The organism is Streptomyces humi (assembly GCF_001005085.2).
Classification (GTDB): Bacteria; Actinomycetota; Actinomycetes; order Streptomycetales; family Streptomycetaceae; genus Streptomyces; species Streptomyces humi.
On the sequence record NZ_LBMU02000027.1, the window covers coordinates 57,465 to 112,594 of the forward strand.

54 protein-coding genes (2 of these 54 cut by a window edge) are annotated in these 55,130 nt (G+C 73.1%); 25 read left to right on the forward strand and 29 right to left on the reverse strand.

Annotated elements, in window-relative coordinates:
* The 3 genes in view from AAW13_RS12430 to AAW13_RS12440 are tightly spaced (at most 1 nt apart) and all read left to right on the forward strand, a layout consistent with a single transcriptional unit that may run on beyond the window.
* A protein-coding gene (locus AAW13_RS12430; protein WP_046732697.1) for a lipid-transfer protein crosses the window boundary here: on the forward strand, positions 1–65 show its end. Its footprint begins 1,099 nt before the window's first position; 65 of the gene's 1,164 nt are visible here — the last part of the coding sequence; its start codon lies beyond the left edge, outside the window; its stop codon occupies positions 63–65.
* 1 nt (position 66) lies between these two features.
* Complete coding sequence (locus AAW13_RS12435) at positions 67–480, forward strand: Zn-ribbon domain-containing OB-fold protein (RefSeq protein ID WP_046732696.1); 414 nt, start codon at positions 67–69, stop codon at positions 478–480.
* Positions 477–1,250, forward strand: coding sequence for an enoyl-CoA hydratase/isomerase family protein (locus AAW13_RS12440; protein ID WP_046732695.1), 774 nt, complete (start codon positions 477–479; stop codon positions 1,248–1,250). The genes AAW13_RS12435 and AAW13_RS12440 overlap by 4 nt, the downstream gene beginning before the upstream one ends.
* 177 nt (positions 1,251–1,427) lie before the next feature.
* Here the strand turns inward: AAW13_RS12440 and AAW13_RS12445 are convergent, their stop codons facing one another.
* Together AAW13_RS12445 and kbpA are read right to left on the reverse strand one after the other, a co-directional pair.
* Complete coding sequence (locus tag AAW13_RS12445) at positions 1,428–3,770, reverse strand: outer membrane protein assembly factor BamB family protein (protein ID WP_046732694.1); 2,343 nt, start codon at positions 3,768–3,770, stop codon at positions 1,428–1,430.
* A 199-nt stretch (positions 3,771–3,969) separates the two neighbouring features.
* Positions 3,970–4,731 carry an AfsK-binding protein KbpA gene (gene kbpA, locus AAW13_RS12450; RefSeq protein ID WP_071659517.1) on the reverse strand — a complete coding sequence of 254 codons (762 nt, stop codon included), beginning with the start codon at positions 4,729–4,731 and terminating at the stop codon, positions 3,970–3,972.
* A gap of 168 nt (positions 4,732–4,899) precedes the next feature.
* Here kbpA and AAW13_RS12455 point away from each other — a divergent pair, with 168 nt between their 5' ends.
* A complete protein-coding gene (locus AAW13_RS12455) occupies positions 4,900–5,547 on the forward strand; it encodes a TetR/AcrR family transcriptional regulator (protein WP_071659518.1) in 648 nt (215 codons plus the stop codon).
* A gap of 66 nt (positions 5,548–5,613) precedes the next feature.
* On the opposite strand, the gene AAW13_RS12460 is transcribed toward AAW13_RS12455, so the two are convergent.
* Complete coding sequence (locus AAW13_RS12460) at positions 5,614–6,066, reverse strand: Lrp/AsnC family transcriptional regulator (RefSeq protein ID WP_046732691.1); 453 nt, start codon at positions 6,064–6,066, stop codon at positions 5,614–5,616.
* 82 nt (positions 6,067–6,148) lie between these two features.
* Between AAW13_RS12460 and AAW13_RS12465 the strand changes: the two genes are divergently transcribed.
* Positions 6,149–6,907 (forward strand): LysE family translocator, encoded by a 759-nt coding sequence (locus AAW13_RS12465; RefSeq protein WP_046732690.1) that lies wholly within the window; start codon positions 6,149–6,151, stop codon positions 6,905–6,907.
* Between the two features lie 15 nt (positions 6,908–6,922).
* On the opposite strand, the gene AAW13_RS12470 is transcribed toward AAW13_RS12465, so the two are convergent.
* Positions 6,923–7,390, reverse strand: coding sequence for a nitroreductase family deazaflavin-dependent oxidoreductase (locus AAW13_RS12470; protein ID WP_046732689.1), 468 nt, complete (start codon positions 7,388–7,390; stop codon positions 6,923–6,925).
* Positions 7,387–8,571, reverse strand: a complete 1,185-nt coding sequence (locus AAW13_RS12475; RefSeq protein ID WP_046732688.1) for an acyl-CoA dehydrogenase family protein — start codon at positions 8,569–8,571, stop codon at positions 7,387–7,389. Before AAW13_RS12475 ends, AAW13_RS12470 begins: the two co-directional genes overlap by 4 nt.
* Positions 8,572–8,669: 98 nt before the next feature.
* On the opposite strand from AAW13_RS12475, the gene AAW13_RS12480 reads away from it, so the two are divergent.
* A complete protein-coding gene (locus AAW13_RS12480) occupies positions 8,670–9,839 on the forward strand; it encodes a thiolase C-terminal domain-containing protein (protein ID WP_046732687.1) in 1,170 nt (389 codons plus the stop codon).
* Positions 9,840–9,971: 132 nt separating this feature from the next.
* The gene (locus tag AAW13_RS12485; RefSeq protein WP_071659519.1) at positions 9,972–10,982 is read left to right on the forward strand and encodes an expansin EXLX1 family cellulose-binding protein; all 1,011 of its coding nucleotides are present in this window, start codon (positions 9,972–9,974) and stop codon (positions 10,980–10,982) included.
* Positions 10,983–11,003: 21 nt separating this feature from the next.
* Here AAW13_RS12485 and AAW13_RS12490 read toward each other — a convergent pair whose 3' ends face one another.
* Positions 11,004–11,474 (reverse strand): hypothetical protein, encoded by a 471-nt coding sequence (locus AAW13_RS12490; RefSeq protein ID WP_046734003.1) that lies wholly within the window; start codon positions 11,472–11,474, stop codon positions 11,004–11,006.
* Between the two features lie 142 nt (positions 11,475–11,616).
* On the opposite strand from AAW13_RS12490, the gene AAW13_RS12495 reads away from it, so the two are divergent.
* Positions 11,617–12,288: a pyridoxine/pyridoxamine 5'-phosphate oxidase gene (locus AAW13_RS12495; RefSeq protein WP_046734004.1), complete on the forward strand. Its 672-nt coding sequence runs from the start codon at positions 11,617–11,619 to the stop codon at positions 12,286–12,288.
* A gap of 9 nt (positions 12,289–12,297) precedes the next feature.
* Here the strand turns inward: AAW13_RS12495 and AAW13_RS12500 are convergent, their stop codons facing one another.
* Genes AAW13_RS12500 through AAW13_RS12510 form a run of 3 tightly spaced genes read right to left on the reverse strand, consistent with a single transcriptional unit; the run spans position 12,298 to position 14,294 of the window.
* The gene (locus AAW13_RS12500) at positions 12,298–13,173 is read right to left on the reverse strand and encodes a GNAT family N-acetyltransferase (RefSeq protein ID WP_046734005.1); all 876 of its coding nucleotides are present in this window, start codon (positions 13,171–13,173) and stop codon (positions 12,298–12,300) included.
* Positions 13,174–13,213: 40 nt separating this feature from the next.
* A complete protein-coding gene (locus AAW13_RS12505) occupies positions 13,214–13,822 on the reverse strand; it encodes a GNAT family N-acetyltransferase (protein ID WP_046734006.1) in 609 nt (202 codons plus the stop codon).
* A 43-nt stretch (positions 13,823–13,865) separates the two neighbouring features.
* Complete coding sequence (locus tag AAW13_RS12510; protein ID WP_046734007.1) at positions 13,866–14,294, reverse strand: Zn-ribbon domain-containing OB-fold protein; 429 nt, start codon at positions 14,292–14,294, stop codon at positions 13,866–13,868.
* A 213-nt stretch (positions 14,295–14,507) separates the two neighbouring features.
* On the opposite strand from AAW13_RS12510, the gene AAW13_RS12515 reads away from it, so the two are divergent.
* The 5 genes from AAW13_RS12515 (at position 14,508) to AAW13_RS12535 (ending at position 22,378) form a co-directional block, all read left to right on the forward strand.
* Positions 14,508–16,100, forward strand: coding sequence for a subtype B tannase (locus tag AAW13_RS12515; protein WP_046734008.1), 1,593 nt, complete (start codon positions 14,508–14,510; stop codon positions 16,098–16,100).
* 310 nt (positions 16,101–16,410) lie between these two features.
* Complete coding sequence (locus tag AAW13_RS12520) at positions 16,411–17,580, forward strand: flavin-containing monooxygenase (RefSeq protein WP_046734009.1); 1,170 nt, start codon at positions 16,411–16,413, stop codon at positions 17,578–17,580.
* Positions 17,581–17,741: 161 nt separating this feature from the next.
* Positions 17,742–19,247, forward strand: a complete 1,506-nt coding sequence (locus tag AAW13_RS12525; protein WP_046734010.1) for a flavin monoamine oxidase family protein — start codon at positions 17,742–17,744, stop codon at positions 19,245–19,247.
* 117 nt (positions 19,248–19,364) lie between these two features.
* Complete coding sequence (locus AAW13_RS12530; RefSeq protein ID WP_046734011.1) at positions 19,365–21,593, forward strand: acetate--CoA ligase family protein; 2,229 nt, start codon at positions 19,365–19,367, stop codon at positions 21,591–21,593.
* On the forward strand, positions 21,593–22,378 hold the full coding sequence (locus AAW13_RS12535; RefSeq protein ID WP_107483314.1) for an enoyl-CoA hydratase/isomerase family protein: 786 nt from the start codon (positions 21,593–21,595) through the stop codon (positions 22,376–22,378). The genes AAW13_RS12530 and AAW13_RS12535 overlap by 1 nt, the downstream gene beginning before the upstream one ends.
* A gap of 37 nt (positions 22,379–22,415) precedes the next feature.
* Here AAW13_RS12535 and AAW13_RS12540 read toward each other — a convergent pair whose 3' ends face one another.
* Entirely contained in the window at positions 22,416–22,667 is a 252-nt protein-coding gene (locus tag AAW13_RS12540; RefSeq protein ID WP_143144999.1) for a hypothetical protein, read from the reverse strand.
* Between the two features lie 64 nt (positions 22,668–22,731).
* On the opposite strand from AAW13_RS12540, the gene AAW13_RS12545 reads away from it, so the two are divergent.
* Entirely contained in the window at positions 22,732–23,343 is a 612-nt protein-coding gene (locus AAW13_RS12545) for a flavin reductase family protein (RefSeq protein WP_046734014.1), read from the forward strand.
* Between the two features lie 13 nt (positions 23,344–23,356).
* Here AAW13_RS12545 and AAW13_RS12550 read toward each other — a convergent pair whose 3' ends face one another.
* Positions 23,357–24,700, reverse strand: coding sequence for an MFS transporter (locus tag AAW13_RS12550; protein WP_420855455.1), 1,344 nt, complete (start codon positions 24,698–24,700; stop codon positions 23,357–23,359).
* A 38-nt stretch (positions 24,701–24,738) separates the two neighbouring features.
* Between AAW13_RS12550 and AAW13_RS12555 the strand changes: the two genes are divergently transcribed.
* Positions 24,739–25,776 (forward strand): GlxA family transcriptional regulator, encoded by a 1,038-nt coding sequence (locus AAW13_RS12555; protein ID WP_046734016.1) that lies wholly within the window; start codon positions 24,739–24,741, stop codon positions 25,774–25,776.
* Here AAW13_RS12555 and AAW13_RS12560 read toward each other — a convergent pair.
* From AAW13_RS12560 to AAW13_RS12570, 3 genes are all read right to left on the reverse strand, one after another.
* Complete coding sequence (locus tag AAW13_RS12560) at positions 25,698–26,822, reverse strand: Zn-dependent alcohol dehydrogenase (protein WP_046734017.1); 1,125 nt, start codon at positions 26,820–26,822, stop codon at positions 25,698–25,700. The genes AAW13_RS12555 and AAW13_RS12560 overlap by 79 nt on opposite strands.
* Entirely contained in the window at positions 26,822–27,970 is a 1,149-nt protein-coding gene (locus tag AAW13_RS12565; protein ID WP_046734018.1) for an acyl-CoA dehydrogenase family protein, read from the reverse strand. Before AAW13_RS12565 ends, AAW13_RS12560 begins: the two co-directional genes overlap by 1 nt.
* 106 nt (positions 27,971–28,076) lie before the next feature.
* Positions 28,077–28,991: an SDR family NAD(P)-dependent oxidoreductase gene (locus AAW13_RS12570; protein ID WP_046734019.1), complete on the reverse strand. Its 915-nt coding sequence runs from the start codon at positions 28,989–28,991 to the stop codon at positions 28,077–28,079.
* Positions 28,992–29,077: 86 nt separating this feature from the next.
* On the opposite strand from AAW13_RS12570, the gene AAW13_RS12575 reads away from it, so the two are divergent.
* Entirely contained in the window at positions 29,078–30,013 is a 936-nt protein-coding gene (locus tag AAW13_RS12575; RefSeq protein WP_046734020.1) for a cyclase family protein, read from the forward strand.
* Positions 30,014–30,320: 307 nt separating this feature from the next.
* Here AAW13_RS12575 and AAW13_RS12580 read toward each other — a convergent pair whose 3' ends face one another.
* The 4 genes from AAW13_RS12580 to AAW13_RS12595 form a co-directional block, all read right to left on the reverse strand.
* Positions 30,321–30,797, reverse strand: coding sequence for an ATP-binding protein (locus tag AAW13_RS12580; protein ID WP_046734021.1), 477 nt, complete (start codon positions 30,795–30,797; stop codon positions 30,321–30,323).
* A gap of 18 nt (positions 30,798–30,815) precedes the next feature.
* Complete coding sequence (locus tag AAW13_RS45895) at positions 30,816–30,953, reverse strand: hypothetical protein (protein ID WP_167391708.1); 138 nt, start codon at positions 30,951–30,953, stop codon at positions 30,816–30,818.
* Between the two features lie 396 nt (positions 30,954–31,349).
* Positions 31,350–32,219, reverse strand: coding sequence for an acyl-CoA dehydrogenase family protein (locus AAW13_RS12590; protein WP_046734022.1), 870 nt, complete (start codon positions 32,217–32,219; stop codon positions 31,350–31,352).
* Between the two features lie 6 nt (positions 32,220–32,225).
* Positions 32,226–33,356 carry an acyl-CoA dehydrogenase family protein gene (locus tag AAW13_RS12595; RefSeq protein ID WP_046734023.1) on the reverse strand — a complete coding sequence of 377 codons (1,131 nt, stop codon included), beginning with the start codon at positions 33,354–33,356 and terminating at the stop codon, positions 32,226–32,228.
* 129 nt (positions 33,357–33,485) lie between these two features.
* Here AAW13_RS12595 and AAW13_RS12600 point away from each other — a divergent pair, with 129 nt between their 5' ends.
* Complete coding sequence (locus tag AAW13_RS12600; RefSeq protein ID WP_046734024.1) at positions 33,486–35,021, forward strand: class I adenylate-forming enzyme family protein; 1,536 nt, start codon at positions 33,486–33,488, stop codon at positions 35,019–35,021.
* A gap of 95 nt (positions 35,022–35,116) precedes the next feature.
* Here the strand turns inward: AAW13_RS12600 and AAW13_RS12605 are convergent, their stop codons facing one another.
* Together AAW13_RS12605 and AAW13_RS12610 are read right to left on the reverse strand one after the other, a co-directional pair.
* A complete protein-coding gene (locus tag AAW13_RS12605; RefSeq protein ID WP_046734025.1) occupies positions 35,117–35,629 on the reverse strand; it encodes an EF-hand domain-containing protein in 513 nt (170 codons plus the stop codon).
* Positions 35,630–35,795: 166 nt separating this feature from the next.
* Positions 35,796–36,170, reverse strand: a complete 375-nt coding sequence (locus AAW13_RS12610; RefSeq protein WP_046734026.1) for an STAS domain-containing protein — start codon at positions 36,168–36,170, stop codon at positions 35,796–35,798.
* Between the two features lie 375 nt (positions 36,171–36,545).
* Here AAW13_RS12610 and AAW13_RS12615 point away from each other — a divergent pair, with 375 nt between their 5' ends.
* Both AAW13_RS12615 and AAW13_RS12625 read left to right on the forward strand, forming a co-directional pair.
* Positions 36,546–37,127: a sigma-70 family RNA polymerase sigma factor gene (locus AAW13_RS12615; protein ID WP_046734027.1), complete on the forward strand. Its 582-nt coding sequence runs from the start codon at positions 36,546–36,548 to the stop codon at positions 37,125–37,127.
* A gap of 332 nt (positions 37,128–37,459) precedes the next feature.
* Positions 37,460–38,683: a maleylpyruvate isomerase N-terminal domain-containing protein gene (locus AAW13_RS12625; RefSeq protein WP_071659521.1), complete on the forward strand. Its 1,224-nt coding sequence runs from the start codon at positions 37,460–37,462 to the stop codon at positions 38,681–38,683.
* Positions 38,684–38,869: 186 nt separating this feature from the next.
* Here the strand turns inward: AAW13_RS12625 and purU are convergent, their stop codons facing one another.
* Together purU and AAW13_RS12635 are read right to left on the reverse strand one after the other, a co-directional pair.
* Entirely contained in the window at positions 38,870–39,754 is an 885-nt protein-coding gene (gene purU, locus AAW13_RS12630; RefSeq protein WP_046734028.1) for a formyltetrahydrofolate deformylase, read from the reverse strand.
* Between the two features lie 71 nt (positions 39,755–39,825).
* The gene (locus AAW13_RS12635) at positions 39,826–40,326 is read right to left on the reverse strand and encodes an SCO4402 family protein (RefSeq protein WP_071659522.1); all 501 of its coding nucleotides are present in this window, start codon (positions 40,324–40,326) and stop codon (positions 39,826–39,828) included.
* Positions 40,327–40,443: 117 nt separating this feature from the next.
* Here AAW13_RS12635 and AAW13_RS12640 point away from each other — a divergent pair, with 117 nt between their 5' ends.
* Positions 40,444–41,748: an ABC transporter substrate-binding protein gene (locus AAW13_RS12640; RefSeq protein ID WP_046734030.1), complete on the forward strand. Its 1,305-nt coding sequence runs from the start codon at positions 40,444–40,446 to the stop codon at positions 41,746–41,748.
* 29 nt (positions 41,749–41,777) lie between these two features.
* Here the strand turns inward: AAW13_RS12640 and AAW13_RS12645 are convergent, their stop codons facing one another.
* Both AAW13_RS12645 and AAW13_RS12650 read right to left on the reverse strand, forming a co-directional pair.
* Positions 41,778–43,418, reverse strand: coding sequence for a hypothetical protein (locus AAW13_RS12645; protein ID WP_046734031.1), 1,641 nt, complete (start codon positions 43,416–43,418; stop codon positions 41,778–41,780).
* A 201-nt stretch (positions 43,419–43,619) separates the two neighbouring features.
* Complete coding sequence (locus tag AAW13_RS12650) at positions 43,620–45,005, reverse strand: NsdA family TPR-like regulatory protein (RefSeq protein ID WP_046734032.1); 1,386 nt, start codon at positions 45,003–45,005, stop codon at positions 43,620–43,622.
* A 274-nt stretch (positions 45,006–45,279) separates the two neighbouring features.
* On the opposite strand from AAW13_RS12650, the gene AAW13_RS12655 reads away from it, so the two are divergent.
* The 3 genes from AAW13_RS12655 (at position 45,280) to AAW13_RS12665 (ending at position 48,416) form a co-directional block, all read left to right on the forward strand.
* Positions 45,280–45,942 carry a bifunctional DNA primase/polymerase gene (locus AAW13_RS12655; RefSeq protein WP_107483307.1) on the forward strand — a complete coding sequence of 221 codons (663 nt, stop codon included), beginning with the start codon at positions 45,280–45,282 and terminating at the stop codon, positions 45,940–45,942.
* Between the two features lie 114 nt (positions 45,943–46,056).
* A complete protein-coding gene (locus tag AAW13_RS12660; protein ID WP_046734033.1) occupies positions 46,057–46,827 on the forward strand; it encodes an ABC transporter ATP-binding protein in 771 nt (256 codons plus the stop codon).
* The gene (locus AAW13_RS12665) at positions 46,824–48,416 is read left to right on the forward strand and encodes a hypothetical protein (protein WP_046734034.1); all 1,593 of its coding nucleotides are present in this window, start codon (positions 46,824–46,826) and stop codon (positions 48,414–48,416) included. The genes AAW13_RS12660 and AAW13_RS12665 overlap by 4 nt, the downstream gene beginning before the upstream one ends.
* A 96-nt stretch (positions 48,417–48,512) precedes the next feature.
* On the opposite strand, the gene AAW13_RS12670 is transcribed toward AAW13_RS12665, so the two are convergent.
* Positions 48,513–49,373 (reverse strand): alpha/beta fold hydrolase, encoded by an 861-nt coding sequence (locus AAW13_RS12670; RefSeq protein WP_046734035.1) that lies wholly within the window; start codon positions 49,371–49,373, stop codon positions 48,513–48,515.
* 503 nt (positions 49,374–49,876) lie between these two features.
* Positions 49,877–50,569 (reverse strand): iron-dependent transcriptional repressor DtxR, encoded by a 693-nt coding sequence (locus AAW13_RS12675; protein ID WP_046734036.1) that lies wholly within the window; start codon positions 50,567–50,569, stop codon positions 49,877–49,879.
* A gap of 309 nt (positions 50,570–50,878) precedes the next feature.
* Between AAW13_RS12675 and AAW13_RS12680 the strand changes: the two genes are divergently transcribed.
* Positions 50,879–51,634: an SIS domain-containing protein gene (locus AAW13_RS12680; protein WP_046734082.1), complete on the forward strand. Its 756-nt coding sequence runs from the start codon at positions 50,879–50,881 to the stop codon at positions 51,632–51,634.
* A gap of 58 nt (positions 51,635–51,692) precedes the next feature.
* Here AAW13_RS12680 and AAW13_RS12685 read toward each other — a convergent pair whose 3' ends face one another.
* The 3 genes from AAW13_RS12685 to pdxH form a co-directional block, all read right to left on the reverse strand.
* Complete coding sequence (locus tag AAW13_RS12685) at positions 51,693–53,108, reverse strand: PAS domain-containing protein (protein WP_046734083.1); 1,416 nt, start codon at positions 53,106–53,108, stop codon at positions 51,693–51,695.
* A gap of 132 nt (positions 53,109–53,240) precedes the next feature.
* Positions 53,241–53,675 carry a GNAT family N-acetyltransferase gene (locus AAW13_RS12690; RefSeq protein ID WP_046734037.1) on the reverse strand — a complete coding sequence of 145 codons (435 nt, stop codon included), beginning with the start codon at positions 53,673–53,675 and terminating at the stop codon, positions 53,241–53,243.
* A 302-nt stretch (positions 53,676–53,977) separates the two neighbouring features.
* Positions 53,978–54,667, reverse strand: coding sequence for a pyridoxamine 5'-phosphate oxidase (gene pdxH / locus AAW13_RS12695; RefSeq protein ID WP_046734038.1), 690 nt, complete (start codon positions 54,665–54,667; stop codon positions 53,978–53,980).
* Between the two features lie 128 nt (positions 54,668–54,795).
* On the opposite strand from pdxH, the gene AAW13_RS12700 reads away from it, so the two are divergent.
* Positions 54,796–55,130, forward strand: partial view of a citrate synthase 2 gene (locus AAW13_RS12700; RefSeq protein WP_046734039.1) — the beginning only. The gene runs 766 nt beyond the window's last position; the window shows 335 of its 1,101 coding nt (coding positions 1–335); it begins with the start codon at positions 54,796–54,798; its stop codon lies beyond the right edge, outside the window.

The following is a 55,130-nucleotide window of genomic DNA, read 5'->3' on the forward strand; positions in this document are numbered from 1 at the left end:
CCTGCCTGGTCACCGCCGGCGAGGGCGTCCCGACCTCCGCCCTCCTCCTCACCAACCGGAGCTGAGATGCTGCGACCGGCCACCGACACCGACGGCGCCCCCTTCTGGGAGTACGCGGCCCGCGGCGAACTCCGCGTCCAGGCCTGCGCCGACTGCCGTGAACCCCGGTTCCCGCCCCGCCCCTGCTGCCCGCACTGCCAGTCCTTCGCGAGCGAGTGGCGGCCGACCAGCGGACGCGGCCGGATCTGGTCGTACGTCGTCCCGCACCCGCCGCTGCTCCCGGACTACGCGGCACAGGCCCCGTACAACGTCGTGGTGGTCGAGCTGGACGACGCCCCCCGGGTACGGCTCGTGGGCAACCTGGTCAGCGAGGCCGGGGCCCCTCTCGACTCCCTTCCCCCGGACCGCGTCCGGATCGGCGCCCGGGTGCAGGCGGTCTTCGCGGACGGTCTGCCGCAGTGGGTCCTGGAGCGGCCGTGACGGTGCGCGTCACGGCCGACCAGGGCACCGGGGTCGCCGTCGTCACGCTCGACCGCCCCGAGCGGCACAACGCGGTCGACCTGGCCATGGCCCGGGAACTGGGCGCTGTCTGGCGGGCGTTGCGGTTCGACGACACGGTGCGGGCCGTCGTCCTCACCGGGGCCGGCGGGCGCGCCTTCAGCACCGGCCTCGACCGGGACGCGGTGGTGCCGCAGCCCGCGTCGCCGTACAGCCAGGACGATCCGCTGCTCGCGATCGGGCCGAAGACGAACGACCTGTGGAAGCCGGTGATCGCGGCGGTCGCCGGGATGGCCTGCGGGGGTGCGTTCTACCTCCTCGGGGAGGCGGACTTCGTCGTCGCCGACGAGACCGCGGTCTTCTTCGACCCGCACACCTCCTACGGCATGGTCAGCGCCTACGAGTCGGTGCTGACGGCACAGCGGATGCCGTACGGGGAGGTGGCCCGGATGGTGCTGATGGGCAACGCGGAGCGGGTCTCCGCGCGGCGGGCGTACGAGGTGGGGCTGGTCTCCGAAGTGACGGAGGCGGGCGGGGCGTCGGCGGCGGCGGTACGGTGCGCGACCGTGATCGCCGGGTATCCGACGGAGGGGGTGCAGGGGAGCGTGCGGGCCCTGTGGGCGGCGAAGGAGGCGGCGCGGGAACGGGGGTTCGCGACGGCGCCGCACCTCATCTCGCTGGGGAACCTGCCGGACGAGCGGCAGGCGGAGCTGTTCGCCGGCCGGCCGCGCACGCCCCCTCGTATCCGGTGAGCGAGGGACCGCCCAGGGGGTAGCCGCTCCGTGCCGTCGGGCGGCTGCGGCTGCGCGGTGGCTGATCGCGCAGTTCCCCGCGCCCCTGAAAGAAGCGGCGCTGCGGTGCGCCCCCTCAGGGGCGCGGGGAACCGCGCGAACGGCCCCCACACGCCTGTAGCCGACACTCGACCGGAGTTACGCCGTGCGGGCCGTTCCCGTCCCCTTCTCGGCGTCCAGCGCGTACACGCACCGGTCCTTGCTGCACGCGTACACGACCCCGTCGCGCACCACCGGCGACCCGGTGATCTCCCCGCCCGTCGCCAGCTTCCAGCGCAACCGCCCGTCGTCGGCCTTCAGGGTGTACAGCAGGTGGTCGGTGGAGCCGAAGTGGATCCGGCCCTCGGCCACCGCCGGGGCGCCGACGACGTCACCGCCCGCCTGGAACCGCCACTTGGGCGTCCCGGTGACCGCGTCCAGGGTGTACAGCCCCTTGCCGCTGCCGACGTGGACATGGCCGGCGGCCACCAGGACCGGTTCGACCGACGCGCGGGCCTCGGTGGCGATGCGCCAGCGGTCGCGGCCGTCGGTGGCGTCGAGGGCGTAGACCGTGCCCAGGTAGTCGGCCAGGTAGATGCCGCCGCCCGTGACCGCGGGGCCCGGGACGAACGCCGGCGGGGAGAGGAACACCGCCGGTGCCTCGAAGTGCCAGCGGACCCGCCCCGTCGCGGTGTCGAGGGCGATGACACGGGTGCCGGCGGAGGCGTACACGAAGCCGTCGTCGGCGTGGGTGAGACGGACCGGGACGCCGCCGCAGGAGGCCGCGTCGCCGATGGGGTACGACCAGCGCTCGTCGCCGGTGCGGGCGTCCAGCGCGCGCAGCCTCGCGTCCTGCCAGACGTACACCGTGCCCTCGTGCAGGGCGGGCCCGGACTCGGGCGTCTCGAAGTCGGTCTGGGCGCCGGACAGCTCCCAGAGCTTCTGCCCGTTGGAGGCCTCCCAGGCCTGTACCCCGCCGCCCCGGGTGCCGGTGACGAGGGTGCCGCGGTCGGCCTTGAGGGAGTACACCCAGGCGTCGGTGGACAGCCGCCACAGGTCGCCGCCCTCGCGGGCCTCCAGGGCGAACAGGGTCGGGCCGTCGGAGGCGTGGATACGGCCGTCGGCGACCGCCATGGACCAGGCCACGTCGCGGGTCTTGAAGCGGCGGCGGCCGGTGGCGACGTCGAGGGCGTGCACCTCGAAGGAGGTGACGTAGACGAGGTCGCCGTCGACGGACGGGGTGCCCCAGACGTCGTTGGACATCCGGAACCGCCAGGGCCGCCAGCCGGACGCCGTCTCCGGGGGCTGGACCGGCACCGGCGGTACGGCGGGGTCGGCGCCGTTGACCCCGGGGCCGGGGCGGGACCAGCTGGCCACCAGGCCGGCCTCCGGCGGGGGTGCCTTGACGGCGGCGGCGCGGGCGTCGGCGACCCGCGGGCCCGGGCCGATGGGCACCTGGCCGCCGGCCAGCCGGACCGGGCCGGTGTCGGGGGCGCCGACCGGGACGGGCGCGGGGATCGCGGGGTCGTACGAGGGCGGCGGCGGAAGCACCGGACGGCCGCCGCTGCGGCCTCCGGACGGGTGGGCGGAGGGCTTCACGGCGGGACGGCCACCGCGGCGGGACTCGATCAGGCCGACCGCCTTCTCGGGCAGCCAGGCGGACGCCGTACCGCTGTCGTCGGAGCCGGAGCCGAACAGGTGGGGGGCCAGCTGGGCCTGGAGGTCGGCCGGGTTGGGCCGGCCGGCGGCCTCCATCTGCATACAGGACTCGATGAGCGGGCGCAGCTCGTCCGGGAGGCCTTCGAGGTCCGGGCCCTCGCGCAGCAGCATGAAGACGGTCTCGACCGGGTTGGCGCCGTGGAAGGGCGGGTGGCCGGTGGCGGCGAAGACCAGCATGGAGCCCAGCGAGAAGACGTCGCTGGCGCCGGTGACGCTGCGGGAGTCCTTGGCCTGCTCGGGGGACATGTAGGCGGGGGTGCCGACCGCGACGTTGGTCATGGTCAGGCGGGTGTTGGAGACGCCGGACGCGATACCGAAGTCGATCACCCGGGGGCCGTCCTCCACGACGAGGACGTTGGAGGGCTTGAGGTCGCGGTGGACCAGCCCGGCGCCGTGGATCGACTGGAGGGCCTCGGCGACGCCAGCGGCGAGCCAGCGAACGGCCTGGGCCGGCAGGGGCCCGCAGTCGTTCACTATCTCCTCGAGCGAGGGCGCGGGCACGTAGGCGGTGGCGAGCCACGGCACGGCGGCGCGCGGGTCGGCGTCGACGACGGCCGCGGTGTAGAAACCGGAGACCGCGCGGGCCGCCTCCACCTCGCGGGTGAAACGGACCCGGAACAGCTGGTCCTCGGCGAGCTCGGTCCGGACCGTCTTGATCGCCACGCGCCGGCCGGACGCCGAGCGCGCCAGATAGACCAGCCCCATGCCGCCGGCCCCCAGCCGTCCCAGCACCTCGAACGGCCCGATCCGCCGCGGATCGTGCTGCGTCAGCTGATCCACCACTTGCCTGCCACCTCCCCGTACGGGCCACGTCCACCCACATATGTACGCGACCCCGTGCAGCGTCTCACCACCGCACCGCCGTGGCGGCACGCACCCCGATTCTTCCTGGCCCGGGCGCAGGTTGCGAACCCGGCGACCAATCAGGGTGTCTCGTGACAAAGTGAGACATTTGACCGCCGATATCCACCTTCCGGTGGCCTCAGCGTTGCAGCAGCGCGAAGGACGCCCCCTGATTGTCGGTCACGACGGCCACTTTTCCGTACGACGTCTCGAAGGGCGGCGCCTGGACCCGGCCGCCGAGCTGCCGTACCGCCCCGGTCGCGGCCTCCACGTCCCCGGTGCGGAAGTGCACGACGAACTGGGACGGCATCCCGGCCGCGAACACCTCGGTCACCGGGGCCCGGCCGAAGTCCGGGTCGGCACCGGCGCCGAACAGGGCGTCGTGGAAGAGGCGGGCGTAGAAGGCGTTGGCCGCGTCGGTGTCGCTGGTGTAGAGCTGCGCCCAGGCGAAGGTGCCGGGGGCGTGCCGCACGCCGAAACCACGGTGGGCGGCGGCCTGCCAGACGCCGAAGACGGCTCCCTGCGGGTCGGTGACCAGCGCGGCGGTGCCGAGGTCGCGGACGGGCGCGGGGGCCGTCACGACGGTGCCGCCTGCCACCAGGACGCGCCGGCACAGGTCACCGGCGTCGGGGGTGGCGAAGAACACCGTCCAGACGGTGGGCATCCGGCCGTCCGTCTTCCGCGCCAGCCTCGCGACGTCCGCGCCGCCCAGCCGGGCCCACGCGGAACCCCCGCCGGCGGCGGCGCCGACGGCGCCGTCCGCGGTGTCGGCGGTGTCGTTCTCGAAGCTCCACCCGAAGAGGTCACCGTAGAACCGCTTGCCCGCCTCGACGTCGGGAAGCTGGACGTCCACCCAGCACGGGACGCCCTCCGCGTACGCGGCTGCCCTGTTTTCGGCCATGTCGTCAAAGTAACCGCCCCGCCCGCACCCCGCAGACCGGCCGCACCCGCCCGGAGTGACCGGGGCGTTCCCGCCCGTTTCCGTTCCGGGCAGACTCCCTCTACACCCGCGCACCCCATTTGCAGTCGGCCGAATCGCGCTCGGATCACCCCTCGGTAAGCTGACGGCATGACAGGACAAGTGCGTACCGTCGACGGCCGCGTGGCCGGTCGGCGTGGGCAGGCGACCCGGCAGAAACTGCTCGACTGCCTCAGCGAGATGCTCAGCTCCTCCCCGTACCGGGACGTCAAGGTCATCGATGTCGCCCGGAAGGCGGGGACTTCGCCCGCGACCTTCTACCAGTACTTCCCGGACGTCGAGGGCGCCGTCCTGGAGATCGCCGAGCAAATGGCCACCGAGGGCGGCCAGTTGACGGAACTGCTGGCGGGGCGCTCCTGGGTCGGCAAGGCCGGCTGGGCGACCGCGCAGGAACTCGTGGACGGTTTCCTGGAGTTCTGGCGGAAGAACGACGCGATCCTGCGCGTGGTCGACCTCGGTGCCGCCGAAGGGGACAAACGGTTCTACAAGATCCGGATGAAGATCCTCAACTCGGTGAACAACTCCCTGACCGACTCCATCGCGGAGTTGCAGTCCAAGGGCAGGGTCGACAAGGACGTGAACCCGGCGGCGGTCGCCGGTTCGCTGGTCGCGATGCTCGCGGCCGTCGCCGCGCACCAGAAGGGGTTCCAGAGCTGGGGCGTGAAGCAGGCCGAACTGAAGCCGAACCTGGCGCTGTTGGTGCACCTGGGCGTGACCGGGAAGAAGCCCACGAAGTAACACACGCACGGGGTCCTGTCTGGCAGGCGGTGGTTCACGCACAGCGGTGAACCACCGCCTGTCGCCCTACGCGGGCAGCGGCCGGTCCCGCACCACGTGCTTCATCACCAGTGTCGAGTTCAGCCGCTGCACCCCCGGCAGGGTCGCGAGCCGTTCGTCGTAGAGCCGCTGGAAGGCGGCGAGGTCGGCGGTGGCCACCCGCAGCAGGTAGTCGGGTTCGCCGAACAGCCGCTGCGCGTCCAGCACATGGGGGATCTCGGCGAGCGCCCGCTCGAAGTCGGCGATCGTGTCCCGGTCCTCCTGCCGCATCGACACGAACACCAGCGCCTCGAAGGTCAGCCCCACGGCCGCCGGTTCCACCACCGCCCGGTACCCGCTGATCGCCCCCGTCCGCTCCAGCTCGCGCAGCCGGCGGTGGCAGGGCGAGACGCTCAGCCGCACCCGCCCGGCCAGTTCGGTCACGGTCAGCCGCCCGTCCTGCTGGAGCTCGGCAAGGATTTTCCGGTCCATGTCGTCCATGGGGAAGATTCTCCCCCAGAATCAGCACTGACGAGCAAATTTTGACAACACTTTCGGGCAGAACATGCCTAATGTCCCCTCCATGGACCTCACACCCCTGCTCTCCTTCCTCGCCGTCGACCTGCTGCTGGTCTGCGTCCCGGGCGCCGACTGGGCGTACGTGATCGCCGCCGGGGTGCGCGGCCGCCCGGTGGGACGGGCGGTGGCCGGCCTGGTCGCCGGGTACGCGCTGCACACGGCGCTGGCGGTCGCGGGGCTCGCGGTGCTGGTGGCGGGGTCGCCGCGGCTGCTGACGGCGCTCACGGTGGCGGGCGCCGGCTACCTGCTGTGGCTGGGCTGGAGCGTGCTGCGCCACCCGGCGGTACCGAGGGCGGCGGACGCCGACGCGGACACGGCACCGAAGACCGGGCGGGGCGGCGGAGCCGAGGTCGGGCGGACCGCCGGGACTGGTGGCGGCCATGCCGCCGGGGCCGGTGGCGGCCGGAGCGCCGGGACGGAGGGTGGAGCCGGTGGCGGCCGGAGCGCCGGGGCGGAGGGTGGAGCCGGTGGCTTCTGGCGGGGGGCGGCGATCAGCGGGCTGAACCCCAAGGGGCTGCTGCTCTACCTCTCCGTGCTCCCCCAGTTCCTGGTGACCGACGGCGCCCACGCCCGGGTGGCGGCCCAGACGGCCCTGCTCGGCGCCCTCCACATGGCGTGCTGCGCCGCCGTCTACCTGACCGTCGGCGTCCTGGCCCGCCGCCTGCTCGCCGCCCGCCCGAGGGCGGCCCGTGCGGTGACCCGCACCTCGGGGGCGGCCATGCTGGGCATCGGCGCACTCCTCCTCGCCCAGCACGCGCTGTGAGGCCAGGCACCGCCGTCACACCGTGCGGTCCAGCCGGAAGACCCTGATCTCCCGTTCCACGCGCTCCTGGTAGGCCGCGTACGGCGGCCAGAAGACCAGCAGCGCCCGCCAGGCCGCCGCCCGCTCCTCCCCCGTCAGCAGCCGGGCGGTGACCGGGATGTCCCTCCCCTTCCAGCTGATCCCGGCGTCGGGGTGCCGGAGCAGGTTGTGCGTCCAGGCGGGGTGACCGGGCCGCCCGAAGTTGGACCCGACCAGGTACCAGCCGTCGCCGTCGGGCATGCACGCGAGGGGTGTACGGCGGGGCTGCCCGCTGCGCGCCCCCGTGGAGGTGAGGACCACCCCGGGCAGCATCCGCGCGCTGAGCAGCACCCGGCCCCCGCTGAGCCGGTGCACCGCCCGGTCCAGCGCCGGGACGACATGCGGCGCGACCTTCGCGAACCCCCGGGTCGCGGACACCTTCTGGACCAGCCGTGTCCCGATCACATCGCCACCCCCGCACCCTCGAACAGGCCGGCCCGGCCGGCCGCGTGGTCGCGCAGCCGGTGCACGGGCCCGAAGAGCAACTCGTCCCCGGCGGCCCGCTTGAAGTACAGATGCGCCTCGTGCTCCCAGGTGAACCCGATCCCGCCGTGCAACTGGATGCCCTCCCCGGCGGCGGTCCGCAGCGCCTCCAGCGCCTGCGCGAGCGCCACCCCGCCGACCCGTTCGCCGTGGGCCGTCGCCCAGGCCGCGCAGTAGGCCGCCGACCTGGCCGCGCGCACCGCCACGTACACGTCGGCCAGCCGGTGCTTGACCGCCTGGAAGGAGCCGATCGGCCGCCCGAACTGCTCGCGCTGCTTCACGTACTCGACGGTCCGTTCCAGCACCCGGCCGGCCGCCCCCACCGCCTCACCCGCGAGCACGGCGGCGGCCGCGTCCCCGAGGGCGGCGAGGGCGGGATGGATGTCGGTGTCCTCGTCGCCCAGCAACTCGGCCGGCGCGTGGCGCAGTTGGACGCGTGCCTGGCCGCGGGTCGGGTCGAGGGCGGTCCGCCGCGTCCGTACGACCCCGGGGGCGTCCCCCGCGACCAGGAAGAGCAGGACGCGTGAGCGGGCGTACCCTCCGGCGTGCGCGGGGACCAGCAGGAGCCCGGCGCTGTGGCCGTCCAGCACCTGGTCGGCCTCCCCGTACAGCCGCCAGCCCTCAGCCGTGCGCCGCGCCTGGACCCCTCCGGCCCGCCCGCCGCCGGCCCAGTCGGCGGCGGGCGGGCCGGTGAGCGCGAGGGCGGTGCCGAGCCGGGTGCCGGGGACGGCGAGCGCGGCGGTGAGACCGCCGGCCGCGATCCTGGGGAGCAGTTCGGCACGCTGGGCCCCGGTACCGAGGGCGAGCAGCAGCGGGGCGGCGAGGACGGCGGTGGCGAGGAACGGGGTGGGGGCGAGGGTACGCCCCAACTCCTCAGCGGCCAGTGCGACTTCCGTGAGGGTGCAGCCGACGCCGCCGTACTCCTCGGGCAGCGCGAGCCCGGGCAGGCCGAGATGTTCGGCGAGGGCGGTCCACAGGCCGGGGTCATGGCCCTCCGCCCGGTCCACGGCGGCCCGTACGTCCTCCGTGCCGCAGCGTTTGTGGAGCAGTTCCCGCAGGGCGCGCCGGATCTCGTCCTGCTCGTCGGTGAAGCGGGTGTCCATGACGGACCTCCTGACGATCTGACGGCCCGTCATGCTAGGGGCGCCGGATGCAGATGCCCAGGGGTGGCGTACGGCCGATCTGATGTACCGTCAGATTCATGACTGGACCCCGCAAGGTCGCCGTGGTCGGTGTGGCCCTCTCCGACTGCGGCCGGGTGGACGACGCCACCCCGTACGCCCTGCACGCCCAGGCGGCCCGGCGCGCGCTGGCCGACGCGGGCCTCGGCCGCCGGGTGGTGGACGGCTTCGCGTCGGCGGGCCTCGGCACGCTGGCACCGGTGGAGGTGGCCGAGTACCTGGGCCTGCGCCCCACCTGGACCGACTCCACCTCCGTCGGGGGCGCCACCTGGGAGGTGATGGCGGCGCACGCGGCGGACGCGATAGCGGCGGGCCACGCCAACGCGGTACTGCTGGTGTACGGCTCGACGGCCCGCGCCGACATCAGGGCGGGCCGCCGGACCGGGAACCTGTCCTTCGGCGCCCGCGGCCCGCTCCAGTTCGAGGTCCCCTACGGCCACACGCTGGTCGCCAAGTACGCGATGGCGGCCCGCCGCCACATGATCGAACACGGCACCACCATCGATCAGTTGGCCGAGGTGGCGGTCCAGGCCCGGGCGAACGCGGCGCTGAACCCGGAGGCGATGTTCCGCACCCCGGTCACGGTCGACGACGTCCTGTCCGGCCCGATGATCGCCGATCCCTTCACCAAGCTGCACTGCTGCATCCGCTCCGACGGCGGCGCGGCGGTGCTGCTGGCGGCCGAGGAGTACGTGCGGGACTGCCGTACCGCCCCGGTGTGGGTGCTGGGCACGGGCGAGAGCCTGTCCCACGCCACGATGTCGGAGTGGCCCGACTTCACGGTGTCCCCGGCGGCGGTCAGCGGTGAACTGGCGTTCCGGCGGGCCGGGGTCACCCCCGCCGACATCGACTTCGCCGAGATCTACGACGCGTTCACCTACATGACGCTGGTGACGCTGGAGGACCTCGGCTTCTGCGCCAAGGGCGAAGGCGGGGCGTTCGTGGAGAAGGGGCGGCTGCGGGTGGCGGGCGGGGAGTTCCCGGTGAACACGGACGGGGGCGGCCTCTCGGCCCAGCACCCGGGGATGCGGGGCCTGTTCCTGCTCGTGGAGGCGGTACGGCAGCTGCGCGGCGAGGCCGGTGACCGGCAGGTGCGCCGGGCGGACGGAGGGCTGCCGGAGCTGGGGGTGGCGTCGGGGACGGGGGGCTGGTTCTGCTCGTCGGGGACGGTGGTGCTGGGGCGGGGGTGAGCGGAACCGGCGCCCCGTCCGTATGGGGATCCGGCGTGCCGCGGCAACCTTTCCGGCCCCGGCGGCCACTGCCGTACCGGAAGCTTCGATGTTTCGAAGGACGTGCACCGCAGACCCGCGTAAGGAACCCCCGTGGCCTCCTCCTCACATCGCCGCCGCCCGCGGCAGGACCGGGACTTCGAATGGCGGCCGGTCCGCGGCCCGTTGCTCGCCGTGGCCGCCGTCGCCGGCGTCGCCCTGCTGGTGACGCTGGTCGTGGCGTTCCGTCCCGGCGGCCCGGGCGGCAGCGGGCAGGACCGTGCCGTGTCCGCGTCCTCCGCGGCGACCACGGCCGGCGCGCCGGAACGGGCGTCGGCACCGTCGTCCACGTCACCCGCCTCGCCGAGGCCGTCGTCCGCCGCGCCGGCGCCCACGGCGAGCGGGCGCACCGGGGCACCGTCGGCGTCCACGGCCCCGCCGGCGGCCTCCCCGGCCCGGCAGGCGGCGCCCGGCACCGCCCGCACCCCGGCCACCACCACCGCCCCCGCGCCCGGCCGGATCCGCCCCGGCACCACCTACGACGGGGTCGCCACCTCGTACGACGTCGGCGACGGAGACGGCGCCTGCTCCTACGGCCCGACCTCCGACGTGATGACCGCGGCGATGAACACCGCCGACTACGAGACGGCCAAGGCGTGCGGGGCGTACGTGTCCGTCCGCGCGGCGGGCGGCGCGTCGATCACGGTGCGGATCACCAACGAGTGCCCGGCGCCCTGCGCGGTGGGCCAACTGGACCTCAGCAGGCAGGCGTTCGCCAAGCTGGCGCCGATCTCGGCCGGCCGGATCGCGATCACCTGGAGCCTGCTCAGCCCGGCCGTCTCCGACACCGTCTCGATCCGCTACAAGACCGGCTCCACCCAGTACTGGTGCGGTGTCCAGGCGATCGGCCACCGCAACCCGCTGGCCCGTCTGGAGGTCCGCACCGGCGGCGGCTGGCTGGCGCTGACCCGCACCGGGTACAACTACTTCCTCTCCGAGCAGGGCACCGGCTGCGGGAGCGAGATCCGGCTCACCGACATCTACGGCGAGCAGCTGGTCGTACCCGCCCTCGCGGTGCGCCCGGACACGGTCCAGCGGACCGGCCTCCAGTTCACCCGCCACTGAGCGGGCTGAGTGCCGAGGGCGCTACCCGCGCACCGGGACGACGCGGTGGCCGCCGCCGGGCTCGGGACCGTCGGTGAGGAGTCTGACGCCGATGTGGCCGCGGCGGACCGCGAACGCGGTCAGTGCCAGGGCGAGGAGGACGGCGGCGACGACCACGCCGGCCGGCACCAGGGCGGCCTGCGGCTGCCCCGGCGGGCGGGTGCCGGCGCCCTCGTGGAGGGCGTAGCCGAGCGAGACGGCGCAGAGGATCAGCGCGAGGACACCGGCCGCCGCCCAGGCCGCGCGGACGCGCCGGGTGCGGGCGTGGTCGCGCACCTCGGCCAGGACCGGGACCGCGCAGACGGGACACTCCAGCTCGACCCGGTCCAGGCCGACGGCCGGCCGGACCAGCTGGAAGTCACGGGCGGCCCAGGTCACGGCACGCGTCCGGCGCCGTCCGGCATCGCCGCGTACGTGGCGTACGGCCACTTTCACGGTCCTGGGTCCCTTCATGCCGGACAGTGTGCGGCCGGGGCACAGACGTTCGCAGCGGTTTGCCCGGCCGGCCCGCGCGTGCGCACTCCGGGAGACACCCGGCCGCCGTACGAGCCCCTGATGACACGGCTGCCGGAGGTGCCCGAGTGATACTCGGCACATGGCAGCAACGGATCTCCACACGCTCCTGAAATCGCTCCGCGTCTGGTCCCCCGAGAAAACCGACCTACGGCCGTTCGACCCGGCGGCCGCTCCCGACGCCCCGCTCCCGCTCTTCACCACGTGGTTCGCGGAGGCGGTGGCGGCCGGGCAGCCGGAGCCGCACACCGTGTCGCTGGCGACGACGGACGCGGAGGGCCGGGCGGACGTACGGATCGTGATGCTGCACGGCGCCGACGCCGGCGGCTGGTCCTTCGCCTCGCACGTGACCAGCCGCAAGGGGCACCAGCTGAACGCGCGCCCGTACGCGGCCCTGGTCTTCTACTGGCCGGTGCTGGGCCGCCAGGTCCGGCTCCGGGGCCCGGTCACCGCCGCCCCGTCCGAGGAGAGCCAGGCGGATCTGCACGCCCGCTCGACGGGTGCCCTGGCCGCCGCGCTCACCGGCCTCCAGAGCGGGAGGCTGTCCTCGCTGGCGGAGCTGCGCGAGGCGTCCGAGGCGGCCTGGGAACGCGCCCGCGCCGACCCCGGCGCACTCTCCCCGACCTGGACCCTGTACCACCTGCGCCCGGAGGAGGCCGAGTTCTTCCAGGGCGACCCGGAACGCCGGCACGTACGCCTGCGGTACGCCGCGCGGCCGGACGGCGGCTGGGACAGGCAGCTGCTGTGGCCGTAGGCCGGGCCGTCAGGCTCCGAGGTCGTACTCCGCCCAGTCGGCCACCGGTCGGTAACCGATGCGCTGGTACAGGGCGTTGCTCGTCGGGTTGGCGAGGTCCGTGAAGAGGAGCAGGTCGCCGACCCCTTCGGCCAGCGCCGCCCGGCTGACCTGCGCGGTGACCGCCCCGGCATAGCCGCGGCCGCGCAGCTCCGGCGGGGTGTAGACGGGTGCGATCCGGGCCTGCCCGGCGATCGTCGGGGTGACCCCCGCCATGGAGACGGGCGTGCCGTCGGGGGTCTCCCAGAGGGTGACCCCGCCGTACGAGAGCCGGAAGTCGGCCCACTCACCGCCGTCCCGCCCGGCGTGCAGGCCCGCGTCCGCGAGGAACCCGCCGTACCAGCGGACCAGCAGGTCCCGGTCCGCCTCGGACGCGACCCGCGCCCGGCCCTCGGGCAGCGGCGACGGGTCGGTCAACTCGGCCAGCCGGTACAGCCGCTGGCGTTCCCCGAGCCGTGCGGTCACCCCGGTCCGCCGCTGCCACGCCGTCGCGAACGCCGCCGCGGTGGCCTGCTCGGAGGCGAAGCCGGTGACGGGATGGCCGCGGTCGAGGAGACCGTCGACCAGCGTCTCGGTCTCGTCGGCAGTGAGCCGGGTGGTGCGCAGGGCGTGCGGCGGGGTGTGCAGCAGCGCGGCGCCCACGCTGCCGTCCGCCCGGACCAGCCGGCCGAGGAGCGGGGGCCGGTCGCCGTAGGCCAGCGGCCCGCTGCGCCGCAGTTGCTCCGTCACCGTCAGGTGGACGGTGTGCAGGTCGGGGCGTGAGTGCAGGAAGTCCCGGGTGTGACTGAGGAATTCGTCGACGTCGGTGGTGAAGTGCCAGTCGGGTGTGTGGGTTCGGGGGTTCATGGTCGATGGTCCCGTCCAACAGCCCTGTCCGGCACCTGAATTACCCGGCCACGGCGGTTGCGGGGTCCGTCGCGAGGCGGGCGTGCAGGTGGACGTCCCGGAAGGCGTCCTGGCGGCCCGCCTCGAACATCGCGCCGCGCAGGGTCCCCTCGTCCGGGAACCCGCAGGTCCGGGCGATGCGGCAGGACGCCTCGTGGCCGAGCGCGTGTCCCAGCTCCAGCCGGTACAGGCCCAGTTCGGCGAAGGTCCAGGCGGCGGCGAGGTCCAGGGCGTGGGTGGCGACCCCGCGGCCCCGCGCCTCGGGGAGCACCCAGTAGCCGACCCGGGCCGACCGGAACACCCGGTCGATCACGTTGATGCCGATGTGACCGAGGGTCGCACCGCTCGCCGCGTCCGCGATGCGGAACGGCACGCAGATCCCGTCGTCCGCCTGGGCCTGCTGTCTGACCAGGGCGGCCCGGGCGCCGGCCAGGTCGGTCTCGGTCGTGAGCGGAGTGTTCCAGCGGCGGAACTCCGGGTCGGTACGGCCGCGCAGCCAGCTCTCCAGATGGGCTTCCGTGTCCGGGTCCCAGTGGTCGAGCCGCAGGCCGTAACCGTGCGGAGCGGGGTCGGGACGGCGGGCTGCGGGCTGTTCGTCGGTCAGGGCCATGCGCCCATTGAAACCCGTGGGGCAGGTGACGGCCCAGCGGGTTTCAGTGGTCCGCCGGGCGGAACACCGGCACCCCGTCCCGGAAGGCGACCTCCAAGGGAAGACCGGCGCGCGGCCGGGGCGTCTCCACCAGTTCGGTCATCATGCGCGGCCCCTCCGCCAGGTCGACCACGGCGGCCGTGTACGGGACCCGGTCGCCGAACGGCGGGAGGTCGTTGCGGTGGACGACGGACCAGGTGTAGAGCGTCGCTCGGCCCGTCGCGGCCTCCCAGGCGCCGTCCTCGCTCCAGCAGTGCGGGCAGAACTCCCGGGGGTAGTGGTGGGCCCGGCCGCACGAGCGGCAGCGGCGCAGCAGCAGCCGGCCCTCGGCCGCCGCCGCCCAGTAGGGGCGGGTGAAGGCGTCCGGCTCGGGGAGGTCGTGGCGCCGGGGCGGCGGAGTGCCGGGGGACCGGTCGCCGGTCGTCGCATCCATGCTCCTGACGGTACGTCAGGTCGGCGGAGAAGCCGAGGGCCGGGCCCGAAAAGGCTGTGCGTTCCCCGCGGGACTGTGCGCCACCCATGAATTGCCGGCAATTGTTGACGATTTTGTTGGAGCTCACCTACGTTCGCAGACGCAAGGCCAAGGAGACGGAAGACGAGGGGCAGCACCGTGAAGCACAGGTCAGTGAAGCGCAGGACGGTCGTCATGGGCATCGGCGCCACGGCCGGCGTCGCGGCGGCCGGCGGGATCGCGCTCGGCGCCCAGGCGGCCGACGGCTCGTCCGCGGATTCCCCGGGCGCCTCCGGCTCCCTGGCGTTCGACCCGGACGCCTACACGAAGCTGACGAAGACCATCACCGACGCGGACGGCGCGGACCACTCCGTGACGTACCACTTCTGGAAGGCGATCACCTATGTCGCCAACCCGGTGGACGAGACCTACCAGTCCCTGATCGTCAGCGCCCCGGTCGAGATCGACGGCAAGGCCGTCGACCCGGCGGACGCGCCGATCCTGCTCGCCAACTCCATCGGCGGCTACATGCCCGCCTCCGTCGCGGACGCCACCGAGGTCGGCGGCGGCGGTTCGGCCATGGGCGGCGGTGCGGCCCCCAGCGGCGCCCCCGGCTCCACCACCAGCGCGGCCCCGAACGCCAACGGCAACACCAACGCGACCGGCGGTGCCACCTCGAGCAACCAGCTGCTCGCACTGGCCGCCGGGTACGTCGTGATCGAGCCGGGTGCCCGCGGCCGCACCCTCAAGAACTCCGCCGGCGAGTACTACGGCACCGCGCCCGCCGCGATCGTCGACCTCAAGGCCGCCGTCCGGTACATCAAGGCGAACAAGGGCGCCGTCCCCGGCGACGTGGACCGCATCGTCTCCGCGGGAACCAGCGCGGGCGGCGCCCTGTCCACGCTGCTCGGCGCCTCCGGCGACAGCCCGGTCTACGAGAAGTACCTGAAGGAGCTCGGCGCCGCCGACGCCTCCGACGCGGTCTTCGCGGTCGGCGCCTGGTGCCCGATCACCGACCTGGAGCACGCCGACGGCGCCTACGAGTGGAACTGGGGCACCAACGCGCTCGCCACCGGCAAGCAGGTCGACCAGTCCGTCTCCAAGGACCTCAAGGGGCAGTTCGCCGAGTACCAGGCGAGCCTGCGGCTCCGCGGCCTGTCCGGCTTCGGCCCGCTGACCGCCCGCAACTACGACGACTACCTGGTCGAGCAGTACCTCCAGCCGTCCGCCACCGCCTACCTCGCCGCGCTCTCGGACTCCGACCGCGAGACGTACCTCGCCTCCAACACCTTCATCACCTGGTCCGGCGGCAAAGCCACCTTCACCTGGGCCGACTTCCTCACCCACGTCGGCGCCCGGAAGAAGGACACCCCGGCCTTCGACGCCTTCGACCTGTCGGCGGGCGAGAACAACGAGTTCGGCGCGGGCACCACGGAGAGCCGGCACTTCACGGCGTACGGCGCGAAGAACGACAGCACCGGGCTGAGCAGCAAGCGGGTCGCCGCCGACATCCCCGCGAAGCTGAACCTGATGAACCCGATGTACCACCTGGTGGAGAAGGTCAACGACCGCCGCTCCAAGCACTGGTGGATCCGCCTCGGCACCAGCGACTCCGACACCTCGCACGTGATCTCGGCGAACCTGGCCGCCCGCCTGGACAACCTCGGCGACGACGTGAACCACCTCTACTACTGGGACCAGGGTCATGGCGCCAACACCGACCCCGGTGACTTCATCACCTGGATCGCGAAGGTGACGGGCTATCGCAAGGGCAGGAAGCACTCGTAAAAGCAGCGGCCCTCGCAGAGGTAAGAACCTCTCACAATCGAGATAGGCCCCCCACTGCCGCGATAACCTCCCCGAACGCGGTGTCCTTTTCCCGTCTGTCTGAGGACACCGCCCACCCGTGCCGTCGGGCTCCAGCGCACCGGAGCCCGACGGCACGGGCCTTTTCGCGCCCTTTCTCTTCCGTTTCCGTGCAGACCGAGTGGGCTACGCCACAAATCCCACCCACGACTCCTACGGGTGTGATCAATCCGCAACCAATTCCGGTCTTGACCGAGACCCATCAACGTGACGCGTGATTACGCTCGCGCTCATGGCCGTGTTCTCCCCCACCGTTTCGCCCGTGTACGTCATCGGCGCCGGCCCCGGAGGTCTCGCCGCCGCGTACGCGCTGCGGGCCCGGGGCATCCGTGCCGTCGTCCTGGAGAAGTCCGACAGCGTCGGCGCGTCCTGGCGCCGCCACTACGACCGTCTCCACCTGCACACCACCCGCCGGCTGTCCGCCCTGCCCGGGCTGCCCATGCCACGCCGGTTCGGCCGCTGGGTCTCCCGCGACGACGTGGTGCGCTATCTGGAGAAGTACGCCGAGCACCACGAGCTGGAGATCGTCACCGGTGTCGAGGTGTCCCGCGTGGAGCGCTCGCCCGACGGCGACGGCTGGCTGCTGCACGCCTCCGGCGGCCGCGAGCTGACCGGCTCCGCGGTGGTGGTCGCCACCGGCTTCAACCACACCCCGCGCATCCCCGACTGGCCGGGCCTGGACGGCTACGGGGGCCGGTTCCTGCACGCCGGCGAGTACCGCGACGCCAAGCCGTTCGCCGGGCAGGACGTGCTGGTCGTCGGGGTCGGCAACACCGGCGCCGAGATCGCCGTCGACCTGGCGGAGGGCGGCGCGGCCCGGGTCCGGCTGGCCGTCCGCACGGTCCCGCACATCGTGCGCCGCTCCACGGCGGGCTGGGCCGCCCAGTACAACTCGGTCCTGGTACGACGGCTCCCCACCGCCCTGGTGGACCGGCTGGCCCGCACCATGGCCAAGGTCAGCGTGCCCGACCTCGCCGCCCACGGGCTGCCCCGCCCCGACACCGGCCTCTACAGCCGGGTCAAGCAGGGCTCCATCCCGGTCCTGGACGTCGGCCTGATCGACGCCGTGCGGCAGGGCAGGGTCGAGATCGTGGCCGCCGTCGAGGGCTTCGAGGACGGCAAGGTCGTCCTCGCCGACGGCACCCGCACCTCCCCCGACGCGGTGATCGCGGCCACCGGGTACGTGCGCGCCCTGGAGGGCCTGGTCGGCCACCTCGACGTCCTCGACGGCCGCGGCCGCCCCGTCGTGCACGGCCCGCGCACCCCGGGGAACGCCCCCGGCCTCTACTTCACCGGCTACACCAACCCGATCAGCGGCATGTTCCGCGAGATGGCCATCGACGCGGAGAAGATCGCGAAGGCGCTCGCGAAGGTGCTCGCGAAGCGCGGCCGGACGGCGTAGAAGTCCTCAACCTCCTTACGTACACGTTCTCTTGGTCATGTGACGGATGCGACCAGAGTTGTTTGTTACCGGCGGTAGCAGCATGCCCGTGCGCGAGACCAGAATGTGAGCCCTGCTCAACTTTCCGGCTCCACCCCTCTCGCTCAGTACGGAGGACGCACGTGGCACGTGAAAGACAGCTCTCCCGCCGCTCCCTGCTCGGCGGTGCCGCCGCCGGGGCGGCCGGCCTCACCACGGTCTCGGCGGTCTCCGCCGGTACGGCCGCGGCGGCGACCACGGCCGGCTCCCGGACCGTCGACGTCGCGGTCGTCGGCGGCGGCCTCGCCGGGCTCACCGCGGCCCGCGACCTGGTGGCCGGCGGCAGGACCGTGGCCGTCCTGGAGGCCCGGGACCGGGTCGGCGGCCGGGTGGTGAACCTGAAGCTGGCCAACGGCGGTTTCACCGAGGGCGGCGGCGAGTTCATCGGCCCCACCCAGGACCGCGTCAAGGCCCTCGCCGACTCCCTGGGCGTGGCGACCTTCACCACCTACAACACGGGCGACAACCTCCTCTACAAGGGCGGCAGGCGCACCCCCTACGACACCGGCGGCCTGCTCGGCTCGGTCCCGCCGGTGGACGCGGCCGGGCTCGCCAACGCGGCGATCGTGCAGTCCGAGCTGGACAGCATGGCCGCGACGGTGCCGGTGGACGCGCCCTGGACCGCAGCCAAGGCCGCCGAGTGGGACAAGCAGACCTTCGAGAGCTGGCTGAACGCCAACGCGGTCGTCCCCTCCGCCAAGTTCCTGCTGGACCTGGCCTGCACGTCGATCTTCTCGGCGCAGCCCCGCGAACTCTCCCTGCTCTACGTCCTGTACTACATCGCCGCCGCCGGGAACGAGTCCACGCCCGGCACCCTGGAGCGCCTCACCGACACCGCGAACGGCGCCCAGGAGTCCCGGTTCGTGGGCGGCTCCCAGCAGGTCCCGATCAAGCTGGCGGCGACCCTCGGCGACCGGGTGGTGCTGGGCGCCCCGGTGCGCTCCGTCGTGAAGTCCGGCGGCTCGTACCTGGTCACGGCGGACGGCGTCACGGTCACCGCGACCCGTGTCGTCGTCGCCGTACCGCCCCCGCTGGCCGCCCGCATCACCTTCGACCCGCTGCTGCCGGCCGCCCGCGACCAGCTCACCCAGCGGATGCCGATGGGCTCGATCGGCAAGGCGATCGCGGTGTACGACACCCCGTTCTGGCGGGCCGACGGCCTCAACGGGCAGGCCGTCAGCGACTCCGGCGTGGTCCGCTCGACCTTCGACAACTCCCCGCCGGACGCCTCCTACGGAGCGCTGATGGGCTTCATCGAGGCCGACGAGATGCGGGCGTACGACGCGGCGGGCGAGGCCGAGATCAAGGCCGCCGTGCTGGCCGACTACGTCAACTACTTCGGCGACAAGGCCAAATCACCCACCTCCTTCGTGCTGCAACGCTGGGACAATGAGGGCTTCTCCCGGGGCGGCCCGGTGGCCTACGCACCGCCCGGTGTGCTGACCGCGTACGGGGCCGCGCTGCGCGAGCCGGTCGACGGCGTGCACTGGGCCGGGACGGAGACCTCCACGTTCTGGACGGGCTTCATGGACGGGGCGGTGCGGTCGGGCGAACGGGCGGCCAGGGAGGTGCTGGCCGCCCTCGGGTGACGGACGGAGCGTTTTCGGCCTCAACTTTGCGTGCAGACCGGTTCCTGACGCAGTGTCAGTTCAGTAATCTGACACTGCGTCAGTTAATTGTGCTGTCACACAGGAGCGGGCGGACCGATGCTTGGATCAACCCACGGCACCCTCACCACCGACTCCCGCCGGGCCCGGGCCATCGCCTGCGGTGAGCAGCGTCCCGGCCCCGCCGTCCACGGCCGGACGGCCGACGAGGACGAACTGGACGTCAGCGGACGGCCGCTGTACGCGGACGTACCGGATCTGGACCGGTTCTTCCGGCCCGAGTCCGTCGCCGTGATCGGCGCCTCGGACGCCGAGGGACGGCCCAACACCGGTATCACCCGGCAGCTGCTCGACTGGGCCGGGCGGGTCGGAGCCCGGGTGCACCCGGTGCACCCCACCCGGCCGTCGGTCTTCGGCATCGCCTGCGCCCGCTCCGTCGCCGACCTGCCCGAGCAGGTCGACCTCGCGGTGCTGCTGGTCGCCGACCCCCTGCCGGTGATCGAGGAACTGGCCGAGGCCAAGGTCAGGTTCGCCGTGGCCTTCGCCTCCGGGTTCGCGGAGACCGGCGTGGCGGGGGCGGCGGCCCAGACGCGGCTCGCGGCGGCCGTACGGCGCTCCGGGCTCCGCCTGCTGGGCCCGAACACCAACCTGAACGCCTTCGAGCGCTTCCGTGACGACCTGGACGGCCCGGCGATCGCCCTGATCACCCAGTCCGGCCACCAGGGCCGCCCGGTCTTCGCCGCGCAGGAACTCGGCATCCGCCTCTCCCACTGGGCCCCGACCGGCAACGAGGCCGACCTGGAGACCGCCGACTTCATCTCGTACTTCGCCGAGCGGCCCGAGGTCGGCGCCATCGCCTGCTACGTCGAGGGGCTGAAGGACGGGCGCGCCTTCCTGCTGGCCGCCGACCGCGCGGCCCGCCGCAAGGTACCCGTCGTCGCCGTGAAGGTCGGCCGCACCGAGACCGGCGCCCGCACCGCCGCCTCCCACACCGGCAAGCTGACCGGCGCGGACGACGTGGTCGACGCGGCGCTGCGGCAGTACGGCGTGATCCGCGTCGACGGCCTGGACGAACTCCAGGACACCGCCGCCCTGCTGGCCCGGGCACGGGCACCGCGCGCCGACGGGGTCGTGGTCTGCTCGATCTCGGGCGGCACGGGCGCGCACGTCGCCGACCTGGCGTCCGGCCTGGGGCTGCGGCTGCCGGTGCTGTCGCCGGCCCGGCAGGCCGAACTGCACCAGTGGATACCGGAGTACCTGAGCGTGGCCAACCCGGTGGACAACGGCGGGCATCCGGTGGGCGACTGGCGCGGCCGGAAGATCATCGACTCGATCCTCGCCGACCCGGAGGTCGGGGTGCTGATCTGCCCGATCACCGGCCCCTTCCCACCGCTCAGCGACAGGCTGGTCCAGGACCTGGTCGACGCGGCGGAGGCGACCGACAAGCTGGTCTGCGTGGTGTGGGGCTCGCCGGTCGGCACCGAGGCCGCCTACCGCGAGGTGCTCCTCGGCTCCTCCCGGGTGGCCACCTTCCGCACCGTCGGCAACTGCCTGACCGCCGTCCGCGCCTATCTCGACCACCACCGCTTCGTCAGCGGCTACCGCTCCCCCTTCGACGAGGCCCCGCGCACCCCCTCTCCCTCCTACCGCAAGGCGCTGGCGCTGATGCGGCCGGGACAGCAGCTGAGCGAGCACGCGGCGAAGCAGCTGCTGCGCGCGTACGGCATCCGGGTGCCGCGCGAGCAGCTGGTGACCAGCGCGGCGGCGGCCGTGCGCGCCGCCGGGCTGGTCGGCTACCCGGTGGTGATGAAGGCGTCCGGCGGGCAGCTCGCCCACAAGACCGAGCTGGGCCTGGTGAAGATCGGGCTGACCTCGGCCAGCCAGGTCCGGGACGCCTACCGGGAGCTCACCGACATCGCCCGCTACGAGGGGGTGGCCCTCGACGGCGTGCTGGTCTGCCAGATGGTGGAGCGGGGGGTGGAGATGGTCGTCGGGGTCACCCACGACGACCTCTTCGGGCCGACCGTGACGGTGGGGCTGGGCGGGGTGCTGGTGGAGGTGCTGCACGACGCGGCCGTACGCGTGCCGCCGTTCGGCGAGGAACAGGCCCGGGACATGCTGGCCGGACTGCGCGGGCGGGCCCTCCTGGACGGGGTGCGGGGCCGGCCGCCGGCCGACCTCGACGCGCTCGTCGAGGTGATCCTGCGCGTCCAGCGCATGGCCCTGGAACTGGGCGACCAGCTCGCCGAGCTCGACATCAACCCGCTGATGGTGCTGGACCAGGGGCAGGGCGCGGTGGCGCTGGACGCGCTGGCGGTGTGCCGCTGATGGACAGCGTCCGGTACGTGACGGCGGAACGGGTCGCCCACCTCACCCTCGACCGTCCCGAGGCCCTCAACGCCCTCACTCCCGGCCAGCGGGACCACCTCGTCCAGCGCCTCGGCGAGGCGTCCGCGGACCCGGGGATCGGCGCGGTGGTCGTCACGGGCACCGGCCGCGGTTTCTGCGCGGGCGCCGACCTCCGGGGCGGTGGTGCCACGGCCGAGCGCGTTCCCGGTGACGTGGCCCGTACCATCCGGCTCGGCGCCCAGCGCCTGATCGCCGCCGTGCTCGACTGCGAGAAACCGGTGATCGCGGCGGTCAACGGCACCGCGGCCGGGCTCGGTGCCCATCTCGCGCTCGCCTGCGACCTGGTACTGGCCGCCGAGTCGGCCCGTTTCATCGAGGTGTTCGTCCGGCGCGGCCTGGTCCCCGACGGCGGCGGCGCCTACCTCCTGCCGCGCCTGGTCGGCCCGCAGCGCGCCAAGGAGCTGATGTTCTTCGGCGACGCGCTCTCCGCGCCGGAGGCCGAGCGACTGGGCCTGGTCAACCGGGTCGTCCCGGACGAGGAGCTGGCGAAGACGGCACGGGAGTGGGCGGTACGGCTGGCGGCCGGCCCCACCCGCACCCTGGCCCTGACGAAACAGCTGCTCAACGCGTCCCTGGACGGCGACCGCGCGGCGGCCTTCACCGCCGAGGCCGCCGCCCAGGAGATCAACATGACGACCCACGACGCCCAGGAGGGCCTACGGGCCTTCGTGGAGCGCAGAAGCCCGGACTTCCGGGGCCGTTGAGACCGCACGGGCCGGCCGTGCGGCGCGCCGCCGGCCGTCAGCCGGCGGTCCGTTCGAGGATGCGGAGGGTGCCCGCGTCCGGATCGCCGAAGAGTACGAACAGTCGGGGGGACTTCTCGCTGCCGCCGACGGACCAGTGGGTGTTCTCGCCACAGTCGGCGTCGAGGCTGAGCAGCACGCCGGCCCGGCCGGAGCCGTCGGCGTCGGCGTCGGCGTCGGCGTCGGCGTCGGCGTCGGCGTCGGCGTCGGCGTCGGCGTCGGCGTCGGCGTCGGCGTCGGCGTCGGGCAACCAGGTACCGGACCCCTCCACCGCTCTTCCCATCTGACGATGTGTCAGCTTCAATGAAGAGGTGATGGGACACGCAGGGGCGGCGGCCGCCGCCGTCCGTTATCTCAGGTCGACTCCCGGGCCGGGGTCCGTGGAGGCCATGCCACGCCCGGAGTTGCGATGTGTGCGCGCCGACGAGCGGGCACCGGTCGACCAGACGGAGTTCCGGCGGGTCCTCGGCAACTTCGCGACCGGGGTGACCGTGATCACCGCACCGGCCGCCGAGGGCGAGCCCTCCCCCGCCGGTTTCGCCTGTCAGTCCTTCTCGTCCCTCTCCCTCGACCCGCCGCTGGTCTGCTTCATGGTCGGCCGTACGTCGGCCACCTGGCCGCGCATCGCCCGTGCCGGCGTCTTCTGCGTCAACGTGCTCGGCGCGGGCCAGGGCGAGCTGTGCCGGGCATTCGCGGTGAGCGGCGCGGACAAGTTCGCGGGCGTGGCCCACGACGCGGCCCCGGTCTCCGGCGCACCCCGGCTGACCGGCGCCGCCGCGTGGATCGACTGCGCGGTCCACGCGGTGCACACGGGCGGCGACCACCTGATCGTGGTCGGCCGGGTCGACGCCCTGGGCACGGGCGACGACCCGGACCAGGCCCCGCTGCTGTTCCACCAGGGGCGCTTCGCCGGGCTGGGCGGTTAGACGTCAGGGACGGTCAGACGGCGAGGGCGGGCACGGCCGGGACCGTACGGCGGCGGATCACCAGGGCCATCAGCGCCGCCGCCGCGCACAGGGCACCCGACGCGTACCAGACCATGTCGTAGCTGCCGAAGACGTCGCGGGCGACACCGCCGAGGAAGGCGACGAGGGCCGCGCCGACCTGGTGGGAGGCGAGGACCCAGCCGAAGACGATTGCGCTGTCCTCGCCGTACTGCTCACGGCACAGGGCCAGGGTGGGCGGGACGGTGGCGACCCAGTCGAGGCCGTAGAAGACGATGAAGAAGATCATCGGAGGGTGCACCGACGGGCCGAGCAGCATCGGCAGGAAGAGCAGCGAGAGGCCGCGCAGCGCGTAGTAGACGGCGAGCAGGCGGCGCGGTTCGAAGCGGTCCGTGAACCAGCCGGAGGCGATCGTGCCGACGACGTCGAAGACGCCGATGACCGCGAGCAGGGAGGCCGCCGCGGTGACCGGCAGGCCGTGGTCGTGGGCGGCGGGCACGAAGTGGGTCTGGATCAGGCCGTTGGTGGACGCCCCGCAGATCGCGAAGGTGCCGGCGAGCAGCCAGAAGGGGCCGGTGCGCACGGCGGAGCGCAGCACCCCGACCGCCCGGCGGGCGGCCCCGGTGACCGGCGGCGGCTTCGGCACGAACTCGGTCGCGCCGTACGGCTTCAGGCCCACGTCGGCCGGGTGGTCGCGCAGCAGCAGCCAGACGAAGGGGACCACGGCCAGGGCGGCGAGGGCGACGGTGACGGCGGCCGGGCGCCAGTCGTACGTCTCGACCATCCAGGACAGCAGCGGCAGGAAGATCAGCTGGCCGGAGGCGGAGGCCGCGGTCAGGATGCCGGTGACCAGGCCGCGCCGGGCGGTGAACCAGCGGTTGGTGACGGTGGCGGCGAAGGCCAGCGCCATCGAGCCGGAGCCGAGACCGACCAGCAGCCCCCAGCACAGCATCAGCTGCCAGGCCGCCGTCATCCACACGGTCAGACCGGATCCCAGCGCGATGACGGTCAGCGCGACGGCGACCACGCGCCGGATGCCGAACCGGTCCATCAGGGCGGCCGCGAAGGGCGCGGTGAGCCCGTACAGCGCGAGGTTGACGGAGACGGCCGCCCCGATCGTGCCGCGCGACCAGCCGAACTCCGCGTGCAGCGGGTCGATGAGCAGGCCGGGCAGGGAACGGAAGGCGGCCGCTCCGATGATCGTGACGAAGGTGACGGCGGCGACGAACCAGGCGCGGTGGAGGCGCGGTGAGCGGGTCGGCCTCGGGTCCCGGCGGGCTGCTGCGGCTTCGGTTGTCTGGGTCACGCCATAAAGCTTCGGCCAGGGGGTTCGCTCCATCGAGTGGCCCGAAGGACAGTATTCGCTAGGATCGGGCCATGAGCAGTGTGCCCGGTTTCCGCCCCCACCGTGTGGTCGTCCTCGCCCTGGACGGCCTGCTCCCCTTCGAGCTGGGCATCCCGCACCGCATCTTCGGCCGCCCCAAGGACGCCCGGGGCCGGCACCTGTACGAGGTCGTGACCTGCTCCGTCCGCCCGCCGGGCCCGGTCGAGACCGACGCCGACTTCTCGATCCACGTGCCGAACGGCCCGGAGACGCTGGCCACCGCCGACACGGTGATCGTCCCGGCGTCGTACGAGCTGGGTCCGGTCTTCGAGGAGGGCGTCCTCACCCCCGAACTGGCCGCGGCCCTGGCCCACATCCGCCCCGGCACCCGGCTCGCCTCCATCTGCACCGGCGTCTACGTGCTGGCCGCCGCCGGCTTGCTGGACGGCCGCCCGGCGACCACGCACTGGGCCGAGGCGGACCATCTCCAGCGGCTGTTCCCGCGGATCGAGGTGGACCCGGACGTCCTGTTCATCGACGACGGTGACGTGCTGACCTCCGCCGGGGTGGCCGCCGGCATCGACCTGTGCCTGCACATGGTCCGCCGTGACCACGGCACGGCCGTCGCCAACGAGGTGGCCCGCCGTACCGTCGTACCCCCGCACCGGGACGGCGGCCAGGCCCAGTACGTCCACCGCCCGGTCCCCGACCTCCGGACGGCGACCACGACGGCCGCCCGCGCCTGGGCGCTGGGCCGCCTCCACGAGCCGATCCAGTTGCGCGACATGGCCGAGCAGGAGGCCATGTCGGTACGGACCTTCACCCGCCGTTTCCGCGAGGAGACCGGCGTCAGCCCCGGCCAGTGGCTCACCCAGCAGCGCGTCGAACGCGCCCGTCACCTGCTGGAGTCCACCGTCCTGTCGGTCGACCAGGTGGCCCGGGACGCCGGTTTCGGCACCGCCCAGTCCATGCGCCAGCACCTCCAGGCGACGCTGGGCGTCACCCCGACCGCCTACCGACGGACCTTCCGCACCGCCCCGGGCGAGTCCCCGGGCCCCACCGGCGCCCGGCCGTCCGCCCCCGCCCGCTGAAAGGTCAGCACCCCCCGGGCCACCCGGCCCGCCTCCGCGTCCGCGCGGGCCTTCTCGAAGTCCTCCACCGGGTACGTCGCGGTCACCAGTTCGTCCAGGAGCAGTCGGCCCTGGCGGTACAGCTCGGCGTACAGGGCGATGTCGTGCTGGGGGCGGGAGGAGCCGTAGCGGCACCCCAGGACGGACTTGTCGAGGAACATGGAGGCGACCACGAAGGACGCCTCGGCGGTGGCGGCGGGCATGCCCAGGAGGACCGCCTGGCCGTGCCGGTCGAGGAGGTCTATGGCCTGCCGGACCAGTTCGACGCGGCCCACGCACTCGAAGGCGTGGTCGACGCCGTACGGCAGCAGGTCCTTCACCGCGTCGGTGGCGGTCAGGAAGTCGGTGGCGCCGAACTGCCGGGCCACCTCCTCCTTGGCCGGGTTGGCGTCCACGGCCACGATCCGCAGGGCGCCCGCGATCCGCGCGCCCTGGATGACGTTCAGCCCGATCCCGCCGGTGCCGATGACCAGCACGGTGTCGCCGCGGTCGACGCGGGCCCGGTTCAGTACGGCGCCCACCCCGGTCAGCACCCCGCAGCCGATCAGCGCGGCGGACGTCAGCGGGATGTCCTTCGGGATCCGGACCGCCTGCACGGCCTTGACGACCGTGCGTTCCGCGAAGGCCGAGTTGCACGCGAACTGGTGGACGTTGCGGCCGCCGCGCGTGAACGGCTGCTGCGGACGGCCGATGGCCTTGCGGCACATGGTCGGCCGCCCCCGGTCGCAGTCGGCACAGGCTCCGCAGTTGGCGAGGGTGGACAGCGCCACATGGTCTCCCGGCGCCACATGGGTCACCCCCACACCCACCGCCTCGACCACGCCCGCACCCTCATGTCCGAGCACCACAGGAACGGGGAAGGGTATGGTCCCGTCCACCACGGACAGGTCACTGTGGCAGAGCCCCGCCGCCGCCACCGCCACCAGCACCTCACCCGGCCCCGGTTCCCGTACCTCCAGGTCGTCGACGACCTGCACCTGTTTCCCGTCGAACACCACACCACGCATCACGACTCGACCCCCTTCGGTTCCCTCGGCAGACCGAGCACGCGCTCGGCGATGATCGTGCGCTGGACCTGGTCCGAGCCGCCGTAGATGGTGTCGGCGCGGGAGAAGAGGAACAGGTGCTGGGCGGGGTCCAGTTCGTACGGCGCGGCCGCCGACCAGTCGGCCGGCCCGACGCTCGCCGCCGCGCCCCGCACCTGCACGGCGAGTTCGCCGAGCCGCTGGTGCCAGCCGGCCCACAGCAGCTTGGCCACGCTCGGGGCGCCCGGCTCGGCGGCCGGGTTCCCGAGCGTGCGCAGGGCGTTCCAGCGCATCACCCGCAACTCGGCCCACAGCCGCACCAGCCGTGCGCGTACGACGGGATCGGCGGCGGCGCCGCTCGCCACCGCGTCCCGCACCACGCGGCCGAGTTCCTCGGCGAACCCGATCTGCTGGGCCAGCGTGGACACGCCCCGCTCGAAGCCGAGCAGGCTCATCGCCACCCGCCAGCCGTTGCCCTCGCCGCCGACGACATGCTCCGCGTGGGCGCCGTCGAAGAAGACCTCGTTGAAGTCGGCGGTGCCGGTCAGCTGCCTGATGGGCCGGACCTCGATCCGGCCGGGCTGGTCCATGGGCACGAGCAGGAAGCTCAGTCCGTGGTGCCGGCGTGAACCGGCCTCGGTCCGCGCGAGCACGAAGCACCAGTCGGCCTCGTGCGCGAGCGAGGTCCAGATCTTCTGTCCGGAGACGCGGTAGCCGTCCGCCTCCCGTACGGCCGAGGTCCGCACGCCGGCCAGGTCCGATCCCGCGCCGGGCTCGCTGTACCCCTGGCACCACAGCTCCTCGCCGGCGGCGACGGGCGGCAGGAACCGCGCCTTCTGCTCCGCGGTGCCGTGTGCGATGAGCGTCGGTGCCAGCAGGTTCTCGCCGATGTGCCCGGAGCGCGGTGGGGCGGCCGACCTGGCGTACTCCTCGGCCCAGACGACCTGCTGGGTGAGGGTGCCGGTCCGGTTCCCGTACCCGGACTCGGCCCACCCGAGCCCGATCCAGCCATCGGCTCCGAGCGTGCGCTCCCAACCGCGCCGGTCCAAGTCCCCTTGGACGTGCGCGTCGAGCCAGCCCCGCACTTCCCGGCGAAACGCCTCGTCCGCCGGCCCTGAACCGAACTCCACGGTGCCCTCCCAAGATGGTTCGAGTTGGCCGAGCCAGGGGCGCGAGGAACTGCGCGAACAACCACGACGCCGCCGCACCCGCGCACACACCGCCCCCCTGTGCCCCCTAGGCGTTCGGCCGGCTTCCCGCGCGCGCCGCCGCTTCCATCGCCGCCAGCCGCGCCAGCATCGGCATCGGGTCCGCCCCCACGCTCCCCGGCAGCACCTCGGCGATCCGCTCCGGCGTCCAGGTGCCGCCCTCGGCGTACGCGGCGCGCAGTTCCCTCGGCTGGGCCCACACCGCGATCTTCGGCCCGGCGACCGTGTACACCTGCCCCGTGATCCCCGCGTCCCGCGCGGCGTCCGACAGCAGGTAGACCACGAACGCGGCCACGTCCTCCGGTTCGCCGATCTCCGCGAGCTCCGTCGGCACCCCCGCCGACATCCGTGTACGCGCGACCGGCGCCACCGCGTTCGCGGTCACCCCGTACTTGTGCAGACCGAGCGCCGCGCTGCGCACCAGCGAGATGATCCCGCCCTTGGCCGCGCTGTAGTTGGCCTGCGCGACGGAACCCTGGTGGTTGCCGCTGGTGAAGCCGATCAGGGTGCCTGCGCGCTGCTTCCGCATCACCGCGGACGCCGCCCGGAACACCGTGAACGTGCCTTTGAGGTGGGTGGCGACCACCGGGTCCCACTCCTCCTCCGTCATGTTGAACAGCATCCGCTCGCGCAGGATCCCCGCCACGCACACGACCCCGTCGAGCCGGCCGTACGAGGCCAGCGCCACGTCCACGATCCGCTGTCCGCCCGCCATCGTGGAGATGTCGTCGGCCACCGCGACCGCCTCGCCGTCCGCCGCCTCGATCTCCTTGACCACGGCTTCGGCGACCTCGCTGGTGGGTGATCCGCCGTCGACCGCGACGCCGTAGTCGTTGACGACGACCTTCGCCCCCTCGGCCGCCGCCGCCAGCGCCACCGCCCGTCCGATACCGCGCCCCGCACCCGTCACGGCGACGACCCTGCCTGCCAAGAAGTTCCCCACGCCCGGCCCCTTCCCGCGGTTTCTGACGGACCGTTAGATTTTATGGCGCGTCTGATGTGCGGACACAAGCCCCGGGGAGGAACCGGATGTCTCTGCCGACCCTTCATCCCGCGTTTCACGAGATCGCCGAGCGCGTCAACAACTGGGGGCGCTGGGGCGCCGACGACGAGATCGGCACCCTGAACCTGATCACCGACGAGGTGGTCCGGGAGGCGGCGGCGACGGTCCGCACCGGCCGGCGCGTCCCGCTGGCGCTGCCGCTCCGGCAGGACGGGGTGCAGACCGGGATGATCCCGGGGCGGGTCAACCCGCTGCACACGATGGTGCAGATCAACCAGGAGCTGTTCGGCCCGGGGACGGTGGCGTGCAGCGACGACGCGGTGACCATGGGGCTCCAGGCCGGCACCCACTGGGACGCGCTCACCCATGTCTCGCACTCGGGGCGGCTGTACAACGGCCGGCCGGCGGACACCGTGACCGCGCACGGCGGTGCGGGGTTCGGCGGGATCGACAAGGCGCGGCACATCGTCTCGCGCGGGGTGCTGCTGGACGTGGCACGCGCGCGCGGCGTCGAACGGCTGGCGGGGGGCCACGCGGTCACCCCGGAGGACCTGGACGCGGCCGAGGAGCTCGCCGGGACCACCGTCCGCGCCGGCGACATCGTCCTCGTACGGACCGGGCAGGTGCGGGTGTACCTGGCCGGGGACAAGCACGGGTACGGCTATCCGTCGCCGGGGCTGTCGGTGCGCACCCCGGAGTGGTTCCACGCGCGGGACGTGGCCGCCGTCGCCAACGACACGCTGACCTTCGAGATCTTCCCGCCGGAGATCGAGGACCTCTGGCTGCCCGTGCACGCGCTGGACCTGGTGGAGATGGGCATGCTCCAGGGCCAGAACTGGAATCTCGAAGAGTTGTCCACAGCCTGTGGAGAAACCGGCCGGTACGCGTTCCTGCTGTCGGCGATGCCCGAGCCGATCACCGGTGCCACCGGCACGCCCGTCGCCCCCGTGGCCGTCCTCTGAAACCGGAGTCGGTGTCACGCCGACCCGGCGTGACACCGACCCTCCCCCATCCCCCCGGAAACCGGACGGTCACGCGCACGGGCCCGCCCCGAGCCCGGCCCCGCGCACTGCCGTCCGTCTCGACCCACGCTCGACGAGGGCGTCCGTCACCAGACCCCTCGCCGTCCCCTCGCGGCGAATCGCAGACCTCAAGCGTGTTCAAATGGTCACGGGGCGTCAACACCCGTTCGGGGTTTCAAGGCCTGTGCCCCGGTTCATCATGGGCGCGCACGGATGCAACCCCCCGGCGCATCACCGCGCACCGGGATCACACCGCCTCGAAAGCCAGCCCCTCGTACGAGGCCAGACCGCCCCCGTACGCCACCGCCGCGCCCCGCCTGGGTTCCGAACACCGGTCGAGTTCGCACCAGATGCGCTTGCCCGCGCCTTCGGGGCTCCAGCCCCAGCGGTCGGCGAGCCCGTCGACCAGGGCGAGACCACGGCCGCCGGTCGCGTCGCCGTCGACACACCTCGGCACGGGCGCACGGGTACTGGTGTCGGCGACCTCCAGCCGCACGGTGGCCGCCCCGTCGACGCCCTCACGGTCGGCACCCGGCAGCGAGAGGCGCAGCACGGCCGGCCGGCCGGTGTGCACCACGGCGTTGGTGACCAGCTCGGAGACCAGCAGGATCAACGTCTCGGCCAGCGACTCGTCCGCCGCTATACCGGACCCGGCGAGGCGCGAGCGCGCCCACCTTCTGGCCCGCCCCACCTCCGCGGGGTCGGGCCGGATCTCCAGCTGCACTTGAAGCACCTGCACCGCTCACACCATCCGAACCGGCGGACACATGAACCCGCGCCGCGCGGGCGCCGCGAGGAGGACCGCGACGACAACGGCGACGAGGGCCACGATCGTAGCCATTTTCTGCATGGCCAGAACAACGGCCAGAGCAAGGGTCACGGAACGTGATTCCCTTACGAGACAGCATGGTTGACGTACAGTCACGCCAACAAGCGCTTCGGGCATATTCCAGCGCGAAGGAGTACGTGTGGGCCATACTGTGCGACGCTCGCGGCGGGGAGTCGAACACGCGGGACCGCAAACCCTTACCGCCCTGCGAACAGCGGCACGCGCCATGAACCGCGGGGCCGTCTCGACGGCGCCGCCGGCATGGCTCGTCCTCGGAACCACTCGCATCTCACAGAAGGTACCGGAGGGGACACCCGACTCCAGGCCGTGACGAGTCACGCGTTGGACACAACCCGGTATCAACGCTCCGTGATTCCGGTATGCCACAATCCGCGACATCCTGACACCCGGGACGTCGATTCCGCAGACCAGGGCCGTTTCGAACGCTCACCCGAGCAGCTCGGCGGCGAGCATTTCCTCACTCTCCGTGACGCCACCGGCACGCTGGGATCGCACCCAGGACCGCTTCAGATGCAGGTGGACCTCTGCCTCCCAGGTGAAGCCCATCCCGCCGTGCACCTGGAGGCAGTCCCGGGAACCGGCCACGGCGGCCTCGTCGGCCAGCAGCCGGGCCGCGGCGATGTCCAGGGGGTCGGCGGTGACGGCGGCCGCGTAGACGGCCGCACGCGCGGTCTCGGCGCGCACCAGCATCTCGGCGCAGAGATGCTTGACCGCCTGGAACGCCCCGATCGGCCGGCCGAACTGGATGCGCGTGCGCGCGTGTTGCACGGCCAGCTCGCACACGCGTGTGGCCGTGCCGAGCTGCTCGGCGGCGGTGAGGAGCACGGCCACCGGGTCGGGGGGCCCGGAGACCGCCTCCGGGACCCGGTGCAGGGGCGTCAACGGGTCCACGGAGCGCAGCGGTACGGCCCCCGACGCGTCCCCCGTCACCACGTCCGCCTCGGCCAGCCACTCCACCAGGCCGCCGTCCGCGCGGGCCACCACGGTCCGCCCGTCGGCCGCGCCGGGCACGTCGGTCGCCGCCAGGTGGGTGGCCAGCAACGGGCCGGTCAGCAGCGCCCGTCCGGCCTCCTCGAACACCAACACGGCCTCCGGCAGGCCCAGTCCCACCCCGCCCTCGGCCTCCGGCAGCCGCAGCGCGAAGAAGCCGGCCGCCCCCAGCTCCCGCCACAGCTCCCGGTCGGGTCCCGGCGCGGCCACGGCGGCCCGGAGCGCACCGGCGTCGAATCTCCGTGCGAGCAGCGCCCGCATGCCGTCCCGCAACGCCTTCTGTTCGTCGGTCGGTTGGAAACGCACGTTCGCTCACGGCCCTTTCGGCAGGCCGAGGATCCGCTCGGCCACGATGTTCCGCTGGATCTGCGAGGTCCCGGCGGCGATGGTGTACGAGAGGGAGGAGAGCCGGTCGAGGACCCACGGCCGGTCGAGGTCGAGCGCGTCGGGGCCGAGCACGGCGGCGGCCGCGTCGTAGAGCTCCTGGCGCGCGTGCGAGTAGCGCAGTTTGAAGACCGAGCCGCCGGTACCGGGCACGCCCCGGCCCTCCGCCTCGCTGACGTTCCACTGGGTGAGCCGCCACAGCGCCCGGAACTCGGCGTTCAGCCGGCCGAGGCGGCGGCGCAGCACCGGGTCGTCCCAGCCGCCGTTCGCGTGGGCCGCGCGCGCGAGTTCGCCGAGCACCCGGCGGCAGGCGACGACCTCGCCGACGAAGGCGGTGCCACGCTCGAAGGAGAGGGTCACCATGGTGACCCTCCAGCCGTCGTTCTCGGCGCCCACCCGGTTGGCCACCGGAACCCGTACCTCGTCCAGGAAGACCTCGGCGAACTCGGCGGACCCGGCGAGTGTGCGCAGCGGCCGTACGGTGATGCCCGGCGCGTCCATCGGCATCGCCAGCCAGGTGATGCCCTGGTGCCGGGGCGCCGCGGGGTCGGTGCGCACCAGCAGCTCGCACCAGTCGGCGACCTCCGCGTGCGAGGTCCAGATCTTGGCGCCGCTGACCACGTAGTCGTCGCCGTCACGCCACGCGCGCGTGCGCAGCGCGGCCAGGTCGGAGCCGGCGTCCGGTTCGCTGAACCCCTGGCACCACACCTCGTCGCCGCGCAGGATCGGCGCCAGCCAGCGGGCCCGCTGCTCCTCGGTGCCCTCGGCGGCGATGGTCGGTCCCGCGTGCAGCAGACCCACGAAGTTGGCCCCCACATAGGGCGCGCCCGCCCGCTCGGTCTCCTCCAGGAAGATCAGCCGGACGGTCGGGGAGGCGTCCCAGTGGACGTCCGCGTACCCGGCGTCGTGGAGCGCGCGCTGCCAGCCGAGGTCGTAGGCGCGGCGGCCCGGCCAGTCCTCGGGGCGCGGCTTCGGCGGCAGGCCGGGCAGCACCTTGGCGAGCCACTCCCGAAGCCGCGCCCGGAAGTCCTCCTCCTCGGGCGTGTACGACAGATCCACCGGCAGACACCCCCACGGAACTGATGGTTCGTCAGATCTCGCAGGCTAGCCCCGCGCCTCTGGACCGACAAGGCGCCAGGACCTACGATCTGACGACTCGTCAGCTGGAGAGGGAGCAGGGGCCCGGCCATGGACGACACGAACGCCACCGCACACGAGCTGAGCGCCTCCCGCACCCTCTGGGACCTGGCCGCCCGCCGCGCCGAACTGACCCCCGGGCGCCCGGTGTTCCTCCAGGGTGACCGGACGCTGTCCTTCGGCGGACTGCGCGCGCGTGCCGAACGCGTGGCCGCGGGCCTGTACGGCATGGGGGTGCGCCCCGGCACGGTCGTCGCCTGGCAGCTGCCCACCCGGATCGAGACGGCCGTGCTGTCCTTCGCGCTGGCCAGGCTGGGTGCCGTGCAGTCGCCCGTCATCCCCTTCTACCGCGACCGCGAGGTCGGCTTCGCGCTGCGCGAGTCCAGGGCCGAGTTCTTCGCGGTACCGGGTGTGTGGCGCGGCTTCGACCACACGGAGATGGCCCGGCGGCTGGGCGCGAAGGGCGTCTTCGAGGTGTACGACGCCGACGGGATGCCGGACGGCGACCCGGCCGTCCTGCCCGCCCCGCCCGCCGAGGGCACCTCGGTGCGGTGGATCTACTGGACCTCGGGAACCACCTCCGACCCCAAGGGCGTTCTGCACACGGACCGTTCACTGATCGCGGGCGGTTCGTGCCTCGCGCACGCGCTGCGGCTCACGGCGGACGACGTGGGCTCGATGGCGTTCCCGTACGCGCACATCGCGGGCCCCGACTACACGGTGATGCTGCTGCTGTACGGCTTCCCGGCGGTGCTGTTCGAGCAGTTCGCGCTGCCGGACGCGCTGCCGGAGTACCGCAGGCACGGGGTGACGGTGGCGGGCGGGTCGACGGCGTTCTACTCGATGTTCCTGGCCGAGCAGCGCAAGCAGCCGGGGACCAGGGTGATTCCGTCGCTGCGGCTGCTCGCGGGCGGCGGGGCACCCAAGCCACCGGAGGTGTACCACGCGGTGGTGCGGGAGATGGGGGTGCGGCTGACGCACGGGTACGGCATGACCGAGGTGCCGATGATCACGATGGGCGCGCCGGACGACACCGCGGAGAACCTGGCGACGACCGAGGGGCGGCCGCCGGCCGGGATGGAGATCCGGATCGCCGAGGGCGGCGAGGTGCGGCTGCGGGGGGAGGCGGTGTGCCAGGGGTACCTGGACCCGGCGCAGACCGCCGAGGCCTTCGACGGGGACGGGTTCCTGCGCACCGGCGACCTGGGCCGGGTGACCGGGACCGGCCACCTGGTCCTCACCGGACGGCTCAAGGACGTGATCATCCGCAAGGGCGAGAACATCTCGGCGAAGGAGATCGAGGACCTGCTCGCCGCGCATCCGGCGGTCGGCGACGCGGCGGTGGTGGGGCTGCCGGACGCGGAGCGCGGGGAGCTGGTGTGCGCGGTGGTCGAACAGCCGCCGGGCACGGCCGTGTTGACGCTGCCCGAAGTGGTGGCGTACCTGCGCGCGGCAGGGCTGTCGGTGCACAAGCTGCCGGAGCGGCTGGAGGTGGTGGACGCCCTGCCGCGCAACGAGACCCTGCGCAAGGTGCTCAAGTACCGGCTGCGCGAGCGCTTCTCGGACAGCCCCACCCCGGGACCGTGAAGCGGGCGGCCCTGCTCCGGGACCGTGAAGCGGGCGGCCCTACTCCGGGATCGTGAAGCGGGCGGCCCTACTCCGGGATCGTGAAGCGGGCGGCTCTACTCCGGGATCGTGAAGTAGCGGGCGAACGCCGGGACGATCTCCGCCTCCGCGACCCTGTTGTCACCGTCGGTGTCGAGGCCCGCCGCCACCGCCCGCGCGGTCTCCGGGGGCACCCCGAGGACGCGCAGCACCCGCACGGTGTCGGGGACCGTCGCCGTGCCGTCGCCCGCGGTGTCCGCGAGGGCGAGGGCCGCGTGCAGGAAGGGGCGGGCGATCTCGGCGAAGCGCTCGGGGTTGTCGTGCAGCCGCTTGACCGCGCCGCTGACGAACTCCTCGCGGGTGATGCGCTGGTCGCCGTCCCGGTCCGCCATGCCGGCCATGCCCTGCCAGAAGGCCTCGGCGCCGGCGTACAGGGCCTGGCCGCGGTCGGAGCGGGCGGGGGTGCCGAACTCCGCGAGCAGCGCCTTGGCCGCCGAGCTGAAGTCCTCGCGGTCGATCCAGCCGTTGCCGTCCTGGTCGAAGGTTGCGAAGCGGGCGGCGATCCGTCGCTCGTACTCGGTGCTGACCATGTGTGTTCGGGCCGCCTTACGTGACGTGGGGGTTCCTTTCGCAGCGAGCGTACGACGCGGGTGGCGGCCGGGGAGCGGGAAAACGTCGGTTGTGCCAAGACCGGGGGAATTCCGCGACAACAATGTGGCACTGCCACGTTCGTCGGCTATGTGCACCCGCGGGGTGTCAGGCGGAGAGGGGGTCCGCCTCGTCGGAGACCGCGCTGTCGATGTCCGCGTACACGTCGAACAGCCGCCGCACGCCGAGGGCGCCGAGCACCCGGTTGACGTGAGAACCGTCACTCGCGCCCTGGGCGGGCAGGATCAGCCGCAGCCGGCCCCGGCAGGAGCGGATCAGCCGGCGGGCGGCGATCAGCACCCCGACCCCGCTGGAGTCGCAGAAGAAGACGTCGGACAGGTCGAGGACGAGGCAGTGATGGCCTTCGGCCACCGCGTCGTGCACCCGCTGCCGCAGCACCGGCGAGGTCACCAGGTCCAGTTCGCCCGACACCCCGATCACGGCCCACTCGCCCTGTTCGACGCCGGTCACCTTGAAAGCCACGGCTCAGCCCTCCGCTCGCCGGATCTCCGGAACCGCCCGGAAACGGAGCCAGTTCCTACGCTTCTTTTCGCGCGGCTGCCCAGCGGCCGTTCCCCGAAACCCCGGATGGCAAACGAGCGACGATCAGGGAGGGTCCTGTTTCAGTCACTGCCGATCCTGATCAGTCATGATCGATCCTGTTCAGGCGGAAACAGGAGGTTCGCTCGGATACGGCTGCGCCGACGGAACGGCACGGCGCGATCCGGGCGGTCTTTACCACTCCATGTCCGTCAGGGGGCGCGCATTGCCACAAAGGGGCGTGCGTCGCCGGACGTGCCGACTACATTCGAGGAGACGGTGGAGACACGCTGGACACGGGCACGGGGAGGGGGCCGCATGGCGAAGAAGGACGTTCCGCCCCGCTGGGACCGCAAGATGCAGCAGCGGCTCGCGCGCGGTGAGGCGGCCGCCCTCGGTGAGCTCTACGACCGCTTCGCCTCGCTGGTGCACGGCCTGGCCCACCGTGTCCTCGGCGACGAGAGCGCCGCGGACGCGATAACCCGCGAGGTCTTCGCCCATGTCTGGGAGCACCCCGACGCCTACGACCCCCGGCAGGGGCCGCTGCGCTCCTGGGTCGCCGCGCTGACCCACCGGCTCGCCGTGCAGCGCCTGCGGGCCACCGAGACCGCCGCGCTCCCGGCCGGCGACGGCGGCTCGGCCGAGGCCGCGGAGGAACTGGAGCGCAAGGTGCGGCGGGCCTCCGTGGCCGCCCGCGCCGACTACATCGTGCACTCCATGCCGACCCCGCTGCGGGCCGCCCTGGACCTCGCCTACTTCCAGCGCCGCGACTACCGGCAGACCGCGGCGGACCTCGGCGTCACCGAGGACGAGGCCCGCCGCCGGCTGCGCCTGGGCCTGCAACTGCTCTCCACCGCGCACGACGCCGGCAACCCGCCGGGACACGGAGGCGGCGCATGAGCGACACCTTCGAGTCAACCGACGAACACGAGCCCCCTACCGGGCCCGACCGACACAGCGAATCCGGCGGGCACGGTGGGAACGGCGGGCACGGTGGACCCGGTGGGAACGGCGGGCACGGTGGACCCGGTGGGAACGGCGGGCACGGTGGACCCGGTGGGAACGGCGGGCACGGTGGACCGGGCGAGCACGGTGAGAACGACCGGCGCGGTGAGAACGACCGGCACGGCGAGCACGACCGGCGCGGTGGATCCGGGGGGTATGGCGGGTCCGGTTCGTACGGTGGGCGTGGTGGATCCGGTCGGCACGGTTCTGGTTTCGGGGGCGGTGACGTGCCCCGGGGCGGCGGTGGTGGAAGGGGGCGGCCGCCGCGCATACCGTTGCCCAGGGCCTCCGTGGAGGACGGCGGGCAGCCGCTGCCCGAGCCGGCCGACCTGCCGTCCGTACCGCTGGAGTTGTCGCACGACGTCCTGAAGTCGCTGCTCGGCGCATGGGCGTTGGCCGCGTGCTCGGCACCGGAGGCGCTCGCCGTCGAGGTTCACCTCGGGGACTGCGGGGCCTGCGCGGACGAGGCGCGGCGGCTGCGGGAGGCCGTCGGCCTGCTGCACCAGCCGGAGAGCCTGGACCTCGACCCCGGGTTGCGCACCCGGGTCCTGGAGGCCTGCCTGGACCGCAGGCCGGCCCGGATCCCGATCCCCGCCTGGGCTGCGCCCTACGACGCCGAGACCGCCCGCCTGGACGCCCTGCTCCAGGACATCGGTGACGCGGAGTGGCATGCGCCGGTCCGGCTGCGCTGGTTCGACGGCCAGTCGCCGACGAGCCGCCGTACGACCGTCGCCGGGGTCATCGCGCATCTGCTGTCCGTCGACGGGCTGGTGGCGGCCGCGCTGGGCCTGGACGACCCCCTCGGCAAGGCCCCGGTGACCGGCCCCGCCGCCCGGACCGAGGCCTTCTGGGAGGCGTCGTACTTCCCGCCGACCCGTGCGGTGCGGGTGCCCTGGCGGGAGCAGAGCCACCGGCTGGTGCAGACCGTCTCCTTCACCGGCGGCGGCGCCGGGCGCCTCGGGGTGTCGTACGGCGACTTCGAACTGCCGTTGCACGACGCGATGCTGGACCGGGCGTTCGAGTGCTGGGTGCACGCCGAGGACATCGCGGAGGCCGTGGACTACCCCTACGGGCCGCCGGCCCCTCGGCACCTGCACAAGATGATCGACCTCGCGGCCCGCATGCTGCCGGTCGCACTGGCCGCCCGTCGGCGGGCGGGGCTGGCGGCGCCCGGTCCGACGCCCCACCTGGTCCCCGCGGGACGGCCCGGCCGGAGCCTGCGGCTGGAGATCGAGGGCAGCGGCGGCGGCGAGTGGCTGATCCCGCTGGACTCGCCCGGGGCGGTGGGGTCGGCGGAGTACGAGGTGGCGCATGTGGCGCTGGACGACGTCGAGTTCTGCCAGCTGGCCGCGGGTCACGTGCCCCCGGAGGAGGCGGCCGCGGGCCAGCGGGGCGACCGGACGGCCATCAGAGACGTCCTGTTCGCGGCAGCGAGCCTGAGCCGGATGTAGGGGCGACGCCTGTGGGGGCGGGGGCTCCGCGGGACGGACGGCGAGTGCGGGTGGTTCGTGGCTGGTCGCGCGGTTCCCCGCGCCCCTGAAGGGGCGTTGGCGCAGCGCGCCCTTCAGGGGCGCGGGAACCGCGCGAGCGACCACGGACCGCCCGCGGCCGCCCTGTGACGAGAACCGCTCCGCCCGCTAGGCGAAGACGACCGTCCGGCGGCCGTTCAGCAGGATCCGGCGTTCCGCGTGCCACTTCACCGCTCGCGCCAGCGCCTGGCACTCCACGTCGCGGCCGATCGCGACCAGCTGGTCCGGGGTGACGTCATGCCCCACCCGCTCGACCTCCTGCTCGATGATCGGCCCCTCGTCGAGGTCGGCCGTCACATAGTGCGCGGTCGCGCCGATCAGCTTCACGCCCCGCGCATGCGCCTGGTGGTACGGCTTCGCGCCCTTGAAGCTCGGCAGGAACGAGTGGTGGATGTTGATGATCCGGCCGCTCAGCTGCTTGCACAGGTCGTCCGAGAGGACCTGCATGTAACGGGCCAGGACGACCAGCTCGACACCCTGCTCACGGACCAGTTCGAGCAGCTGGGCCTCGGCGTCGGCCTTGGTCTCCCTCGTCACCGGGATGTGGTGGAAGGGCACGTGGTACGACTCCACGAGCTCCTGGAAGTCGGTGTGGTTGGACACCACCGCGGCGATGTCCACCGGCAGCGCCCCGATCCGGGCGCGGAAGAGCAGGTCGTTCAGGCAGTGCCCGAACTTGCTGACCATGAGGACGATGCGCATCCGCTCGTCGGCCCGGTTGATCTGCCACTCCATGTGGAAGGAGTCGCCGATCGCCGCGAAGCTGGCCCGCAGCTTGTCGACCGTCACCGGCGCCTCGGCCGAGAAGTGCACCCGCATGAAGAACAGACCCGTGTCGTGGTCCCCGAACTGCTGGCTGTCCTCGATGTTGCAGCCGGTCATGAAGAGATAGCTCGACACGGCGTGCACGATGCCCTGCTTGTCCGGGCAGGCGAGGGTGAGGACGTACTGGTCGGCCGGGGCGGCCTGGGCTCGGGTGGACTGCTCAGTCATGCACCACAGAATCTCATGTCCCGCCGCCCCCGACACGGGATGCCCGCATCCCGGACCGCCCAGAGCCGGTTTCAGGCCGCGCGCGTCATGATCCGCAGCACTTCGAGACTGCGCGGCGGGATCTCCGGGTCGTCGCCGTCGCTCGTCGCCAGGCGTATGTGCGCGTCCCGGGCGGCCCGGACCGCGTCCGGCCACCCCTGGTGGTCGAGGTAGGCGGAGACCTGCGCGTCCGGCCCCACCTGGTGCATGATCCGCAGCACCCGCAGCACGGCGGTGTCGACGAGCGCCGCCTCCTGCGAGTCGCGGAATATCGTCCCGACGTACTTCTCGGCGGACCAGTTGTCCAGCCAGGTGTCCTCGACCAGCCGGTAGACCGCGTCGGTCACGTCGCCGTACCCGTCCTGGCCGGCCAGCCAGACGTTCCGCTGGAAGTCCGGGTCGGAGAGCATGTGCAGCGCGGAGCGCACATTGCTGCGCCAGCGCCACCATGGCATGTCATTAAGTGGCATGTCGCCCATGGTGGAGGAGCGACGGCCGCGACGGGAAGAGTTCTCCGAACCTTGCACGGTCATCGATCGTACGTTCCCCGGCACACGCCCTTCACCCGCCCCCGCAATTCACCTGCGCGTCACCCTTCGTTGACCGAGGGTCACTCCCGGGTTTTTGATGTGGCGGAATCGTGCGTGTCCATGACCGGCAGTCGGCACAAGCGCAGCACATTCCCCCTCTCGCCCCACCGGCCCCGCAGAACCACCGCCCTGTCCGCGGTGGCCATGGCGGCCTGCGTGTCGCTCGCCGCCGGCTGCGGGACCGTCCCAGGGTTCGCCGGCGCGGCCGACGACGAGATCAAGGTGATGACCTGGGCGCCGCAGCAGACCGGCGCCACCAACAAGCCGGGCATGCCCGCCATGGCGTCGGCCTTCGTCCGCTGGATCAACTCCCAGGGCGGCATCGGCGGACGCAAGCTCAAGCTGCTCACCTGCAACGACCACAACACCAGCGTGGGCGCGGCGAACTGCGCGCAGCGCGCCGCCGACGAGAACGTGGTCGCGGTGGTCGGCTCCTACAGCCAGTTCGGCGACTCGTACTTCGCCCCGCTGGAGGGCGCCGCCATCCCTTACATAGGCGGCTACGGGGCCTCGAACGTGGAGTTCACCAGCCCCGTCTCCTATCCCGTCAACGGCGGCCAGCTCACGCTGCTGGCCGGGCTCGGGGAGGCGCTGGCCGAGTCCTGCGGCCCGGTCACCCTGGTCCGCCCCGACAGCATCGCCGGTGACCAGCTGCCCCAGCTGCTCGACTCGGGCCTGCGGGCGGGCGGCCACGCCAAGGCGATCGACCAGCTCGCCGCCGAGGACCTCACCGCGTACGACGAGCAGTCGAAGAAGGCGCTGGGAAGCGCGTCCTCGGACGCGGCGAAGACGGGCTGTGTGGTGCCCGAGCTCGGGGGCCGCACGGCCACCTTCATGGACAGCTTCCAGCGCGCCCGCCAGGACTACCCGAAGGTGAAGACGGCCGCCGAGGTCGGCAGCGTCGACCAGACGGTCATCAACTCCACCGGCGGGGCGTCCGGCCCGTACGAGGGGTCGTACATCACCGGCTGGTACCCGGTCGCCTCGGACCCGCACTGGGACGAGATGAAGAAGGTCATCAGCAAGGAGGCGTTCGGCGACAACCGGATCGACCCGGCCGACGCCGGGGTGCAGACCACCTGGATCGCCTACAAGGTCCTCACCGCCGTCCTGGAGAAGATCGGCGACGGCGAGGTGACCTCCGACAGTGTGCGCCGCACCCTCAACGACGGCCTGAAGGTGTCCACCGGCGGCCTCACCCCCACCCTGACCTGGCCCTACCAGGGCAAGCTGGCCGCGGCCGGGTTCTCCCGGCTGGTCAACGCCGACGTCAACGTCCAGACCGTCAAGGGCGGCCTGCTCCAGTCGGCCAACAAGAACGCCCTCGACATGACGGAGACCCTGGAGAACGCCGACCTCAGCTGACGCTCAGCCGGCCGCGGGTGCCGGGGTCCTCACAGCTGGGTCGGCTGCCGCTGGGTCAGCCCGTACTTGCTCGCGATCGTGTTCCACAGCCCGGCCGCCTTCACCTTCTGGGAGCTGGCCGTGCCGCTCTCCCGGTTGCCGGCCGCGGTCTGGCCGGTGGCGCGGGCCTGGCCCTTTTTGCAGCCGTGCTTGCCGCCGGCCTGGTCGGCCCAGGCCGCGTAGTGGTTGTCGGCGTTCGCGGAGGCCTGCCAGGCCTTGGTGAGCGAGGCGGTCAGCTCGGCGTTGTTCGGCAGCTTGTCGACGGACAGCTTCGACAGCCGGGTGACCAGCTCCGTGCGCTGCTTGGCCGCGTTGCGCAGGTCGGAGGCGGAGCCGCCCAGGTTGTCGCACTGCTTCACGCTGGCGACCGCGCTGATCACGGTGGCCCGGCTGCTTCCGCTGTCGGCGAGCAGCTTGTCCAGGGCCACGGCCTGCGCCTTCGCGGGGTCGGCCGCGGCCGCGGAGGAGTCCTCGGAGGCCGACGCGGACGCGGCGACCGTCTTGTTGTCGTCCGACTTGTCGCCGCCCCCGCCGAGCAGGGCACCGGCACCGATCCCGAGGACGGCGATCCCGATCCCGACGGCCGCGATCAGGGGCACCTTCGACCGGGTACGGCCACCCCGGCCACCGCCGTTGCCGGCGTCGTCGTAGCGGTCGTACGACGGCGGGGGCGGAGGCGGGGTGTAGCCGGGCTGGGGCTGCTGCTGGAAGCGGGGCAGCTGGGCCGTGGACGCGGCGGGGGGCTCACCGCCCGGCCCGCTGCGGAAGAGGTTGTCGAACTCGGCGGGCGGCTGCCGGTCGGCGCCCGGGGCGCCCTGTGGGCCACCGGCCTGGTAGGGCGCGATGTACTGCGTGGCGTCGGCGTCGGAGTGCGCCGCGGGGGCGGGCTGACGGCCGAGGAAGGCGGTCTGCTCGTGCGAGTTCTCGGGCGGCAGCGCTCCCGGGCCGACCGGCGGGATCAGCTGGGTCGCGCCGTCGGGGGCGGCCGCCACCGGCGGTATGTACTGGGTGGCGCCCTCGTCGACCGGTGCGGCGGGCACCGGGGGTATGTACTGGGTCGCGCCCTCGTCGGCGGACGGCAGCGCGCCGGGGTGACCGCCGTGACCGCCGTGGTTCGCGTGCGGGACGGCGGGCGGCAGGGCGGCGCCGGGAGCGCCGTAGGGGTCCTGGCCGGCGGCCGGGGGCAGCGGGGCGCCGTACGACTGCTGCTGGGGCGGGGTGCCGTAGCCGCCCCCGTACGACTGCTCGTAGCCGCCGCCGTACGGGGCCGCCGACGCCGCCTCGGGCGGGAGCGGACCGGCTCCCGGAGTGTGGGCGGTGTGGGACTGGCCGTTCCAGGCGGACGGCTGGTCCGGGGTGCCCCACTCCTGGCCGGCCGCCTGCGGCCAGCTCTGCTGGGGCTGGGCGGCGCCCTGCTGGTGGCCGTTCTGGTGGCCGTTCTGGTGGTCGGGCCCCCAGGGCTGTCCCCAGGACTGCCCCTCGGTGGGCGCGGTGGCCGGCGCCGGGGCCGTGGCGGGCGGCTGGACCGGGCGGCCCGAGCCGCCGGTCATGCCGGGCAGCAAGGGCTCGCCACCGTCGGAGGGCAGCACGATGCCTTCGCGCGCGGGCTCGCCCTGTCCACTCTGCGTCACCGGGACTCCTACTAATGGGGGACCTTGTGAATCGTCGGCTCACGCTACCGGGTCCCCTCCACCGGGTGCCACGCAGCCATGGGCGCGATCTTGTTCCCGGTGACGGTGGTGACGAAACCGCCCCGCGGTGCGCTGTATATGCCGTGTTCTGCGCGGCAAGGTGTGGTTTGCCACACGTTCACACATCCGCGGGGCATGAATTCACGCGGCCGCCTGGAGGTCCAGGCGCGCCCCGAACTCCCTCACCACCGGTTCGTCCCGGAACGGCTCCAGCCGCTGCTGGAAGTCCTCCAGGTACTCGGCGCCCCGGTTGGAGCGGACGGTCTCCAGCAGTTCGACCGCCTTCGTCCCGGTGGCACAGGCCTGTTCGATCTCGCGCTGCTGCACCTGCGCTGTGGCGAGGAGCACATAGCCGATGGCGCGGCGCCGGGCGCGGGACTCCGGGTGCCCGTCCAGCGACTGCCGGGCGCACCTGGCCGCCGCCTCGGCCTGTCCCAGGTCACGGTGGCAGTGCGCCAACTCGTCGGCCAGATAGGCCTCGTCGAAGTGCGCGATCCACGCCGGGTCGTCCCCGGAGGAGGGATCGGCCGCCTCCATCGCCGACACCGCCCGCCCGGACGCCAGCTGCGTGGCCCGTACGTCACCGAGCAGTGCGTGCCCGCGGGCCTCGGCCGCGAAGAACATCGCCTCCGCGCGCGGGGTCACGCGACCACGCGCTCCCTCCTGCGCCGCCCGGGCCAACTGGGCGATCTCCCGCGGGTTCCCGAGCTGTGCGGCGAGATGGCTCATGGAGGCGGCGAGCACATAGCCGCCGTAACCGCGGTCGCCGGCGGCCTGCGCGAGCCGCAGCGACTGGATGTAGTACCGCTGCGCGAGGCCGGGTTGACCGGTGTCGACGGCCATGTACCCGGCCAGTTCGGTGAGTCGGGCCACCGCGGCGAACAACTCCCTGCCGGTCGACTCCCGGTAGGAGCCGGCCAGCAGCCCGGACACGACGCTGTTGAGGTAGTGCACGACGACCGGGCGCACATGCCCGCTGCCGAACTGGTGGTCCAGGTCGGTCAGCGCCTGTGTCATCGCCTTCACGGCCGCGACGTCCGCCTGCCCGACCCGTGGCCCCGCCTGCCGCGCCACCTGGGCGTCCGGCGCCGAGATCAGCCAGTCCCGGCTCGGCTCCACCAGCGCGGACGCGGCGACCGAGGAACCGGACAGGAAGTCGCGGCGCCCCACGTCACTGCGCCACAGCTCGCAGACCTGCTCGATGGCCCCCAGGACGGTCGGCGAGAACTGGAGACCGACGCCCGACGCGAGGTTCTTGCCGTTGGCCATGCCGATCTCGTCGATCGTGACCGTACGGCCCAGCTTCCGCCCGAGCGCCTCGGCGATGACCGCGGGCGCCCGGCCCCGCGGCTGCTGGCCGCGCAGCCAGCGCGCCACCGACGTCTTGTCGTACCGGAGGTCGAGACCGTGCTCGGCGCCGCACATGTTGACCCGGCGGGCGAGCCCGGCGTTCGAGCACCCCGCCTCCTGGATGAGCGCCTGCAACCGTTCGTTCGGCTGCCGCGCGACAAGCGGCCTTGCGGCCATGGCGTACCCCCTGCGAACTCCCTGTCGGGAAAAGATCCGGCCGTTGCGATCACTGCCCAGCGGACATACCGAAAATGCGGGACATGCGAGGATTGCCGGGTAAACGCGGCGGAACTGCGGGTACGACCGCCGCCAACCCCCCACTTCTGACTACCCGCTCACGCCCCGGTTCCTCCTGCGCGCCCCCGCACATGCATCCATGCGCCCCGATTGCGGAGAACATGCTCCTCCCCCGCGCGCGTAACGCCCGTAACTCCAGGTGGGTGCGGGAGTTGTGTTGGGCGTGGAAGAGACGATCGTCGGCGCCGAAGCCGCTCAGATTCCGAAGCAGCGCGGGGAATCGCTGCTGGAGACCGCCGTACGCTACGCCGAGGAGCGCCACTGGGACGTCTTCCCGGGAACCTGGCTGGAAGCGGCCGAGGGGGTGCAGCGCTGCTCCTGCGGGGAGGTCGCGTGCGCGGCACCCGGCGCGCACGCGGCGCGTCCGGACTGGGCGTCGCAGGCGACCGGTAGTGCGACGGTGGCGCGCCGGATGTGGCAGAAGCAGCCGACGGCGTCGATCCTGCTGCCGACGGGTCGGACCTTCGACGCGCTGACCGTCCCGGAGACGGCGGGGTTCCTGGCGCTGGCCCGTATGGAGCGGATGGAGCTGACGCTGGGGCCGGTGACGCTGACACCGGACCGGCGGATGCAGTTCTTCGTTCTTCCCGGGGCGGCGGTGAAGCTGCCGGACCTGGTGCGGCGGCTGGGCTGGTCGCCCGCGTCGCTGGATCTGACGGCGCTGGGCGAGGGGGCGTACGTACCGGCGCCGCCGACGCGGTACGGGTCGCGGGGGGCGGTGCAGTGGGCCTGCCGGCCGACGGCCGCGAACCGGTGGCTGCCGGATGCGGAGGAGCTGATCTCGGCGTTGGCGTATGCGTGCGGGAGGGATCGGTAGCGGCTTCGTCCGCCCGGTTCGGTCTCATGGGCGGCCGCGGGCGCGTCGTGGTTGCTCGCGCGGTTCCCCGCGCCCCTATGGGGGCGCTGGACAGCGCCCCCATAGGGTTGGTCCATGACCGATGCCGTGCGTGTTCGTGGGCTCTGGAAGCGGTTCGGGCAGCAGGTCGCCGTCGGTGGCATCGATCTGTCGCTGCCCGCCGGGAAGTTCGTCGGGCTGGTCGGGCCCAACGGCGCCGGGAAGACCACCACCCTCTCCATGGTGACCGGGCTGCTCCGGCCGGACCAGGGAAGCGTCGAGGTCGTCGGGCACGACGTCTGGCGGGACCCGGTGGCGGTGAAGGCCCGCATCGGCGTGCTGCCCGAAGGGCTCCGGCTCTTCGAACGGCTTTCCGGGCGCGAACTGCTCGGCTACTCGGGACGGCTGCGCGGCCTCCCCGGCGCCGAGGTCGACAAGCGGGCCACCCAGCTCCTCGACGTGCTCGATCTCGCCGGTGCCCAGCACAAACTCGTCGTCGACTACTCGACCGGGATGCGCAAGAAGATCGGCCTCGCGGCAGCGCTGCTGCACAACCCGGAGGTGCTCTTCCTGGACGAACCGTTCGAGGGCGTGGACCCGGTGTCCGCGCAGACCATCCGGGGCGTACTGGAGCGCTACACCGCCTCCGGGGCGACCGTCGTCTTCTCCTCCCACGTCATGGAACTCGTCGAGTCGCTGTGCGACTGGGTCGCGGTGCTGGCGGCGGGCCGGATCCGCGCGACGGGCACCCTGGCGGAGGTCCGTGGCGACCACCCCACCCTCCAGGCCGCGTTCCTGGAACTCGTCGGGGCGAGCGGCCGGGACGCGGCCTCGGACCTGGACTGGCTGGGCGGCGGGGCCCGATGACGGACGTGACCTCCACCGTCGTACGGCTGAAGCTGTCGCTGCTGCGGAACGGACTGCGGCAGTCCGGCGGCCGGCGGGCCGCGTTCATCGCCTCGGCGGTCCTCGCGCTGCTCTTCGCGGTACTGCAACTGCTGGGCCTGGTGCTGCTGCGCGGGCACCCGCACGCGGACGCGGTGGCCGTACCTGCGGCGGCCGTGCTGGCGCTGGGCTGGGCGTTCATGCCGCTGTTCTTCCCGAGTGGCGACGAGACCCTGGACCCCACCCGGCTGGTGATGCTCCCGCTGCGGCCGCGGCCGTTGGTACGGGCCCTGCTCGCCGCGTCCCTGGTCGGCATCGGACCGCTGTTCTCGCTGTTGCTGCTGGTGGGCTGTGCGGTGGCCGTGGCGCACGGGGCGGCCGGGTACGGCGTCGCGGTCGTCGGCGTCGTCCTCGCGCTGCTGGTCTGCGTGGCGCTCGCGCGGGCGATCGCCGCCGCGAACGTACGGCTCCTCAGCAGCCGCAAGGGGCGGGACCTGGCCGTACTGAGCGGCCTGGTCGTCGCGGTCGGGGCGCAGCTGGTCAACTTCGCCGCCCGGAGCCTGGGTTCGGCCGGGCTCGGGGAGCTGGCTCCGGTGGCCGACGTACTGCGGTGGCTGCCGCCCGCGTCGGCGATCGGCGCGGTGGGTTCGGCGAGCGAGGGGTCGTACGGCACGGCGGTCCTACAGCTCGCCCTGTCCGGCGCCGCGCTGGCGCTGCTCGTGGGCGCGTGGGCGCGGACCCTGACCCGGCTGATGACGGCACCCGACGGTGCCACGCTCCAGGTCCCCGACCGGGCCGGCCGACGCCGTACGTCCGGGGGCGGCGGTCTCGGCGGTCTGCTCCCCACCGGACGCACCGGCACGGTCATGGCGCGCAGCCTCCGCTATGTCTGGCGCGATCCCAAGACCAAGGCCGCCTGGGTGACCTCGCTGGCCATCGGTCTGATCGTGCCCGTCTTCAACGCCGTGCAGGGCACCGGGTCGGTCTACTTCGCGTGCTTCGCGGCCGGGATGCTCGGCATCCAGATGTACAACCAGTTCGGGCAGGACACCTCCGCTTTCTGGATGGTGGCCATGACCGTCTCGTCCGCGCGGGACGCCTACGTCGAACTGCGCGGCCGGGCCCTCGCCCTGCTGGTGATCACCCTGCCGTACGCGACGCTGGTGACCGTCCTGACCACGGCGCTGCTCGGCGACTGGCACCGGCTGCCCGAGGTGCTGGGCCTCTCCTTCGCCCTGCTCGGCGCGATGCTGGCGACCGGCGCCTGGACCTCGGCCCGCTTCCCGTACTCCATCCCCCAGGAGGGCCACCGCAACGTGGCGGCCGGACAGACCGGCCTGGCCTGGATCGCGATCTTCGGCGGCATGGTCGCGGCGGCCCTGCTGTGCGCCCCCGTCATCACCCTGACGATCGCACTGAACGTGACCGCGGGCGGCGCGGCCTGGACATGGCTGCTGCTGCCGGCGGGGGCAGGTTACGGAGCGGCGATCACCTGGGCGGGCCTACGAGCGGCGGCACCGCGCACGGCGGCCCGCCTCCCGGAGATCCTGGTGGCTGTCAGCAGGGGTTAGCGGCAGCGTGCCCCGCAGGGGCGCGGGGAACTGCGCGAGCAACCGCAACGGACCCGCAGCCGCCTACGTCACGCGGCCCCTGCCCCGCGGGCGCCACTACTCCCCCACCCGGTCGAGAAACGGCTCCACGGCCGCCCGCCAGGCCTCCGGCCGGTCGAAGGGCAACAGATGCCCGGCGTCGGCCACCTCGGCGTACTCCCCTTTCGGCAGCACCCGGACCATCTCCTGCGCCTCGGCCCGCCCCAGCTCCCCGTCGACCCCGCGTACGACCAGCGCGGGGCACGGCACCTGGGCCAGCTCCTCCCAGTGCGCGTCGTACACCCAGGTCTCCCGGGACCTCAGCATCCGGTCGGGATCGAACACCGGCCGCCAGCCGTCGCCGCCCTCGTGCATCACCTCGGCGTAGAACTCCCCGCGCGCGGGGTTCGGCCGCTCCACCCAGGGGTCGTCCTCACCGAACCACTTGCGTACGTCGGCGAGCGTGGCGAAGGGGACGGGCCAGGACCGGAACCACTCGGCCCACTCGCGCTGCGAGGCCGCGCCCAGCGCGGACGCCCGCATGTCGCAGATGACCACGCCCCGGACCAGTTCGGGGCGCTTCGCGGCGAGCTGCCAGGCGGTCAGCGCGCCCATGGCGTGGCCGACGAGCACGGCCGGGGCGAGTCCCAGCTGCTCGACGGCGGCCGCGGCGTCCTCGACGTACGCCTCACGGGTGTACGCGGCCTGCGGGGGCTTGTCGCTCTGGCCGTGACCGCGCTGGTCGAGGGCGACGGCCCGGTGCCGTTCGGAGAGCCAGCGGGCGGTGGACGCCCAGTGCGAGGCGCGGCCCATCAGGCCGTGCAGTAACAGCACGCCGGGCGACGGCCGGTCCGGGTCGTCCGACTTGGGCGGGTCCGCGAACTCCCAGGCGGCGAGGTGTACGCCGCCGGCTCCTGTCACGTCGATGCGCCGTGCCATGGGCCTGGCACCCCCCTAGCTCCGCGTGCCTAGTGTCGCCTCGTATCGGTTCGTGGTGCTTCGGTACCGCTCCAGACTATCGAATGCCTATTCGAAAATCGGGTTGCTGCGGGCAACACCCCTCATTCGAGTGACCTCTCTCCAGGCATGATCGGCGCCGTCGGGGGGATTTCTTCTGCGGGGGGCGGACCGCTCGGGGAAAACGGTCCGAGGGGATGACCCTGGGAGCTCGGGGCTCCGGGTCAGCACCGGGGAGGACAGGCCCCGGCGCCGGAAGGCGCCGGGGCCAATCCCATGACCGCGTCGGCGTCCTCGGCACACCCTCCGCCCTCGGCACACCCTCCCCGCCCCCTCAGGTCACACGCCTTCCGCGACAGCCTCGCACGCGAAAAGCGCGAGCGCTGCGATTCGACGCAGTGAATCGCGGATCCGACGCCCTCGACAAGCCCGCGACGGACATCGAAGCGGGCGTCAACTCATTGACCAGCCGCGGAAGTTGACGTTCAGCGCTTGGCGACGAACACATGGGAGGCGACGTCCGCCTCCAGCTCGGCCGCCTCACCGCCGCTGCCCACCAGCACCCCGCCGGCCGACTCCGTCACGCTCACCACCGAACCCGGCTGCACACCCGCCCGCCGCAGCGTGTACATCAGCTGCGCATCGGTCTGGATGGGCTCACCGATCCGGCGTACGACCACGGTCTTGCCGTCGCTGCCCGGGTCCAGGTCGGCCAGCGACACCATGCCCGCGTCGAGGAACGGATCCGCGCCGTCCTTCTCGCCCAGCTCCTCCAGGCCCGGGATCGGGTTGCCGTACGGCGACTCGGTGGGGTGCCGCAGCAGCTCCAGCACCCGCCGCTCCACGGCCTCGCTCATCACGTGCTCCCAGCGACACGCCTCGGCGTGCACCTGCTCCCACTCCAGGCCGATCACGTCGACCAGCAGGCACTCCGCAAGCCGGTGCTTGCGCATCACGCGCGTCGCCAGCCGGCGGCCCTCGTCGGTCAGCTCCAGATGGCGGTCGGTGGCGACGGACACCAGTCCGTCCCGCTCCATCCGCGCCACCGTCTGGCTCACCGTCGGTCCGCTCTGGTCGAGCCGCTCCGCGATGCGGGCGCGCATGGGGACCACGCCTTCCTCTTCGAGCTCGAGGATGGTGCGGAGATACATCTCCGTGGTGTCGATCAGTCCGGACATACGTGCCCCTCGATTACCTCTGCCGAATACCTCTGCCGGCGGCCCGGCCGCGTGCGCTGGCCCTGCCACCAATTCTGCCGGATCCCACCGACAACCGGGCCGCACCGCAAAAACGGGCGCCCGGCCCCGTCGCGGGAACGGGCGCCGGGCCCGCCCGCACCGGGCCCGGCCACGCCCGCACCGACCCACCGGCCGTATTGACACCGAGATGGTCCAGACCGGAGGGTGATCCGCGACACAGACGCTGACACCGGCGCCGGCACCGGCGCCGGCACCCGCGCTGACGCCGACCGTGCAAAGGGGCACCGCATGAGCGACGGCACACCCGCCGACCTGTTCCTCGACGCCGCCATCGGCCTCCTGCAACGGGTCCGCGAGGAGGAGGCCGAGGCCATCGCCACCGCGGGCACCCTCCTCGCCGACACCGTCGTCGCCGACGGCCGGCTGTTCGCCTTCGGCGCCGGGCACTCCTCGCTGCCCGCCCAGGACGTCGTCTACCGCGCCGGCGGCCTCGCGCTCATGAACCTGCTCTCCGCGCCCGGCCTCGTCGGCGTCGACGTGATGCCCGCCACCCTCGGCTCCCGCCTCGAACGCGTGGACGGCCTCGCGACCGCCGTCCTCGACACCTCACCCCTGCGCCCCGGCGACGCGCTGGTGATCATCTCCCTCTCCGGCCGCAACGCCCTGCCCGTCGAGATGGCCGTCGAGGCCCGCCGGCGCGGCGCCAAGGTCATCGGCGTGACCTCCGTGGCGTACGCCGGGCAGACCACGTCACGGCACTCCTCCGGCACGTACCTCAAGGACCACTGCGACGTCGTGCTCGACTCGAAGATCTCCGTGGGGGACGCCGAGCTCACCCTGGACACCATCCCGGCGCCCTTCGCGCCCGCCTCCACGGTCGTCACCAGCGCCCTGCTCCAGGCCGTCCTCGCCACCACCGCGGCGACCCTCGCCGACCGCGGGGTGGAACCCCCGCTCCTGCGCTCGGGCAACGTCGACGGCGGCCACGAATGGAACGCCCGCGTCTTCGCCGAATACGCCGACCGCATCTTCTACCAGCACTGACGCGAGGCCGGCCCGCCACCGGGACCGGCGCCGGCGCGGGGACCGACGCTCGCGGGGGCTAACGCTGTCGCGTGAGGCCCGCCAGGTCCAGGGCCGTGGCGATACGCACGGCCACGTCCTCCGCGTACACCGCGTCCAGGCGCTCGAAACGGTTGCGGCCCGGCCCGCGCAGGAACGTCAGCACGCCCAGCGTCCGCCCCCGGCTGCGCAGCACCGCGCACATCGCGTGCACCGCGTCGCCCGGCCACTGCCGGTCCAGCGCCCACGCCCGCGCCCGGTCCGGCGGCACCGAACCGGCGTCCGCCCGCACGCTCCCGGCCCGCTGCACGCACTGGAGCGCCGGATGACCCTCCTCGTAGCGCACCGGCAGCCCGGCCGCGCCCGTCAGCAGGCTCGGTCCCGGCGCCCCGGTCGGCGTGGCGGCGATCCGCACCAGCCGCACCGGCCCGACGTCCCCGTCCGCGCGGGCGCCGCCCACCACCCGGTCGATCACCGCGTGGTCCGCGAACCCGGCCAGCGCGAAGTCGAGATGGACGGTGGCCGCCTCCAACGGGTCCTCGCACTCGGCCGCCGCGCGGGCCGCGCGGTGCAGCTGGTTGGCGCGGAAGCGCAGCACGGCCGCCTCCTGCTCGGCGAGCCTGGCCTCCGTGACGTCCTGGAACAGCCAGCCGACCCCGAGCGGAACCGGCTCCTCCGCGAGCGGCGACGCGAGCCGCAGGAACCCGGACCGCCAGCACCGCCGCTGCTCGCCCTCCGGCGTCCGCACGCTCACCCACATCTCGGCCGGCGCGGGCGGCGCACCCTCCGCCAGCACGTGCGTGAGGGCGCTCTCCAGGTCCTCCACGCCCTGCGCGAGCAGCTCACCGAGCGGCCGCCCCAGCGCCGACGAACGCCCGATCCCGAGCGCCCGCGCGGCGTGCGCGTTGACGACGGCGGGCCGCAGATCGGCGTCGACCAGTACGACCCCCCAGGCCGCGTCCTCGAACAGGGCCTCGCTCAGCGCGATCGACCGCTCCAGGTCGATCTGCGCGTGCACCTCGCTGAACGCGCAGTACACGCCCGCCGGCTTCCCGTCGGGACCGCGCACGGCCGCCGACTGCGTCCGTACGAGGACCCGCCCGCCGTCCTTCGTCAGCAGCGCGAACTCGTGCACCTGGCGCCCGGAGGCGTGCATGGCGGCCATCAGCCGCCCCTCGATCTCCTCGGCGTCCGCCTCGCGCACCGCCCAGCCGGCGAACCCGCGCCGGCCCACCGCCTCGGCCGCCGCCCAGCCCAGGATGCGCTCCGCCTCACGGTTCCAGTGGGTGACGAAGCCGTCCGCGTCGAAGGCGCACAGCGCCGCGTCCATGCCGTCGAGGAGCGCGGCGAGCAGGTCGGAGCCGCCCGAGTCCTCCGGGGCATCGCGCTCCGGCTCCGGCTCGGGCTCGTCGGGCCCCAGCTCGTCCGTGGTCCCACTACGCCGGGAAGCACTCACCTGGACCCCCATCAGGCTGCGTCCGCACGCACGGCGCGTCGGTTTTCACTCACTGCCCTTTCATTCAACTCGAACGTGACGCAGCCCACACTGTGTTCCCGCAAGATTGAGGGAATCGTTGCAAGCCCCCGTTCACAGCTCCAGCCGCAGATCCACCCACTCGTCGGTCTCCCCGTCCAGCACGTACCGCTCGACCTCGGTGAACCCGTACCGCTCGGCGAACCGCAGCCCGCCCTCGTTGACGGCCAGCACACACGTCTCAAGCGCCCGGGCCCCCTGCACACGTGCGAGCACCTGCTCGTACAGGGCCGCGCCGAAACCCCGCCCCCGCCACTGCGGCAGCACCCGCACGATCACGGTCACCACCCCGTCGACGGCGGGCCGCACGGTCGAGCACCCCACGAGCTCGTCCCCGACGTACGCGTTCTCCAGCCGGTACCCCCGCGCCACCCGCTCCCCGGCCTGCGCGGCCGACATCGCGGCGACCGGCACGACCACGTTGTGCACATACCGCCACCGCTCCAGCGCCTCACCCTCACTGGCGGGAACCACCCTGAGCCCACTCACGTGCGCACCTCGATCTCTGCTGCGAAAAACAGTTGAACCCTTCCGATGTGCTTCCTAGAGTGGCTGTTACTTCAGAAGGGAGGTGGTTCGGTAGATGTATGCATATCGGACGGAAGAGGTGGCTGCGGGCTAGCGGCTCGCCACCACACGATGTGCGGTGCCGGACCAGCGTGCGGAGACGTGCGCAGCCGGCCCAATCCCAAGCAGTCACCCGACCCGCGAGCTCGCCGGTACGTCCGGCCGGCTCCTCCGTTCAGGCGGAGGGACCCGAGCTCGCGGGTCGTCTGCGTGCACGGGCCCGCTCAGGGGCTGAGGCGTTCCACGTGCCAGGTGGCGTCGGGGGTGGCCGTGTAGCGGAGGCGGTCGTGGAGGCGGTTGTAGCGGCCCTGCCAGAACTCGACCGTCCGGGGGGCCACGCGGAAGCCGCCCCAGTGCGGGGGCACGGGGACCTGCTCGCCCTCGGGGTAGCGGGCGCCGAGTTCGGCGTACGCGGTGTCGAGTTCGGCGCGGGAGCGGATGACCGCGGACTGGGTGCTGGCCCAGGCGCCGAGCTGGGAGCCGTGCGGGCGGGTGCGGAAGTACGCGGCGGTCTCGTCGCGGCCGGTACGGCGGGCGATGCCGGTGACGACGACCTGCCGGCCGATGGGGTGCCACGGGAAGAGCAGTGAGACGTGCGGGTTCTCGGCGAGGTCGCGGGCCTTGCGGGAGTCGTAGTTGGTGTAGAAGACGAAGCCCTGGGTGTCGTACTGCTTCATCAGGACCGTGCGTGAGCTGGGGTGGCCCTGGGCGTCCGCGGTGGAGACGACCATCGCGTTGGGTTCGTAGATCATGCCGTCGTCGGCCGCCCGCACGGCCTGCCGGAACCATTGGGTGAACTGGTCCATCGGGTGTGCGGCCAGGTCGTTCTCGTCGAAACCCTCGGCCCGGTAGTGCTGCCGCATCGCGGCGGGGTCGTGGATGGAGTCGTCGGAGGCGGCGTCACGATCGGTCACGCGGTCATCTTGCCGTACCGCCCCGCGCCACAGCACGGAGTGGCACTGAGTGCCGCTGGGCTCCCCAATTCTGGCACTCGGGGTTATGGTGCAGTTGCCTCCGCCTACACCCCAAGAGGAGCCGCCCCATGTCCGACTTCGTACCTGGGCTCGAAGGAGTCGTCGCGTTCGAGACCGAGATCGCCGAACCGGACAAGGAGGGGGGCGCCCTGCGGTACCGGGGCGTCGACATCGAGGATCTGGTCGGGCACGTCTCGTTCGGGAACGTGTGGGGGCTGCTGGTCGACGGGGCCTTCAATCCGGGGCTGCCGCCCGCCGAGCCCTTCCCGATCCCGGTCCATTCGGGTGACATCCGGGTGGACGTGCAGTCGGCGCTCGCCATGCTCGCCCCCGTCTGGGGTCTCAAGCCGCTCCTCGACATCGACGCGGCGCAGGCCCGGGAGGACCTGGCGCGGGCCGCGGT

Excerpts from the sequence above, each read along its gene's own strand:
- AAW13_RS12435 (WP_046732696.1), top strand. The coding sequence starts at position 67 with ATGCTGCGACCGGCCACCGACACCGACGGCGCCCCCTTCTGGGAGTAC.
- kbpA (WP_071659517.1), bottom strand. The coding sequence starts at position 4,731 with ATGGCCGAAAACAGGGCAGCCGCGTACGCGGAGGGCGTCCCGTGCTGG.
- AAW13_RS12455 (WP_071659518.1), top strand. The coding sequence starts at position 4,900 with ATGACAGGACAAGTGCGTACCGTCGACGGCCGCGTGGCCGGTCGGCGT.
- AAW13_RS12460 (WP_046732691.1), bottom strand. The coding sequence starts at position 6,066 with ATGGACGACATGGACCGGAAAATCCTTGCCGAGCTCCAGCAGGACGGG.
- AAW13_RS12465 (WP_046732690.1), top strand. The coding sequence starts at position 6,149 with ATGGACCTCACACCCCTGCTCTCCTTCCTCGCCGTCGACCTGCTGCTG.
- AAW13_RS12475 (WP_046732688.1), bottom strand. The coding sequence starts at position 8,571 with ATGGACACCCGCTTCACCGACGAGCAGGACGAGATCCGGCGCGCCCTG.
- AAW13_RS12480 (WP_046732687.1), top strand. The coding sequence starts at position 8,670 with ATGACTGGACCCCGCAAGGTCGCCGTGGTCGGTGTGGCCCTCTCCGAC.
- AAW13_RS12490 (WP_046734003.1), bottom strand. The coding sequence starts at position 11,474 with ATGAAGGGACCCAGGACCGTGAAAGTGGCCGTACGCCACGTACGCGGC.
- AAW13_RS12495 (WP_046734004.1), top strand. The coding sequence starts at position 11,617 with ATGGCAGCAACGGATCTCCACACGCTCCTGAAATCGCTCCGCGTCTGG.
- AAW13_RS12500 (WP_046734005.1), bottom strand. The coding sequence starts at position 13,173 with ATGAACCCCCGAACCCACACACCCGACTGGCACTTCACCACCGACGTC.
- AAW13_RS12505 (WP_046734006.1), bottom strand. The coding sequence starts at position 13,822 with ATGGCCCTGACCGACGAACAGCCCGCAGCCCGCCGTCCCGACCCCGCT.
- AAW13_RS12510 (WP_046734007.1), bottom strand. The coding sequence starts at position 14,294 with ATGGATGCGACGACCGGCGACCGGTCCCCCGGCACTCCGCCGCCCCGG.
- AAW13_RS12515 (WP_046734008.1), top strand. The coding sequence starts at position 14,508 with ATGGGCATCGGCGCCACGGCCGGCGTCGCGGCGGCCGGCGGGATCGCG.
- AAW13_RS12520 (WP_046734009.1), top strand. The coding sequence starts at position 16,411 with ATGGCCGTGTTCTCCCCCACCGTTTCGCCCGTGTACGTCATCGGCGCC.
- AAW13_RS12530 (WP_046734011.1), top strand. The coding sequence starts at position 19,365 with ATGCTTGGATCAACCCACGGCACCCTCACCACCGACTCCCGCCGGGCC.
- AAW13_RS12535 (WP_107483314.1), top strand. The coding sequence starts at position 21,593 with ATGGACAGCGTCCGGTACGTGACGGCGGAACGGGTCGCCCACCTCACC.
- AAW13_RS12545 (WP_046734014.1), top strand. The coding sequence starts at position 22,732 with ATGGGACACGCAGGGGCGGCGGCCGCCGCCGTCCGTTATCTCAGGTCG.
- AAW13_RS12550 (WP_420855455.1), bottom strand. The coding sequence starts at position 24,700 with ATGGAGCGAACCCCCTGGCCGAAGCTTTATGGCGTGACCCAGACAACC.
- AAW13_RS12555 (WP_046734016.1), top strand. The coding sequence starts at position 24,739 with ATGAGCAGTGTGCCCGGTTTCCGCCCCCACCGTGTGGTCGTCCTCGCC.
- AAW13_RS12560 (WP_046734017.1), bottom strand. The coding sequence starts at position 26,822 with ATGCGTGGTGTGGTGTTCGACGGGAAACAGGTGCAGGTCGTCGACGAC.
- AAW13_RS12575 (WP_046734020.1), top strand. The coding sequence starts at position 29,078 with ATGTCTCTGCCGACCCTTCATCCCGCGTTTCACGAGATCGCCGAGCGC.
- AAW13_RS12600 (WP_046734024.1), top strand. The coding sequence starts at position 33,486 with ATGGACGACACGAACGCCACCGCACACGAGCTGAGCGCCTCCCGCACC.
- AAW13_RS12605 (WP_046734025.1), bottom strand. The coding sequence starts at position 35,629 with ATGGTCAGCACCGAGTACGAGCGACGGATCGCCGCCCGCTTCGCAACC.
- AAW13_RS12615 (WP_046734027.1), top strand. The coding sequence starts at position 36,546 with ATGGCGAAGAAGGACGTTCCGCCCCGCTGGGACCGCAAGATGCAGCAG.
- purU (WP_046734028.1), bottom strand. The coding sequence starts at position 39,754 with ATGACTGAGCAGTCCACCCGAGCCCAGGCCGCCCCGGCCGACCAGTAC.
- AAW13_RS12635 (WP_071659522.1), bottom strand. The coding sequence starts at position 40,326 with ATGACCGTGCAAGGTTCGGAGAACTCTTCCCGTCGCGGCCGTCGCTCC.
- AAW13_RS12640 (WP_046734030.1), top strand. The coding sequence starts at position 40,444 with ATGACCGGCAGTCGGCACAAGCGCAGCACATTCCCCCTCTCGCCCCAC.
- AAW13_RS12650 (WP_046734032.1), bottom strand. The coding sequence starts at position 45,005 with ATGGCCGCAAGGCCGCTTGTCGCGCGGCAGCCGAACGAACGGTTGCAG.
- AAW13_RS12660 (WP_046734033.1), top strand. The coding sequence starts at position 46,057 with ATGACCGATGCCGTGCGTGTTCGTGGGCTCTGGAAGCGGTTCGGGCAG.
- AAW13_RS12665 (WP_046734034.1), top strand. The coding sequence starts at position 46,824 with ATGACGGACGTGACCTCCACCGTCGTACGGCTGAAGCTGTCGCTGCTG.
- AAW13_RS12670 (WP_046734035.1), bottom strand. The coding sequence starts at position 49,373 with ATGGCACGGCGCATCGACGTGACAGGAGCCGGCGGCGTACACCTCGCC.
- AAW13_RS12675 (WP_046734036.1), bottom strand. The coding sequence starts at position 50,569 with ATGTCCGGACTGATCGACACCACGGAGATGTATCTCCGCACCATCCTC.
- AAW13_RS12680 (WP_046734082.1), top strand. The coding sequence starts at position 50,879 with ATGAGCGACGGCACACCCGCCGACCTGTTCCTCGACGCCGCCATCGGC.